The organism is Polaribacter sejongensis (assembly GCF_038024065.1).
GTDB lineage: Bacteria > Bacteroidota > Bacteroidia > Flavobacteriales > Flavobacteriaceae > Polaribacter > Polaribacter sejongensis.
In genome coordinates this window covers 4,268,058-4,325,728 of the sequence record NZ_CP150667.1, presented here as the reverse complement: position 1 = coordinate 4,325,728, position 57,671 = coordinate 4,268,058, and the positions used below count along the sequence as shown (strand labels likewise).

The window sequence follows — 57,671 nt, the reverse complement described above, 5'->3', positions numbered from 1 at the left end:
CTAAAACCGAACATAAAATGCCTTTTGACATTCAAAAAGTAACGCAAAATGAAGCGAATGGATTTCCCGAAAATTTAGACAAAAGCGGATGGTACTTAGGCTATTTGGGTGAAGGAAAATGGCGTTTAGAATGGTTATTAAAAACCAATTTAGCATGGGATGTGAGAGCATCTGTTGTTGGTGTTACAAAAGTAGTACCAGATTGGACTCCTCAAGACTTGGGTGTTCCAGATGTTTTGTTGATTAATGAAGGAACTCATTTTATAGATGGGTCTAAACATTTGCCTAAAGAAAGCTTGGAAAACAATTGGGGAATAACTACAGGAGATTTTGACAACGATGGCTTTAATGATTTCTTCTTATATCGTTTTGGTGGTTTAATCCAAAGAAGTGAAGACGTGATTTTTAAAAATAAAGGAAACTTAGAGTTTGAATCTATTTTAACACATGGAGCAAACAATATTCCATCTAAATCTCATGGAGATATGGGGGCAACTTTCGATTATAATTTAGATGGTAAAATAGATATTTTAAGTGGAGATGATGATAATGGACAATGGCATTTATACGAGAACGAAACAGTTTCTGTAAACAATTATGCCCTATTTAGAGTTGGTAATTCTAAATCTAATGTAGATGCTTATGGCGCTAAAGTTTACATCACAACAAAAATTGGAAAACAATTCAAACTTATTGGTTCTAGTAGTGCTTCTCATGCTCAAAGCTTTTTAAATACTGTTCATTTTGGTCTAGGAAAAGAGAAAGTAATTGAGAAAGTAGAAGTGGTTTGGAGAAGTGGAGAAAAATCAACTCTTACCAATTTAAAAGCAAACAAAATCTATCAATTTTAAATAAGATGAAACAAATTAGACTAGAAATAGAAAACAAAGTTGGCTATATCGTTATTAACAAACCAAAAGCCAACAGTTACGACCTTGATTTTATGACCTCTTTATCAGAAATTATTGATGAAGCAAATCGTAATAACAATGTAAAAATAATAGCCATAAAAAGCGAATTAGAAAAGTTCTTTTGTGCAGGAGCAGATGTAAAGGTTTTTCAACAAAATTCTGTTGCTGAAAACAAAAAGATGGTTATACAAGCCAACTTGGTAGCCTACAAAATTTCTAAAAGCCCTAAAATAGTAGTTGCTTTATTAGATGGTCATACTTTAGGTGGTGGTTTAGAACTGGCATTAGCTTGCGATATTCGTTTGGCAAGTGATGGTCAATATTTAATAGGGTTACCAGAAATCAATTTAGGATTGATGCCAGGAAATGGTGGAACTCAAAGATTAATCAGAATTGTAAACCAAAGTAAAGCTTTAGAAATTTTAATTTCAGGAGAACCAATCATAGCAAAACAAGCTTTTGATATTGGATTGGTAAATCAATTATATGCTAAAGAAAATTTTAAAGAGCAATCTAAATCTTATTTAGAAAAATTAGCAAAAGGACCATTATTGGCAATGATAGCCATTAAAGAATCTGTTCATAAAGGAATAGAGCTCTCTCTTGAAGAAGGATTAAAATTAGAGACACAATTAGCAGATGGATTGTATGATACTCCAGATGCACAAGAAGGATTAAAAGCCTTCGTAGAAAAAAGAAAAGCAATCTTTAACTAAAAATAGTATTTATGGAAACAACAGTATACAGATGTTACATTAACGGAGAGTGGATTGAAAAAAGTTCAGGAGAAAAGATTGATGTAGAAAACCCAGCAAATGGAGAAGTATTTGCTGAAATTTACTCGAGTAGTTTAGACGAAGTACAACAAGCATTAGAAGCTGCTGATAAAGCGCAATTTGCTTGGCAAATGTTACCAGCTCAAGAGCGTGCAACTTATTTGTATAAAATTGCAGAGAAGTTAGAAGAAAGAAAAGAGCATTTTGCCAAGTTACTGGTAATGGAACAAGGAAAAACTCTTGTAGAAGCTCGTTACGAAGTTGATGATACTATAAGATATATGACGTATTCTGCTGAAGCAGGAAGACGTATACAAGGTGCTATTTTTCCTTCAGACCAACCTAACGAACAACTTACTATACACAAAGTTCCTTATGGAGTTACGGTAGGTTTAATGGCTTTTAATTATCCGTTAGCTTTAATTGGTAGGAAAATTGGTCCCGCTTTAATTACAGGAAATACAATGGTTATAAAACCATCTGAATTAACACCAATAACTGCATCTGAATTTTGTAAAATAATTGATGAAGTTGGCTTACCAAAAGGAGTTATTAGTATGGTTGTTGGTTATGGACATACTGTTGGTGCTGCATTAGTAGAAAATCCAATTACGAGGTTAATTTCTATGACTGGAAGTACAAGAGCAGGACAAGCTATTTACAAAGGTGCTTCGCAAAACGTAGCAGGATTAGTATTAGAATTAGGTGGAAAAGCGCCTTTTATAGTTTTAGAAGATGCTGATATTGACAAAGCTGTTGAAGCTGCTGCTATATCTCGTTATGCAAATTGCGGACAAGTATGTATTTGTAATGAAATGGTTTTTGTTGATGAAAAAATTGCAGACGAGTTTACAGAAAAATTAATAAAAAGAGTTCAAAAAATTACAGTAGGTAACCCAATGACAGATGTAAACATGGGACCAAGTTTAAGCGCTGCTGCCTTAAAAAGAATCGATGAAGTTGTTCAAAAAAACATAGCACAAGGAGCAGAATTAGTTTTAGGTGGTAAAAGACCAGAAGGTAAAGAATTTGAAAAAGGAAATTGGTATGAACCAACCATTTTAACAAATGTAAAACCAGGTGATGCAACCGTGCAAGAAGAAATGTTTGGACCGGTTTTACCAATTGTTAAAATTAAAGGTTTTGAACACGCTAAAGAATTATTAAATAAACGAGATGATAGTTTATCTGCTTATTTATATACAGAAAATCATAAATTAATAATGCGATCTATTCAAGAGTTTGAAATAGGAACCATTTTTATTAACAAACAAATTGTAGGCTACATTCAAGGGCATCATTCTGGTCATAAAAAAGCTGGTATTGGTGGTGAAGATGGAGTTTACGGTATCGAACAATATTTACAGAAACGAACAATTTACATGAGTTACGAATAAATTATAAACCTTCCATAACTAACGTCAATCAATAGGAAATGACTCAATGGAAGCCACATGTAACCCATAAAAACAAATAATATTAGTACATGAAACAATTAAAAGGAATAACTTGGAATCACAGTAGAGGATTTACATCAATTGTAGCCGCTGCCCAACGTTTTACAGAATTAAACCCAGATGTTGAAATCGTTTGGGAGAAAAGATCATTGCAAGCATTTGCAGATGAACCAATTAATGAATTAGCAAAACGCTACGATTTTTTAATTATTGACCATCCTTGGACTGGCTTTGCTGCTAGAACAGAAGTAATTTTACCATTAAATAAATTTTTATCAGATGAATACTTAAAAGACCTAGCAGTAAACACTGTTGGTAAATCTCATGAAAGTTATTCTATAAAAGGAAAACAATGGGCTTTAGCTATTGATGCTGCTACACCTGTTGCAGCGAGCAGACCAGATTTGTTCGAGAAATTAAATTTAAAATTTCCAGAAACTTTTGATGATTTAATAGAATTGTCAAAAACAGGAATGGTTGCAATTCCAGGGATTCCACAAGATACTTTAATGAGTTTCTATATGATTTGCTCTACACTTGGTGAAGATGTTTGTACTTCTGATAAAGAAGTTATTTCAGAAAAAACTGGAATAAAAGCACTTCAAATATTAAGAGCTCTTGGTAAAAATATCAAAAAGGAAAATTACGACTGGAATCCTATTAAAGTATATGAAGCAATGACTTTAACAGACGATTATCTTTATAGTCCTTTTGCATATGGTTACACTAATTATTCTCGTGAAGGCTATGCTAGAAAGCATTTAAAGTTTCATGATATGGTTGCAATTGATAATCAAAAATTAATAACAACTTTAGGAGGTACTGGATTAGCTATTTCTGCAAATACTGAGCATCCCGAAATTGCTGGTAAATTTGTAGAATATGTAGGTTCAGAAGCAACTCAAAAAGGTGTGTTTTTTGATAACGGAGGTCAACCAGGACATAGACAAGCTTGGTTAGATAAGCGTGCAAATGATTTAACAGATAATTTCTTTAAAGATACTTTACCAGCGTTAGATAGAGCTTTTTTACGCCCAAGATATCATGGTCATATGTATTTTCAAGATAGAGCTGGTGCGCCAATTAGAGAGTATATGATGAATGGAGGAGATGAACAACAGCTATTAAAAGATTTAAATGAGTTGTATTTAAAATCATTAAAAGAATAACTATGAAATTACCTTTAGAAGGCATTTTGGTATTAGAATTCTCTCAATTTATGGCTGGACCATCTGCAGGATTAAGATTAGCTGATTTAGGTGCAAGAGTTATCAAAATTGAAAGACCTGGTTCTGGTGAAGCAGGAAGAGGTATTGCTTTAAAAAACTTATTTTTAGATGGCAGTAGTTTGGTATTTCATACCGTAAATAGAAATAAAGAATCTTATACTGCCAATTTAAAAGATGCAGATGATTTAGATCGTGTTAAAAAATTAATAGAACAAGCTGATGTTATGACACATAATTTCCGTCCAGGAGTTATGGAGAAAATTGGCTTAGATTATAAAACGGTTCAGAATATAAACTCAAAATTAGTGTATGCATCTGTTACTGGTTATGGTACAGAAGGTGAATGGGTTAAAAAACCAGGTCAAGATTTATTAATTCAGGCGATGTCTGGTTTTGCAAAGTTAACAGGAGATAAAGATGATAATCCAACTCCTGTTGGTGCTGCTGTTTCCGATTTAATTACGGGAACACATTTGGCTCATGGAATTTTATCAAGTCTTTTAAAACGTATCAAAACGAATAAAGGGGCTTTAGTTGAAGTGAGTTTATTAGAATCTACTTTAGACCTTCAGTTTGAAGTTGTTACCGGCTATTTAAGTGATAATAATCAAAAACCAAATAGAGCTAAACAAGGAAATGCACATGCATATTTAGGCGCTCCTTATGGAGTTTATCAAACAAAAGATGGTTATTTATCTTTAGCAATGGGCTCTTTAACAAATTTAGCTAACATTCTTAACATTTCACAATTAGCATCTTATTCTGACCCCAATTCTTGGTATGAAAAACGAGATGAAATAATGGATGTTCTTCGTGCTTTTTTAATCGAAAAAAACACACAAGATTGGTTAGATATTTTAGAACCTAAAGGAATTTGGTGTTCTGATGTTTTCGATTATAAAAAACTCTTAAACCATGAGGCATATAAAGTATTAGAAATGGATCAAAAATTACCATTAATTTCTGGCGAAGAAATACACACAACACGTTGCCCAATAAGATTAAATGATGAAAGGCTTTTTAATAAAAAAGCAGCACCAAGAGTTGGACAAAATACAGAAGCAATTATTAAAGAATTTAATCTATAAATAGGATGAAACCATTAGAAGATATATTAGTTATAGATTTAAGTCAGTTTTTATCTGCACCTTCTGCTACTTTACGTTTAGCAGATTTGGGAGCAAGAGTTATTAAAGTAGAGCGCCCTAAAACTGGAGACATTAGTCGTCAATTACATGTTTCTAATCTAAAGATGAATAATGAATCTCCTTTATTTATAGCTGTTAATAGAAATAAAGAAAGTTTTGAAGCAGATTTAAAAAACGAAGTAGATAAACAACGTGTTTTAAAATTGATTGCAAAAGCAGATGTTTTAGTTCATAATTTTAGACCTGGTGTTGTAGAACGTTTGGGTTTTGATTATGAAACTATTAAAAAAATAAATCCAAAAATTGTTTATGGAAATATTTCAGGTTATGGAGATGAAGGTCCTTGGAAATCTAAACCCGGACAAGATTTACTTGTGCAATCATTATCTGGTTTAACCTGGTTAAATGGGAATGATGGAAGTGGCCCTACACCTGTAGGAATTGCTATTGCAGATATTTTATCTGGCTCTCATTTAGTACAAGGTATTTTGGCTGCTTTAATTAAAAAAGGCAAAACAGGTATCGGTACAAAAATTTCTGTAAGCATGTTAGAATCTATTATAGATTTTCAATTTGAATCTATTACCACGTTTTATCATGATGGAGGAGAACCAACTGTTCGTCCAAAGAGTAATAGTGCACATGCTTATTTAGGCGCTCCTTATGGTGTTTATAAAACACAAAACGGCTATTTCGCTTTAGCAATGGGCTCTATTCCTTTTATTGGAGAATTAATTGGTTGCAATGAATTAGCCGAGTATCCAGAACCAGCAAGTTGGTTTACAAAACGTGATGAAATAAAAACGATTTTAGCCAACAAATTAAACACCAATACTACAGAACATTGGCTTTCAATTTTAGAGCCAGCAGACATTTGGTGTGCTAATGTTATGGATTGGGAAACACTTTTTAATCAAGATGGATTTAAAGCGTTAGATATGATTCAGAATGTAAGAATGGGTGATGGATATGAGTATAAGACAACAAGGTGTCCAATAAAGATTGATGGTGAGTATTTTACATCAACCCTAGGATCTCCAAGTTTAGGTGAACATACAGATAAAATATCTCAAGAATTTTTAGCCTAAAATTACAGACATTATTTTATTTATTCGAAAAAGTAAACCTCTCTATAAATAAGAGAGGTTTACTTTTTTTTTATTACTTAGAAACTATTTCTAAAGGAAGAATTTCATCTTCATACATATCTCCATCGCTAGAAGTAAAAGTGACTCTAAGTTGATAAAAATGATTTTCTTGTAATTGGTTAGACGGAATATAATCTTTCAAAGAGAAAGTCATATTTGCTGTTCCGCTTGTTGTTTTTAATGCGTCTTTATTAACAAGAACCACATCTTTTACAGGTATCCATTTACTTTTAAAATGACGTAACCAAAAACGAATTCCGCCTTCATCTGCCGAAATCACTTTGTTTCCAGATCCTGCATGATATTTAACAGTCACTTTTAAATTATCACTCACTTTTATCTGGTGATTCCCATACTTTTCCTTGTTTAGAATTTTAACATAAGGTGCAGTATAAGGAGCAACCGTAACTTTAATTTCTGATGAAATAGAATTGTCTTTTGAAGATGCTTTTACAATTGCTTTTCCTGGTTTAATTGGGTTTGCATTACCATTTTTATCAACAGTAAGAATATTTGTATTACTAGATGTCCAAATAATTTCAGAATTGGTCTTATTTTTTGGTAAAACGCTTACGTCTAGAGTTTTATTTTTCCCTTTATATAATTCTATTTTTTCTGTTTTAAAAGAGATTGAAGTAACTGGTGAGTTTTTATTAGAATCAATATTTACATAATCAGTATTGTAAATATTGTTCGCTTCTTTGTTTTTAAACGCTACAGTTTCTCCATTTCTCCATCTAACTTTAATACTTTTTATTTCAGATTCATTTCCCAATCCAAAATGTACAATGTTCATTAAACTTTGGGAAAATATTTCTCCTGCAGAACCAACTCTTTTTCTATATTCATTATCAGCTGTTTTTACAATAACTTCTGCAGAAATAGGATCCACATTAGATTTTGGAGAATAACCTACTTTAATAGTTACATGCTTGTTGTCTGACTTTGTTTGATTATTGTACAAATACCATTCTCCGTTTTCACTACCATTTAATAAATCTAATTGCCCATCTAAATCAAAATCAAAAGCTTGCCCCATATCTCCATTCCCTGGTCCACCAACATCATTTGCTCCATGCATTGTTGTTGTTTCAAAAGAATTATTACCTGTATTTAATAACATATAATCAGAAATTCTTGCTCCTACTCTACCCCAACGATACACAAATAAATCTTGATGACTGTCATTATTAAAATCTCCAGTTGTAACACCTAAAGCGTTTCCTCCTTTAGGAATATTCCAAGCTTTAGAAACATCTGTAAATATATCTCCATCGTTTCTTAATAAAACATCGGCATTATTTCTGTTCTGCGGAATAAAATCTGGAGTAACACTTGTTACACCAGAAAGACTAAATCTGTATTGCCAAAAGAAATTACCATCACGAACCAAAGTTGCCTTCCATTCATTGTTTCCTAAATAACCGATATAGAATCCATTTTTAGAAATATCATCTGCCCATCCTTTTGCTTCTTCTGGGCTAATTTCTAACTCATCACCAGAATTTACAATTTTTGAGACCTTATTTTCCCCTAAAAAAATAGGATAATCTTTACCTAAAATAGCTCCTTGCGCCAAGTAATAATATTTATGTAATTTAATTTTGTTTTCAGCTGTAAAACTAAAAACATCAGCACCTTTATAACCTCTAGTTTTTATGGCTAATTCTTTTGTAATAGGATTAAAATCTACGGAAGGAGTTTCTCCTTTTCCATGTTCAAAGATCATTCCTTGAGCCAAATACAAATCTAAATCCCCGTCATTATCAATATCAATGTCCGTAACAGCCATGATTTGTTTTGAAGAACGAACTTCGTCTGGAATTAACGCTGATACATCTGTAAATGTAAAATCTCCATTTCCTTTCCACAACGTTAAAGGGCCGTAAAAAATAATATCGTCAATATTATCGTTATTAAAATCGGTTACCAAAACTCGTGATTCGTCAACATCTTCGAGTCCTTTTACAGATCTATATTTAAAAGTTCTATCTCCGTTATTTTCATAAAAAAAATGTTGTGGTTTATCAAATTTCAAACTCGACTCGTTAATGATTAATAAATCAAGATCCCCATCTAAATCTGCGTCTATCCATCTAGTACTGCGCCCTCTACCTCCTTTTTCTACACCTACATCACCAGTGTACATAATAAATTTATTATTTTCATTAAGGTAGAAATTAAGCCTAGTAGGAATAGCTCCATTACCACCTCCTTCTTCTAAAACAAGATCTAAATCGCCATCATTGTCATAATCCCCAAGAGAAGTACCATGCAAATCATGTTTAAACCATCTTGCAAGGTCTTTGTTATGTTTTGTTACTGTACCATCTCCATTATTCCAATATATCTTACTCGTTTCTGCATTATGGTTGTTTGCAATAAAATCATAATCTCCATCATTATCTATATCTGCTATTGATGGTCCTCCATATTTTAATGAACTCACTTTATCTAATCCTGCTTGTACAGAAATATCTTTAAAAACAGGAATTTCTAATGCTGACACCTCTTCAAAATACAGACTGCTTATCGTTAAATTTTCATCTAAAGCTTGAAAACGAATTTTTACATCACCAATTTTAGGAAAACGAATTACACTCGTTAAATTCTGAATTCCTTTCTTTGGTATATTAAAGTCATCCATTAAAAGCTCATCATTTACAAAAACACTTAAACTTGCATATGCTGATGGATTATTAATAGTAAGAATGATTTTTTTTGTTAAGTTTCCTTCAACTTTATAATTTAGAATTTCTGGATTATCAGTAGAGACTTCTATTGAATTTGAAAGAATGTTATTGTTTTTACAAGAAGTAGTAACACTAAACGTAAATACAAATAAAACTAGTAATATTAAATTTTTCATAATGTTTCTTTTAAGTAATAAATGTATCAATTTATTAAAAAAAATGATTGATTTACAACTTGACAAAAACTTGAACAAAACATAAAACGTTAGTAATTAAAAGATTATTTCATTATTAAAAAACAGGAATTTCATTTAGGTCAATACCTAATAGTTTTTTTGAAATTAAATTTAACTCAACAAAATCTGCTTCTATATGATAAGTAGTTTGTTTATGATATATTTCTTCTTGTGGTTTTAATTCTTTGGATGATGATAAAGATTCAAACTCATAAAATGGCCAATTGTAGCCCAAAGATTTATTTACTTCGCCATTAAAAATATTAATTACATCTCCATCGTAAGGAGCAGTGTTTTTTGGAAAACAATTTAAGTAATCACCATCATTTTTAAAATTGAAAGTAACAATGGTTAGCAAATTGTTTTTACGAGAATAACTTCCCATAATATTCTTAGTATTTTCTGGTGGAATTCCTATTTTCCCTAATAATTGAGCATCACTCTTGTAAAAAAGTGTATTATTTTTTATTTGATATCTAGTTTTTTCTTTGGTACCGAAATATGTTTTTAAACTATCTAAAGGTTTTTCTAAAGGAATAATAACTTTGGTATCTACAGATGTTAATATACTTCCTATTTCCCAAATAGATAAAAGCCCTTTGTCTTTAGTCCATTGAATGGAATCGATATTTTTCAACCAAGTTTCTGCACTAAAACCTACTACAGAAATATCAATATCCGAAGATATTTTTAAATCAGTATTAATTGTTTTTCTATCTAGAATAGAAATTTTTCGTTTTGTATTTATTTTAAATAGATAATTGTTAGCATTTACAATCTGTAAATCAGCTTGATATGTTATCGATTTTTTAGAACTACTTACTTTTTTAAATTGCTTAGAATTTAAATCTTCTTGCACTTTTATATCCTCTCCTTCTTGCCTTTTATTCTGCTCAAAGAAAGTAGCAAATTTACCATATTCAGGGCCAAACCAAACTCTACTTTCACCACCCAATCTTGCCATTGTTATTTGGTCTTTTTTATCAGTAATCAAATCCCAATTAATCCAACCATAACTTTTACCTTCTAAACCATTAGAAGAACTTGTAAATATTCTTCCTTGGTATTTACCAGAAACAGCAATCATAGATTCTCCAGATTGTAAAACTTCCAAACCTTCAATAGTTTGTAATTTTTCTAACGCTTCTCCAAAATTTCTTTCTTTAATATTTTCTTTACAATTCATAACTAATATCATCAATAAAATAAATAATAAAACCCTCACAGTATTTTTACCACTTTGTAAAATATCCATCTTTTTTAATTAGTTGTATTATTTTGCCCTCTCAAAAAAGGTACACATTATTTTTTTATCATCTTGTTTAAATTTAATTAAAAACGATGTATTATCATTATAGGTCATCAGTATTACTTCTTGATAAAAACTTGACAAGTCTAATTTTAAATGATTTTGCATTATTCATCTACTTTATAAAATGCTTAAAGAATTTTCAATTAATCTCAGAATAGGAATCCTAACGAAATAAAAAATATATTAGATGATATATACTAAATAAAAAAAGTGGCTATTTTTAGAACACTATAAAGAATATAATCTTATTATTTGAAGAATGTTGCTCTATACTGAGCAGGCGTTTTATTTGTAAATAGCTTGAATTTTCTATGGAAAAAAGAAAGATTTGGATAACCTGTTTCAAAAGCTATTTGTTCTACCGAGGTTTCAGATTCTTTTAATAATTCACAAGCTTTACTAACTCTATATTCATTTAAATAGGCAGTAAACGTTTTATTAAATGTCTTTTTAAAAAACTTAGAAAAAGAAACTGGAGTCATAAAAACTAAATCACCTAATTGCGCAGCATCAATTTTGTTTTGATAGTTTTTATCCACAAAATCGATAATATTTTTAATTCTATCTGAAACCAAAGAATTCACATTAAAACGTGCTCCTAAACTTAGTACTTCATATTTTTCTAAAGATAATTCATGAAGTAATTTTATAAATTCTATTAGCCTAAGTGTTGGTGACATTTTTTTCATTGAAACCATTTTACCACCTACATCTTTTGCAGTAATATCATTAAACATTAACAATAAACCACTACTAAACAGCGCTTTACTTTGTTTTTTTTTTTGTAGTTATTTATTTTTAATAGGAAAAGTTTAACGTATATAAATTAAAGAACAATCCTGAAAAAACACCCATTAAATTAGAAGAAAAGGTAGCTTATAAAACCATGGGATATTTAGAAAAAGTAACGGATGACTTTTACAAACACGTTCCAAAATCAACAAAAATAGAAATAATTTCTGAAGGTTATATTTGGACAGAAGGACCTGTTTGGGTACCTAAAGAACACTGTTTATTATTTTCTGATGTTACAGAAAATACCAATTATAAATGGACGGAAAAAGAAGGTGCAAAACCTTTTTTAAAACCAAGTGGGTATACTGGTAAAACAAAAAAACTACAAGGTTCTAATGGATTATTTTTAGATAATAATGGTTATTTAATTCTATGTCAAACAGGAGACAGAGTTATTGCTAGATATAAAGGGAGTTTTACAAAACCGATGTCTAACTTCGAAGTAATTGCCAATAATTTTGAAGGAAAAAGGTTTAATGCTCCTAATGATTTGGTAGTTGATAAAAAAGGAAATATTTATTTTACAGATCCTAATTTTGGAATAGAAAAAGGGACAAAAGAAATCGATTATCAAGGTGTTTATAAAATAGACATAAAAGGAAAAGTAACCTTGTTAACTTCTAAGTGGAAAACACCAAACGGAATAGGTTTATCTCCAGATAATTCAAAATTATATATTGCCAATTCTGAGCCTGCATTGTTTATTTCTTATAACCTTTCTCAAGATGGAACACTAAGTAATGAAAACATTGTTTTAGACATGAGAGAAGCTTTAAAGAAAAGTATTGCTAAACAATTGCCCGATGGAATGGCTGTAAAAAAGACGGAACTATATTTCTTACAGGTCCTGATGGTGTTTTTGTAATTGATCAAAATGGTAATCATTTAGGAACTATAAAAACAGATAAATTAACATCTAACTGTGCTTTTAATGATGACGAATCTGAACTATATGTTTCTTGTCATGAATTAATATTAAGAATAAAATTAAAATGAATATGAAACCATTTTTTAGAAAAATTATTTAAGAAAACAACTGTAATTGGAGTTCTAAGAAGATATGATAAGGAAACAACCTTAAATATTGCAAGAACATATCAAAAACAAGGGTTTACTAGCTTAAAGGTTACTAGAAATAACCTAATGTTTTTGATCTTATTGAAGTATTCGTAAAAGAATTTGACGGAAAATTAAATATTGATTGCGGAACAATTTTGTCTATTAAAGATGCAAAAAAAGTTTTAAAATCTGGTGCAAATTTTATTGCAACACCAATAGTAGATAAAAAAGTAATTAAATTCTGTGTAAAAAAAATTCTGTTTTTCCTGGTGCATCTTCACCTACAGAAATGTTTACTGCTCATAAATTAGGTGCTAAAATGGTAAAGGTTTTTCCTTCTGCCAACAAGAGGCATCTTTTAGAAAATATGGAAGCATACAAAAATGCAGGAGCTAAAGCTTTTGGAATGGGAGGTTTCCTTTTTGCCCCAGAAATGATTGCTAATAAAGATTAGGATGCGTTAGGAAAACATTTTAATAAATTTTGAAATAAAAAAATACCTAATCAAAATATAAAATCTATTTAAACTAACATAGATAAATATTAAAACACTTAATTTCAAATAGTTAAAATCAACACTAAACAATAACAAGTTTATGTCAAGTTTATGTCAAGTTCAATTTTACTGTTTTTATTTTAATAAAAAACAACTTTGTATTAACCAAATTTTAAATTCAAATTAATCATATGGCAGAATAAAATAATGAAAAGGTAATGTTACCAATTACTCCGTAATTCTTTAACATTTACTTTTAAACCGATTAAAAGTAAACAATAGCAGAACTTCTTAGATTTTATAAACCTAAAATCAATAGAAACAATTAATTAACAATTAACAATAATTAAATTAGTATATGAAACAGCAAATTACTAAACTAATAAGTAAGAGTTTCTTGTTAGTGTTATTACTAACATTAATGAGTGCACAAAACTCCTATTCACAAAAAACCATCACAGGAACAGTTAGTGATGAAAACAAAATGCCTATTCCTGGTGTAAGTATTCTTAAAAAAGGAACAACAACGGGTACAACAACAGATTTTGATGGTAATTTTACCCTTTCAGCATCTACCGAAGATATTCTTATCTTTTCTTTTTTAGGATATGCAGCACAAAATATTACAGTAAAAGAACAAACAGTAATTAATGTTGTTCTTGCTGAAGATGCAAGCCAGTTAGAAGAAATTGTAGTAATCGGTTATGGTACTGCTAAAAAGAGTGATATTACAGGATCTGTATCACAAGTAACTGCTAAATCCTTTAAAGACGCACCCGTTGTTCGTGTTGAAAATGCATTACAAGGTAGGGCTTCTGGAATAACTGTATCTGGAGGCGGGCAACCTGGGGCAGATATAAAAGTAAGAGTAAGAGGGGTTAACTCTGTTACAGGTAATAATAACCCACTAGTAGTTGTAGATGGTGTTTTTGGAGGAGATTTAAAATCATTGAATCCAGATGACATTTCTTCTATGGAAGTCTTAAAAGATGCATCTGCTTTAGCTGTATATGGCTCTAGAGGTTCCAATGGAGTTATTTTAGTAACTACCAAAAAAGGAAAAAGTGATAAAACTAAATTTACTGTAAGTCAGTTTGCATCCGTGTCTTCTTTTGCAAAGAAAATTGATAAGTTAAATTCTGGTCAATTTGCTAGAGTTTTAAATAATGAAGCATCCGATCAAAACAACCTTCCTTTTACAACTCAACAAATTGCTAATTTAGATGCAAACCCTATTGATTACGAAGATTTAATATCACAAACGGGTATTGGATCCAATACACAAGTATCTATGAGCGGTCGTTCAGACAAAATAAATTATTTTGTTTCTGGTAACTATTTAACACAAGAAGGTACACAAATTAATACCAATTATAAAAGAGGTTCTTTTAGAGCTAATTTAGGTATTGAAGTAAATGACAGGTTAAATATTGGTTTCAATGTTTATGGAAGTAGAGAATATACTTTAAACAACCAAGATGCTTTTGCGCGTTTTAATGGTAGTATTTTACTAAAAGCACTAACCTGGGATCCTACTTCTCCTGTAAGAGATGCAAACGGAAATTATATTTACAGAACTAGTAATGCAAATAATGGATATAACCCAATCTATAATTTAACGGAAAGTAAAGATGAGGTTATAGGAGATCGTTTAAATGCAACTTTAAATCTAAATTATAAAATTAATGATAATTTTACCTACACATTAATAACAAATGCAACAAGATATAATGGAAATACAGAATCTTTTAGATGGGAAAAAGACCCTGCACAGGGTGTTGGATCTAGTTTTAATATTTTATATTATAATAATTATAAACAGACTACGCATCAAATTAGTAACATTCTAAATTGGAAAAAATCTTTTAATAAACACAATTTAGATATAACAGGAGTCTATGAATTTCAGGGTGCTGTTTCTAAAACCAATGCTTATAGTGCATTTGATGTTAATGTTCCTAGTTTTTACCATGGAGACAATAGTAATAACGAATTTTTCACCAATGGAGGTGCTAGAACTTCTATTCAATCTTATTTAGGACGTGTTAATTATAATTTTGATAACACAATATACCTTACAGGTTCTTTAAGAGTAGATGAATCTTCTAAATTTCTAAAAGGAAATAGAACAGGTTATTTCCCTTCTCTTGCTGCTGCTTATAGCTTAAATAAATTAAAATTTATTGAAGATGGAGAATTTTTATCTAATTTAAAATTAAGAGCAGGATGGGGACAAGTTGGTAATGAAAACATTAATGCACTTGCCTCTTCTTCTATTACGAATGATTCTGGTTTGTATTCTTTTGATGGTAATACAGCTCAGACCGGGCAAACGTTAATTCAAATAGGAAACCCAGATTTAACTTGGGAAACCACAACTCAAATTAATGCAGGTGTAGATTTTGGTATTCTTCAAGGACGTTTTACGGGGTCTTTAGATTATTATAAAAAAACAACTAAAGATCTTTTATTACAAACAACTGTTACAGGTACTTTATATCGAAAATATGAAAATGTTGGTGAGGTAGAAAATAAAGGTTTAGACATTTCTCTTTCTGGTGATATTATTAGAAATGATAACTTTAATTGGAATACCTCACTTAATGTTTCTCTCTTAAAAAATAAAGTTATAGCACTAAATGGAGATTTAAATCAAATCCCTGGTAATAACTTAGTAATTGGAGGTTCACAAGCTAGAGTAGATGTTATAAAGGTGGGAGAACCAATAGGTACATTTAACGGATATACTTTTTTAGGAACTTGGAAAACAAATGAAACAGCATTAGCCGCTACTTTTGATCGTGTTCCTGGTGATCCAAAATATTTAAGAGATGAAAACGGAGAATTCGTTTTAGGTCCTATTGGTAATGGTTTACCAACAACTTCTTGGGGCTTTAATAATAGTTTTACGTATAAAGATTGGAATTTTAATATCTTTATTACTGGTGCTACCGGATTTGATGTTTATAATTTTGTTTCTGCAGCATTAAACGGAGGAGCTGCTGCTTTTAGAGATAATCTATCCCCTTCTAGATACAATACTTGGACAGCTGCTAACGAAACGGAAATTCCTAGAAATGGTGCTAGCAACCTTTTAAATTCATCTAGGTGGATTGAAGATGGTAGTTTCATTAGATTAAGTAATGTTAAGTTAGGTTACAATCTAAAAAACTTAATAAAAGGTGTTAGTAAACTAGAAGTTTATGCAAGTGGGCAAAACGTATTCCTTATAACTAATTATTCTGGATATGATCCAGAAGTATCTTCTACCCCAATAACATCTGACCCTGGAATTTCTGCGCCTGTAGATGGTGGTGCCGGATTAGATCAAGGTGCATATCCAAACCCAAGAACATTTACGTTAGGGCTAAAATTAGAGTTTTAATCTAAAAAAAAAAAAAATGAACAAAATAAAAATAAGTACAAAATATAATAAAACCGCTAAGTTATTAGTAATTTTTATAGTTGTTTTTACTACCTTAAATTTTCAAAGCTGTGCAGAATTAGATCCAGATCCTTTAGAATTTAATTTACCTCCAGAAGTATTTTCTAATTTAGATGAAATGGACAAAGGAATATCTGGTATTTACAGTAAAATAGTAAATGCATCTAGATGGACTACTTTTTATGCTCCTGCTTGGGCGGGTGATGATATGACAACCTGGGCTTCTGGTAATAAAGCCGATTTTAGAGAGTTTGACCAAAGAAATGTACAAGCATCAAATAGTAGACTATTATCTAACTGGAATGCAATTTTAGATGTAATTAACACTACAAATTCAGTTTTAGACAGGTCTAAAGGTTTAGAAAATTTAGCAGTAGATCAAGATTTATTAAATAGATATATTGGCGAAACTCACTTTATAAGAGGTATTATGTTCTACCAGTTAGCTAGAGTTCATGGTAGAATTCCTCTACCACTAACTACAATTCCTGATCCAAATATTTCTAGAGCAACACAATTAGAAGTATTTCAACAAATAGAAGCAGATTTATTAGAAGCAGAAAAAAGATTACCTAATGTTTATCCAAGTTTAAAAGAAGGTGCTTCTAGACCTAATAAGGGTTCTGCTAAAAGTATTTTAGCTCGTTTATATATGGATTGGGCTGGTTTCCCTTTAAAAGACAACAGTAAATATACAGATGCAGCTAATATTGCTAAAACAGTTATAGATAATGCTAGTACATATAAATTTGGATTGGTAGATGACCTAGAAAACTTATGGACAGTTGCAGGCAGATTTAATAATGAATCTGTTTTTACACTTACTTATTGTAACTCTTGCGGTGATGATAGAATTGCAAATTGGAAATATGGAATTGTAGGTTTAAATGATAGTGCAGGTGGATGGAGTGAAACATTTGGTGAAATTAAATTTTATGAAGATTTCCCTACAGGACCTAGAAAAGAAGCTACATATAGAATGGATTTAGATTGGAGAAACTTTAGTTCTGCTAAAGATCAAAAAAGTCCTATTTTTAAAAAAATAGCAGGTCCAAAAGGAGATTTACCAAACTCATTTATTACCAATAGAAACGACTTCTTTATGCGTTATGCAGAAGTTTTATTAATCTATGCAGAAGCTTCTGCTAGATCAGGTGCTGTAACTGCAGATTCTTGGGAAGCATTAAATAAAATACGTCGTAGAGCATCTGGTTTACCATTTGCTACACCAGATGCTACCGTAGATCTATCTAGTGGCGATTTAGCTGAATTAGCGTTTACAGAACGTAAATGGGAGTTTGCAGGAGAATATTTAAGATGGTATGATTTAATGCGATTAGAACGTGTTCAAGAAGTACTAGGTAATAGAACTCCTTCAGGCACAATTGCAGAACATAATCAAATCGCTGGTAGTTTAAGTACTGATAATTATTTTTCTCCTATTCCTGCAGAAGCATTAAATAACAACCCTAATTTGGGTAATTAATTTTTAAATATTTAATTTTAAGTAAAACGGTAGGATATTTTATATGTCTTACCGTTTTTTACTTATAATTCTTATAAAAAAACATGTCAAACTTAACTATAATAAATACAGCATTTTTTGTTAAATCAATCTTTTTTTTAATATTGATTTCTCTTTTTTCTTGTGATAAAAAAATAAAAAAGACCATTATAAAAGTAGACGTAAAAAAACTCTTCATTACCGTTTTACCTAAAGATTCTGGAGTCGATTTTCAAAATTCATTAATAGAAAGTCCAGATGCTAATTATTTTCAATACAATTACATGTATATAGGTGCTGGTGTTGCTACAGCAGATTTTAATAACGACGGATTGGTCGATATTTTCTTTTCTTCAAATACGTCAGACAATAAATTATATATAAATAAAGGCAATTTTAAATTTGAAGATATTTCTAAAAAAGCCGGAATTATTAAAAGACCAGGCTTTGATACTGGTGTAACTATAGCAGATGTTAATAATGACGGCTATCTAGACATCTATCTATCTAGAGGTGGTTGGATTGATGAAAATCATCAATTTGCAAACATGTTATATATTAATAATGGCGATTTAACATTTACAGAAAAAAGCAAAAGAATTGGGTTTAGACGATGAAAACAGAACCATAAATGCCATCTTTTTTGATTATGATAATGACAACGATTTAGATGTTTTTGTTTCTAATGCAGGAGATATTATTAATAGAAGTCAAACAGATATTATAGATCTTTTAGCTTTACAAAAAGATCCAAAAACCATCACCCTAAAAGGTAGCGATCGTTTATATAATAATGATGGTACTGGTCATTTTACTGATGTTTCTATAAAATCTGGAATCTTACCAGAAACCGGGTTTGGTTTAAATCCGCAAGTTGCCGATTTAAATAATGATGGTTTTTTAGATATTTATGTTAATAACGATTTTAACATACCAGATTACGTATATCTAAACAATGGAAACAGTACTTTTTCTGAAGGCAGAGACAAAGTAATGAAGCACATGGCTTTTAATACCATGGGCGGAGATGTAGCGGATATTAATAATGATGGTCTTTTAGATTTAATGACATTAGACATGAATCCGGAAGATTATATTCGTTCTAAAACCACAATGGGTATGACCTCTATTGAAAATTTTGAATCTATGACAAAGTCAGGATATCATTACCAATACATGCACAATATGTTACAAGTTAATAATGGCAATGGAACGTTTAGTGAAATCAGCAAAATGGCAGGAATTGGAGATACCGATTGGAGTTGGTCTTTATTATCCGCAGATTTCGATTTAGACGGGCACAATGATATTTTTGTAACAAATGGCGTTTTTAGAGATGTAATTGATAGAGATTCTAACAATAAAATTTTAGCTACTTTACGGGCAAAAGGACGAAAACCAACCAAAGAAGATTTCTTTGAATATGCTAAAATGCTACCTCAACAAAAACTAACTAACTATTTCTTCAAGAATAACAGCGACCTAACCTTTAAAAATACTTCGGATGAATGGAATAGTGGAAAACCAACATTTTCTAATGGAGCTGCATATGCAGATTTAGATAATGATGGTGATTTAGATTTAATTGTAAATAATATTAATGAGCCTGCAACTATCTTAAAAAATAACGCTCGTGAAATAGAAAACGGTAACTTTTTACAATTTTCTCTAAATGGTCCAAGTAATAATAAATTTGGAGTGGGTACAATTGTTAATTTATATATGAATGATGGGGCTATACAAACTAGACAACTAATTAATACACGTGGCTTTTTATCTGCCGTTTCCAATAAATTACATTTTGGAATACATAAAGATGCTAAAGTTTTAAAAGCAGAAGTAGTTTGGCAAGATGGTAAACGTCAAAAAATACAGACCCCTGCTATAAACACAGCTATTGTTTTAGAATATTCTAACGCTACAGACATTCCTAAATCAAAAAAAACAAGGCTTTCTACACTATTTTCCGAGGAACAATTTAAGTATACACATAACGATCCTTATTTTAATGATTACCACAAGCAAGTATTATTACCGCATAAATTATCTCAAACAGGTCCTGCGGTAGCTAAAGCTGATATTAATAATGATGGTTTTGATGATGTCTATATTGGAGGAGGAAGAAAACAAGCTGGTAAATTATTATTAAGTACCCCAAACGGGAGCTTTAAAACTACTAATATTCCAGATTTTATTAGAGATCGAAACCAAGAAGATGTTGGTGCTACATTTTTTGATGCAGACGGGGATGGAGACCAAGATTTATATGTGGTAAGTGGTAGCTATGAATTTGGTCGTTTACCAAAAATGTTATTAGATAGATTGTACATCAACAACGGAAAAGGGAAATTTAGTAAATCTACTACCGCCCTACCAGAAATGGTTTCCGCAGGTTCTATTGTTGTCGCTAATGATTATGACAATGATGGAGACCAAGATCTTTTTGTTGGCGGAAGAGTAATCCCTGAAAAATATCCGTTTGCTCCAAAAAGTTTTCTTTTGGTAAATAATGGTGGTAAATTTACTATTGCAACACCTAGTCTTGCTCCAGATTTAGAATTTATAGGCATGGTTACAGATGCCGTTTGGACAGATATAAATAATGATAATCAAGTGGACTTAATTGTTACTGGAGAATGGATGGGTATTGAAGTTTTCATCAACAAAAATGGTAAACTTATAAAAAGCAACGAGTATCTAGCATTAAAAGATGCCAAAGGTTGGTGGAATAAGATTTTAGTTTCTGATGTTGATAATGATGGAGATAAAGACATTATTGCAGGAAATTTAGGTACAAACTATAAGTTTCATGCATCCAAAGAAAAACCATTTCATATTTATACAAACGATTTTGATTTTAACGGTGTTCAAGATATTTTTTTAGCAAAATACTATAATAACAAACAAGTTCCCGTTAGAGGAAAAGGTTGTACTGCACAACAATTACCACATTTAAAAAATAAAATAAAATCTTACAATGAATTTGCCAATAGTGATTTAGAAGGTATTTTAGGCTCGCGAATTAAAAGCGCTTTGCACTACGAGGTAAATCAGTTTAAATCAGGTATTTTTAAAAATGATGGAAAAGGTACATTTAAATTTGAACCATTTTCTAATCATGTTCAAAAATCACTTATAAATAGTATTATTTCTGAAGATATAAATGATGATAATATTAATGACTTAATTCTAGCAGGAAATAATTACATGTCTGAAGTAGAAACTACCAGAGCAGATGCAGGAACAGGTGTTCTATTACTAGGTGATAAAAAAGGGTTTTATAAATACGTGTCTAATGTTACCACTGGTTTATTTGCTGATAAAGATGTAAGAAATATGTTAATTCTTAATTCTAAGAAAGGTAAACTACTGCTTGTTATCAACAATAATGATACACATAAGTTATATGCGGTTCTAAATATATCTAAAAAAAATTAGTGAAATAAAATACAATATTTATACAAGCATATTAATTATATTTAAGGTGTTTATAATTACACAGCATTAGCATGATTTTACTTAACTCTTTGTTATACTCTTTTAATGTTTATTATAAACAAATTATTCCTTTAAACGGAATAGAAACTAAATAAAAAAAGGAGGTTAACAATTGTTAACCTCCTTTTTTTATTATATTATAATTAAATTTTAAGTCTTAATAAACTTTATCAAAAAAAATAAATTTTATACTGAGTTATTCATTTATCCAAATAAAAATAAATTTAGTTTTTTAGAATTTTTTGTCTACTAGTAGATCCATCTTGAGCAGAAATTTCTAAGAAATAAATTCCTTTCGTTAACTTTTGTAAATCAAAATTAACAGCGGCATCATTAAAATTCTTTGAACAGATTAGCTTACCTCTTACATCAAAACAATCTATCTTATTAATTAATTGACTAGCATTAATTTGTATTAATTTAGAGGTAGGATTTGGGTAAATATTTACTTTAAAATTATTTTTTACATCCTTTACAGATAAACTACTAGTTGGTTTATAGGCTCTAATCCAATCAATCTTAAATGTATTATTTTCTATGTTTGATAGCTCCGAATTTGTAGGAACAACAGACTTTTCGTTTGCTTTTCTCCATCCTTGTTCTTCAACAGTTATCATAATATCCATTGCTTTAGATAGCCCTGTTCTAGTATCATTGCTTGAGTCCCCTTGATTTACTGAATTAGTAAAAAACAAAGGATCTATTTGATCTTTTCCTTCCCTTTTAGATACTTGAACACCATCTATAAAATGGTAAATATGCCAAGGGTCTTTCCAATAAACTCCATAGGTGTGATATGAATCTTTCCACTTAATATTTCCATTTCCGTCGTTTCTTCTTATCCAAGTTGGGTTTGGAGCTGGATTTCCATTTCCAGATGCTAGTTCACTTGGTTGCCAATCTTTAAAAGGTGATCTTATAAAGACGTGATGACTTACATGCATTCTTTCTCCCCACCAAGAAAGATCTTCTTGTGCACTATCTGAATATGTAGCGCCATAGCCTTCCATAAAATCTATTTCTTGTGTATCGTCTGGGCTTAATAACCAAGCTCCATTTGCTAAAACAGAGTTCATTATTTTAATTTTTGCTTCAATATAAACAGGATATTGAATTGTATTATTAGAATGGATCGCACCTGCATTAACACTGCTACTTAAATATCTAGTAGCTGTTAATTTTAGTTCACCTCCATCAACTGATGAATGTTGTCTAGTCCATACTGTAGAACCTGGACCAGTCCATGCATTATGATAGAAATCATCCCATTTACTTGTAAAGGTTGTTCCTTTATTCGCAGCTGGTGCACTGTAATTAAAATCATCAGAAACATTAGATTGTAACACCCATGTATCTCCACCATCTAAAGTTACAGGAATCGTAACCCCATTCCAATCTTGACTAGTTAAATTTGAAATACTAAACAAACTTATTAGTATTATTAATGCATTTTTCATCATACTTATTATATTTTCTACTAAACTAATTAATATTGTAATTAAAAGTTACTTTTTTAACTGAACTAAAACTTGACAAGCTAAATACTTCAACAAAAACTGCATAAAACTCACTAAAAATCAATACCTAAAACCTTTACAACTATTTTTAAATTTAGGGAAATTAGAGAAAAAAAAAAGAGATAACTCAATATAAAATTGAATTATCCCTTTTAAAATTATAAAATAAGCTTTACTTTTTACTCAAAACCTCTTGCAATTGGCATTTTTTGATCCGCTTCTGGAACTCCATCTTCACCACCTAAACTAGGGTAATATCTAAAGTAACTAGCCCAACCAAATTTTTCCTTCGTTTCAAAAGCTTCTAAACCAATAGCTCTTAATTCTTTTCTATCTTTTTCTTTATCTGCTACTAATAACATATAGTCATTTTCAGAAATAGAATTTCCATCTGCATCAACAAGAGAAATTTCTGTATAGAATTTATCTCCTATTACTCCTGGAACTTTACAGGAAACATCAACAAATTTCCCTGAACTATCTCCTCCAATTTCAGAAATATCAAACGTTTCTACTTTGAATACAGATTTATTATTATCCAAGTATTTGATAGTAACTTTACAGTCTTTAAATGATTTATAATAATCATTTACAACCCATAATTCTCCTTTAAATTCTTCTCCTGGTAACCAACGTCTATTATTGTGTTTCATCGTAACTAAAACAGGTTGATATGCTTTTCTCACATAGTCAAAAGATAATTTTTTCTCTTGATAATAATCTACAATTCCCCATTTCATATCTGGAGCAAAAGTGATATAGTGACAAATACAAACAGCACTTGTTTTAGGTTTTCTCGTTCTAAAATGCTCTAATGCATATTGAAAAATAACCCCTTGTGAAATTTGAGTAGCTTCAACAAATTTTTCTAAACCATCTCTACTTTGATCTCCTAAAACTTCAAAATTTAAAGTTCTTAGTGCATCAAAATCTGTCCAATGGTGTCCCCAACTTGGTCCTGGAGGCCATACTTCATCCGCAGGAATAAACTTCTTAATACTTTCTACATTCGGACAAGAAGAAATTGCTAATTCAGGAATTACTGCAAAATCTAAACTAGGGAAATATTCTTCCATTACAAACTCTCCTTCACCATAGAATAAATCATTCGCATGGAAACTTTCGTTTGGTTTAAAACCTAAATTTAAACCAACCTCATCACTTAAAGGTGAAGAAGGTATAAAATGTAAAGGTGTATAAGGTTTAATAGCCTCACCAAGTGCATTTACAAATTCTAAATTGTGTTCTGGGTCTGAAGCTGTCATAAACAATTCTTCTGAACCTTCTAATAACACTAAACAAGGATGATTACGTTGCGCTTTTACAGATGAAATAGCTTCTGCAAAAACAGCTTGTTTAAATTCTTCATCTTTTGGTAAAGACAAACTTGCTAATGGTAAAACATCTTGCCAAACTGTAATACCTGCTTCGTTACATAATTTGTAGAATAAAGGAATTTCTTCTGGATGCCAACCAAATATTCTTAAGTTATTAAAGTTACATTCTTTTGCTAAACGAATTAACTCTACATATTTACTTGGATGTGCACGACCCATAAAAATATCTGGTGGTCCTCCCCAAGTTCCTGAACGCATAAAATGACGTCTGTCATTAATCATAACTGTCCAAGGATTTTCTACCTGTTCTAAAGTAAACCCAGGATTGTGTACCATTTTTACTTCACGAATTCCAAAAGAAGTATCTGTTGTGTCTAATAAAGTATCTTCACCTTCAATAACAGTAACTTTAGCATTATATAAGTTTTGATCTCCTAAATCCCAAGGCCACCAAAGTTTTGCACCATCAATATCTAAACTGATTTCATAGTTATTAGTTCCTTTAGAAACTTTAACTTTTTGCTGAACTTGATACGTTTTAGATTCAAAATTTTCACCTTCAACTTCAATGTTAATAGCTACTTCTCTTTCAGCATCTTCATGATTTTTTAACTCAATTTCTACATCTAAACGAGCAGAATCTTCAGTTAATATAACCGGTTTTACATACGTATCTTCAATAGTAACCTTACCTGTTGCTTCTAAATAAACTGGTTTCCAAATTCCTGTTGGAGGTAAACTTACCCAATAATCTCCATGCCACGCAGGTTTACGTCCTGCAACTTGACTATATCTTCTTGGTGCTGGATGTAAACGAACCATTAAAACATTGGTTCCGAAACGCAAGTTTTCGAAACGGATATCTTCTGATACATCAAACTTAAATTTAGAAAACATTCCTTCATGAGAACCTAAAAATTTTCCATTCAACCAAACATCACATCCAAAATCTACACCATCAAAAACCAATTGAATGTGTTTCTCAAACATGTTTTTAGGTACATCGAACTGACGTTTATACCACCATTCATTTTCTGGAACCCATTTTGCTTTTACACTATTTCTTCCAAAATGCGGATCCTCTATTCTACCTGCTCTCCATAAATCTGTATACACATCTCCAGGAACTTTCGCAAAAGACCAATTAAATGAATCTCCTGTAATATCAAAGTTTAACTCATGAAAACCAACTTTAACACCTTCGTCTGGCCTTATACCTTCAAATTGCCATTTGTTTCCACTTAAATCAAAAACAACTTTTTCGTTAGACTCTTTGCCTTGTTCAGCTAAGTAGTCTCTTTCTTCTTGACTAATATTCTTCATTTATCTCTATTTTTATATTCTTATTTATCTTCTAATTTCCATGTTCTTACCCAATCAATTCTCATGGTATTAATTGTATCATCACCTAAATCTGATTTAGGAGGAAGACCACCTAGATAGTTTCCTTCATTCGTCCATAAATCAAATATTATTTCTAAATCACGCGTAAATTCACGACCTACATATGTTTGTCCCCCTCTATCTTCACCTACTACAACACTTCCAGCAGGTTCTCCATTTAAGTAAAATTGAATGTGTTTAGCATCTTTCCACCAAACTCCGAAAGTTTGATATGCTTCATTCCATTTTACTCCTTTTAAAGGATTATTATTTGATAAATTGGTGTTTATAAAATTGTCTTCATCTCTAATTTCCACTGGAGATTTACTTGCATCAGCATGAAAATATTGCGAATTCATTCTTGTTGGAAATTCAGGTTGACAACCATTGCAAGAAGGTTTTGAGTTGTTCTCGATAATATCAATTTCATCTCTGTTATTAATATCACCATTATTTAACCAATATGTATTGTAGGCAGAAATGTGAGAAGATTTTATTCTAGCTTCTGTGTACATAGGATATTGTGTTTCAGCTATAGAATGAATTCTTGCTGTTTGAAACCATCTCCCATCAGGGTTACTTTCATTTAAAGTTGCTTTTAACCACAATTTACCGTCTGTAACTCCTGAGTTTTGTATAGACTGAGACATGTAAACGGGAGCAGGATAATTCCAAGTAGATTTAAACCATTTACTGCTATCCCAAGAATCAAATTCATCAGACATCGATTCAAACTTTACCCATTTTTTATCTGTTGGAGTTGTATCTTCAATAGAAACAAATGAAGGAAGACTTGGATCAATATTACTAAAAGCACTAGCACTTGGTGCAAATTTTGTTACAGTTATTGCAACCGATGCAGAATCTACATCACCATCAACATCTGTTATATTATATGCAAAACTGTCATCTCCAAAATAATCAGCATTAGGGATATATTCAAAAACACCATCACTTACTTCAGTTATAGTACCATTAGTTGGATCAGTTTTTATACTATAATTATCAGTACCTCCACCATCATTTCCTAAATGATCATTTGAAGCTACATTTAATTGATTTGAAGTCCCAGAGCTACTATTTTCATCAACACTTAAAGTGTCATCAACTGCTGATGGTGTATCGTTTATTTCTTGTGGTTCTTCGGGCTCTGTTGAGCTACTTCCGCAAGCAACTATAACTATCGTAGTTATCAATAAAATAATTAAATTTGTTTTTATATATCGTTTTTTTAATCTCATGGTTTTTATTTTTTTGATAATGATTGATTAGAATTCTTGTTTTCTAAATTGTTATTCTTTCTATATTCATACATAGAATAGGTAGTTTCTTTTACTTTTTCTATAAAATCTTCATGAGGATTGTCTGTAATATCAACAAAACCTACATTATAGTTTTCTCCATCAAAACGTCCAGTATTTGGTTCATCTATATATTGAAACCAATGAGCACCAACGATATTTGGGTTTCTTAATGCTCCTTGTATATAACTTTTAAACATTTCTCCTCTTTCTGTTTGGTCTTTTGCAGCTTTAATTCCTACATGTAGACTTCCTCTATCTAAAGCACCAAACTGAAACTCACCAATCATAACTGGTTTATCAACTCCTTTTGGTAACGAAAAATCTGCAATGCTATATTCGTATTTATTAAAGCTCATAATATCTAAATAATGACTCGCAGCTGTTAAAACAACATCATTATTTGCCCAAGCAAATCGGCAACCTAAATAGTTTTGATTTGGAGCAACCGATTTTAACTCTTCATTAATAGTTCTAAAATATGTTTCTGCAATTCTCTTATAAAAATTAACTAAATCTGATTTTGCAAATTTCTCATTTGGAGTCTCTGTTGATGATAACATTTGGTCCCATGATTTATAAGAAGATTTCCATACAGTATTTAAAGCAGAAACGCTTTTGTATTTATTTTTTAAATCGTTGATAAATTCAATTTTTGCTGGTTGAATTGCTGGACTTTTTAAAGTTCCTACCGCTAATGAACCTAACTGTCCCCAAGATAATTCGTTATCAACAAAATACCCTAAACACCAAGGATCGTTAGCACCTTCTTTTTGAGATTCTACAGAATTTCTAACAGCTATTCTAAAATTAGGATCAAAAACATCATGAAACTTACCCCAGAAACCTTCTGAACCTTCAATTTTTGGTGTATTTTTTATCCAAATAGAACCAACATATGCTGTTCTTTTTTGTTTTGTTACTCCTATATCAGACATAAAACCAACGGTATTCATCCCCCAATCTTTTATTCTTTTATGAGCAACATCTTGAAATGTTTTTAACCAATCATCACCATATTTTTTATATAAATTATTCTGATAAAAGTTAAACGTTTTATATGGTCTCTTATCTTTATAAAAACCATGGGTTGCATAATCTACTTCTTGATAAAACTGAGCAGAAGAATCGTCTTTTTTTGGTAAATATTCAAAATAATTTTCTCGTTGAGAAACACCTGTAAAAACCGAGTTTGAAGCGACACAGTTTAAACCTGCTGTCCAAAATAAATATCCTTCTGGGTCCACCATCCACCATTTATCTGCTACTTTTTCTGTTCTAAAAAAACCTGTTGCTTTTAATTTTGGTCCTTTTAACCAACCTCCAAAAGTGGCTCTATCTTTTGGCCCTTTACCGTTTTCTAAATAAGCTAATTCTGCCTTAGCAAATTCTTTAATTTCTTTATCAGAATGAATTTTATTTTTCCAATCTTGATGTTTATATTGTCCATATTTATCTATGAAAGGTAAAAATCCATCAGGGCTTTTTTCTTCATATTTACCAACAGCTCTAACATTATCAATTGTAAAATTATTAGGTTCTGTATTGTATCTAGAACAGAAAGTTAGCTCAGTAACTTTCGTTAAATCTGCTTTAATCTGTCCAGGAACTCCACGTAAACCATTAATCTTTATTTGTGGTTTAAAAATCCAAGGAGTCCAAGCTAAATTAACAGTGATTGTTTTACTTTCTCCTGGTTTTAAATCGATATAATCTGAACAATACCATCTTAACAACCCATCAGGATCATTACCAACAAAAAGTTCTACTTGCATTTTTTCATCACCCACATTAGAAACATCCGCTTTTACTTGATAGTAACTTGATAAATCCCAAGGTTTGCCTTCAGGACTCATTAACTTCACACCTGTTTCTCTTATGGTGTTTCCGTTGTTAACCTGTAAATGATTGCTTTTCCCTGATGAAATAATTTCGAAAGTTGCATCTTGAGGTTTTACTAATTGAGTTTGAGTTTCATTCTCAAAGTCAAATAAAACCATACCATCTTCATTTGTAGAATCATTTTGTGAAATATTACTTTTAGAAGAATTACAACTCATGAAGTTAAAGTTTATAATCAACCCAATTACTATAATCAGTTGCCATTTATTCTTTTGAAGAATATCCATTGAAGTTTTTATTTTAGTTAATTTCTTCATTTTTTATCGTTTTTATTAGAGCAGTTCTTTTATTTTTTAAAATACAGAAATATTTTTAATTTCCCATGTGCCACTATCTGCATTACAAGCAGGTTGCACTGCCATTTGCATTAACCTAGCATTAACTTCTTTAAAATCTAAAAGGTTAATAATGTATGTTACATATTCTGTACTATTTGACTTTATTGGGATTGTAATCCATTCTTGTTTTTCCCAATCAATTGATTTTGTACCTGAAGTCCAAAAACTGGCATCTTCATTTCTAGAATAGATAGCTACTTTCATTTCGGTTGCAGCACTATTATTTTTGATTGTATAAGAAATTTTATTACAAACTCTCGTATCTGTATATAACCAAGGCGCACTTTCTATAATTGCTTTTTTGCCTGATAAATTACCAGTAAGTATTCCTTTTTCTTTTAAATTTACTGTTGTACCTTGTAATGATTTCCAACCCATTGTACTGTTTTCAAACTTCCAGTTTCTTCCAGGACCGGGATACATTCTATCATCCTTAGGGATAATTACAGTTCCATCTTCATTAAAGAACACAGGTTTTAGACTTGCTCCGCGATAAAAAGCACTGATGTCATGATTTTCTTGTAACACATACCATTGCTGGCCTTTCCATTGAAAAAAACTTGTATGACCCCCTGCTAAGAAAGCTCCTTTAAAATTGTATGGACCATATAATTTTTTAGACATTGCATATTTGTTCCCATAAACTAAATAATACCAATCTCCTCTTTTAAATAACGTTGGTTTATCATCTGTAGAAATTTCTTTTCCTGTTGCATCAATAACAGAAATAGAAGTTGGTTTACTTTCTAAAGACTTCATATTTTTAGATAATGTGGCCATGTAATAGGTGTTCACTCCAAAACAAATAGTGTAGACATCGTTTTCTATATATATTTCTGGGTCATATGGATTGACTGGTACAATTCCTTTTGGTAATAAAGGTTTTCCTAATAAATCTTTGTATTCTCCATCTATTTTATCTGATACCATAACACCAGTGTCTATATTTCGATTTGAAAAAAACCAATAATATTTTCCATCTCGTTCACAAATATCACCTGCCCAACAATTTGGTTGATCGCCAATATATGTTTGTGTTGGAAGGATATTTCTATGAAAATTCCAGTTTACTAAATCTGCGGATGACCAAATTTCCCATCTATCCATTGGAAAAGCACTTTTTGCATCCCAGGATTTATCATGACCAGCAATTATAAAAACGGTATCATTTTTAACCCAAGCATGAGGATCTGCCATACCATGTTCTGGTACAATTATATCTACTTTTAAAGCATTTGGATTAACGCCTACAAATAGTTGCTTTTCTTGTTTACAAGAAAGCAATATTATAACACAAATAAGTAAAGTTGATATATTTTTCATTTTATTAATCTTTAGCTAAATACATAATTATTTAACTAACATTTCTTCTAATTCTTCCAAAGATTTTCCTTTAGTTTCAGGTACTTTTAACCAAATAAAGACGAAACCTATCACTGCAAATATTCCGAAAAGTAAAAATGTACCTGCATTACCCAGCGACGCTAATTCCCAAGGAAATAACAATTGAACTAAAAAGCCAACACCAAGATTTATAAACCCAACAAATGCAATAGCAATACCTCTAATCTTAGTTGGAAATAACTCTGAAAATAGCACCCACATTACTGGACCTATAGACATTGCAAATGCCCCAACGAATCCTATAATTCCGATAAGAATTAAAAGCGTATTCATTTTGGCAGAAGCTGTAACAAGGGTAGACTCATGTATTCTTGCACTTTCTTCACCTAAAGTTGAAACTATTGCAGCTTTAAAGTCAAGATCGTTTTCAAATACTTTATCTTGAAGTTGCACAATTTGGTCATGATTAATTTCTTTTGGAAGATTTGCTATTGCTTCTTGTGAAAGCGTATAAGTAGCATCATTAAATCCATAACTTAATAAAAATAAACAAATAGAGATCCCTGCCATTCCAATAATTAACAAAGGTTTTCTTCCAAATTTATCAATAACTAGCATCGCTACTATTGTAAAACCTAGGTTGGTTACACCTACCAAAGCAGCCTGAATAAATGAAGCGTTTGTTCCAATACCCGTTTGTTCAAAAATCATTGGGGCATAAAACAAAACAGCATTAATACCAACTATTTGTTGAAAAACACCAACAATTATTCCTATGATAATTACTTTACGCATTGATTTTTTAAACAAATCACTAACCTTAGATTTTACTTTATTCTTATCTTCATGAATATTTTGTTCCACTGCATTCATTTGTAAAACTGCTTCTTCTTCAGAAACCACCTTTTTCATGATTGTTAAAGCCTCTTCTTTCTCATTTTGAGTCATTAACCACCTTGGACTTTTGGGTACCAAATTTAACCCTAAGTAATAAAAAATTGCAGGAACAGCTTCTAAACCTAACATCCATCTCCAATTCCATTTATCAAAACCTAACGTTTTAGTCCATTCTGCATCAGAGTTTCCCCATTTAAGAATTAAATAGTTTGTAAAAAATGCTATAGAAATACCCAATACAATGTTTAGTTGATTGAAAGAAACTAATTGACCTCTTTTTTCTGGAGGCGCAACTTCAGCAATATACATTGGTGCTATAATTAATGCTGCACCAACAGCAAAACCACCAATCATTCTAAAAATAATTAACCAAAAGAAATTCCCTGCTAAGGCAGAACCCACAGCAGAAATTGTAAATAATATGGCTGCAAATTTTAAAATTCTTCTTCGTCCATGTTTATCACTCATTGGGCCAGCAATTAGCATTCCAACTGCTGCTGTTAAAGTAATTGAACTTACTGCCCAACCTAATTGAAGTTTTGTTAAATTGAATTCTGGTTCAATAAATTTTACGACTCCAGAAATTACTGAAGCATCAAAACCTAATAAAAACCCACCCAAAGCAACAATTGCTGCAATTTTTATTACAAAGAATTTTTTAGTTGACATATTTTTAGTTTTAGTTAATTCGTTTTTTACTATGTTATTTTTTCTCCTTTTGCAGTATGATGTGTCATTTCCCAAGTTGTAAACCTTTGGATATATTGATAATCATCATTCATATATTTATGTGTTAAACCCCAACGTAAAATATGAGTAGGATGAACTTCTTGATTTACAGATCTGTTTAAACCTATTGCATGAGGAGCTCCTTTTATAACACTTTTAATTTCAAAATTAATGCCATCTGGAGACCATTGAACTGTGTTTTTTTCTGGTCCATCTGTAGTAATTAAAGATGCAATTCCGTCATTATATTTCCAAACACAAATTTCATGTCCGCTATTTGAAATAGGATTGTATTCCGATTTCACATAAGGTCCTTTTGGGTTATCAGCAATAGCAACTCCATGTCTTATTTGTCTTCCTCCAAATGTGATAGCTTCACCCATTTGTTCTCCTTTGTAATACAAATAGAATTTACCTTTAAAAGGTATAATACAAGGGTCATGTACTTTATGACTATCAAAATCTCCTTTTTTCTCTACTGCAAATCTATTTTGAGTTTCACCTTTCCAAACACCATTATCAGCAGGTTTTAAGATTGGTTCCTCACTTTTTTGCCAAGGACCATAAGGTTTATTTGACCAAGCCAAACCAACTTCATTTTTTATACGAACTGTATAATCTCCTGTTATAGTTTGATATGATAAATAAAACATACCTTCATGCTCCATAACTTCTGGTGTAAAAACAGAACGATTATCATAAGTTCCAGATTCACCTCTTTCTACAGCTAAACCTTCTTCTTTCCAGGTAATACCATCATAAGAAGTTGCGTACCAAATATCACATCTATCCCAAGGAAAAACTTTGTCTTCAGCAATGTTTCCTCCAAATCCTTGAGTTGGCCCAATACTTCTGCTGTACCAAACAAAATATTTTCCTTCAAACTTTATAATAGCACTAGGATCTCTTCTTACCACTCCTTCTTCATAAGCTAAATCACCTTTCAAATCTTCAATCTGATAATCAAAAAACCAATCTTTACCCAAATCTGTTGGCCATTTTAAAGCTCTTTTACTTGCTGCGCTTAACTTACCTTTATTAGTAATTCCTAAGAAATCTTGCTGCTCGTCTGTTATTTCGATACTCATATTTAAATTTTATTCTTAATATTTAAACTTATAAACAGTTGCACTTTTATATTCTTCTCCTTTTTTTGTTATCGATTTTGGTGAATTTTTAATATTTGGACCATTTGGATATCTCTGTGTTTCAAAACAAAAACCGCTATATTTTCCAAATTTCTGACCATTTTCTCTTTCTAATTTGCCTGAAGTATACGTTCCTGTATAAAATAGTACACCAGGTTCTGTTGTTGATATTTCTAACGATCTACCACTTTCTTCACATAAAAATTTAGCTACTTTTTTTAATTGAAAATCACTCTTATTAAAAATGTAATAATGAGCAAACCCATCATTCATTTTTTTATGTATTTCCTTAATTTTTTTAGGGCTTCTTAAATCATCAACTTCATTATCTAGATGTACAATTTTATCTAGAGCTGAACCTGTTTCATCCATTGCTAACTTTTTGTTTGCCAAAATTGTAGCCTCATGATTTTCTATTGATTTATTAAAACCTGATAAATTAAAATATGTATGATTCGTTATTGCTAAAGGAGTATCTTCATCAGGAACTGCATTATATTCTATACAAAGTTCATTTGCATTTGTTAAAGTAAAAACCACTTTAATAATTACATTACCTGGAAATCCTTCTTCAAGATTTGCACTAACTAAAAACATCTCAACACTTGCTTCATTATTATTGTCTACAATTTTAGCATCCCATATTTTTTTATCAAAACCTTCAACACCTCCATGTAAATTATTGTTACCACAATTAGTCGCCAATTGATAAGTTAATCCGTTTAGATTAAATTTAGAATCTTTAATTTGTGCACAATATCTTCCAACAGTACTTCCAAAATATGGAGCGTTTGTTTTATATTCCTCTAAAAAATAACTCTCAAAGTTGTTAAAACCACAAACAATATCTTCTAGCTTACCAGACTTATCTGGTGTAATTATAGAAGTAATTGTAGCTCCGTAATTGGTTATTTTAACTTCAACCCCATTAGCGTTTTTTAAACAAAATAGATTTACCTCTTGCTCTTTAAAAGTTCCAAATATTGATACTGCAGTACTCATTAATATATTTTATTTAATGCTATTAATTTTGCTTATAAGGAGCTAGTTTGTCCCAATTAAATTCTACTCCAACCCCTGGTGTATTAGGTGCTACAGCTCTATAATTTTCTACCACTAAAGGTATCATTGTATATTCATCAATAGGAAAACTATGTACTTCTAACCAACCTGCATTGGACTGAGAAGAAACTAAACTTACGTGCAATTCTTGCATTCCATGAGAACAAGCAGGTATGTTATTTTTGTCTGCTAATTTTGCTGCAGCTAACCAACCTGTAACACCTCCACAATTGGATGCGTCTGGTTGTACAAATGCTAGTTTAGATTGCTCTATAGCATATTCAAATTCATGAATAGTATGTAAGTTTTCTCCCATTGCTAAAGGAAAACCTGTTGCATTAACGATCTCTGCATATCCTTTGTAGTTATCAGGAATTGTAGGCTCCTCAAACCAAGTAATATTATATTTTTTAAAACCTTCAATTGCTTTAATTGCTTTTTCTACACTCATAGAATAATTAGCATCTACCATAAAAGTAACATCTGGACCAATAAATTCTCTTACTGCTTTTATACGATCTAAATCTTCTTGTAAATTTTCTCTACCAATTTTAATTTTTACTGCATTAAAACCATTTGCTAAATAAGTTTTCATGTTTCCTAGTAATTTCTCTAATGGAAACATTAAATCAATTCCACCACAATATGCTTTACAAGTATTATTTGTTCCACCTGCAACTTTCCATAAAGGTTGATTAAGTTTTTTACAACGGATATCCCACAAAGCAATATCTATTGCAGAAATTGCGAAAGAAGCAATTCCGCCACGACCTACATAATGAATGTGCCATTCTAAAAAATCGTAAATACTTTCAATATCATCACCATCTTTACCAATTAGCGCTTCTGTAAAATCGTATTCTACCATTGCTTTTATAGCACGACCACCTTTACCTCCAGTATATGTATAACCAGTTCCTTCACTACCATCTTCTAAAGTAACTGTAACGGTTACTAATTCAAAATGAAAATGGTCTCCATGTTTAGCATCAGAAAGTACTTCTGCTAAAGGAACTTTAAATAATTTGGTTTCTATCTTTGCTATTTTTGTACTCATTACATTGTTTTATGGAATAAAAAATAAACGGGTTTTTACAGCATTTATAAAAACCCGTTTTATTAAATATTAAATTTCATTCTCTCCTTTTACATAACCAAAGTTTGCAAGGATTCCTCCATCAACATATAAAACTTGTCCATTAACAAAATCTGCTGCTTTAGAAGCTAAGAATAATGAAGCATTACCTACATCTTCTGGTTCTCCCCATCTGTTTGCAGGTGTACGTGTCATTACCAAATCGTTAAATGGGTGACCGTCAATACGAATCGGTTCAGTTTGAGCAGTTGCTATATAACCAGGCCCAATTCCGTTTATTTGAACGCCATATTTTGCCCATTCACAACACATATTAGCAGTCAATAATTTTAAACCACCTTTTGCTGCTGCATATGCTGATACATTTTGACGACCATAAACGCTCATCATAGAACACATGTTTATAATTTTACCTTCTCTACGCTCAATCATTCCTGGAGCAACACGCTTCGCCATAATTAAAGGCGCAACTAAATCTACATTAAGTACTTGCTCAAAATCAGAAATTGGCATATCTAAAATTGGAATACGCTTGATAATCCCTGCATTATTAACAAGAATATCTATAGGACCTACTTCTGCTTCAATTTGACTAATTCCTTTATCTACACCTTCTTCACTACAAACATTGAAGTTAATTGTAAAAACATCAATACCTTCTTTAGCGTATTCTGCTTTACAAGATTCTAGTTTTTCATCATCAATATCGTTAACACACAGTTTAGCACCTGCTTTAGCCAAAGCTTTCCCACAAGCCATTCCAATTCCGTGAGTTCCTCCCGTTACAAGAGCGACTTTACCTGATAAATTAAATAATTCTTTCATTATATGTTTTCTTTTGTTTTTATTATTTCTTAAGGTTATAAACTACAATCCATTAGTACTTTCATTCCGTCAGGATTATTGTCTATGTTTTCAAAAACTTGTTGAATGTTACTTAAAGGCTGCACATCAGTAATCATATCGATGAAAGGCAACTCATTTGCAGTGATTAATTGGATCGATTTTTCATAATCTTCTTTTTCATAAACTCTTGCTCCAATTAATTTTAATTCTTTCCAGAAAAATTTAAATAAATCAATCGGTTTTTTCTCACCATGAATTGCAACCATCAAAATTCTACCTCTAATACCTGCAACTTCAGTCATTACATCTAATGCGGGTTGAACTCCTGCAACTTCAAAAACAACATCTGCTAAACGTCCGTCAGTTTTTTCTCTTACATATTCCACTAAATCAATATCTATTGGACTTACAGCATCAAAACCTAATTCTTTTGCTTTGGCAATACGTTTTGGGTTTACTTCAGAAATAATTACGTTTGCTCCAACTTCTTTGGCAACCATAGCTACTAATAATCCTATTGGACCACCACCTAAAACAACTGCAGTTTCTCCTTTTACTAATCCGCTTAAGCGAACATCATGAGTAGCTACCGATAAAGGTTCTATTAATGCTGCTAATTTTAAATCGGTAGTATCTTTTAACTTGTGAAGTGTAAATGCAGGAACATTCCAATATTGTTGCATTGCTCCTGGGCTATCAATTCCAATAAATTTTAATTCCTCACAGATGTGATTAAAACCTTTGTCTGATGCTTTTACTTTTCTGTCATCTAACGGACGAACAACTACTTTTTCTCCAACTGAAAAACCACTTACACCTTCTCCCACTGCATCTATAACTCCAGACATTTCATGTCCAATAGTTTCTGGTGTATTTACACGTTTATCCATCATTCCATGATAGATATGTACATCTGTACCACAAACACCAACATAAGCTACTTTAATTCTTACTTCACCTTGTTCTGGAGCTGCGATTTCCTTGTCTATAACACTAAAGGTTTTATTACCTTCATATTGTGTTGCTTTCATCTTATTGAATTTTAAATTATTATCTTTTGTTAAGAGAATAATCTTCTTTAAAATGAATTTGATTTTTACAAATACGAATTCAACCCAAGAAAATTATTCTTAGGTTAAAAGTATATGAAACAGTTTGGAAATAAATGAAAAGAGACTTGACAAAAACTTTACTAAATGTAATTGTCAAGTTGTTCAGTTTGGTAAAAGCCTATATTCTATAGAGAATTAATGTATTCTTCTAAATTAACATTTCTTTCTAAGTTCATTTTTTTACGTATTCTATGTCTTACTGTATGCACTGATTCTACAGAAATACCTAGTAATCTTGCCATATCTTTACTAGAGAAGTTTAATTTAATTAAAGCGCAAATTTTTTGATCTCCTTGACTTAATTTAGGGAATTTAGCAAAAATAATATCATAGAATTCTTTATTTACATCTATAAAACGCATCTTAAAATCATCCCAATTTTTATTATTATTGACAGAGACAGACCTTAAAACTTTATTTATTTCATGAATCTTTACTTTATCTCCACCTTCCCTTACTCTAGTTTTCAATTCTTTTAAGAACTCATCTTTCTCTATCAATTGTAATGCAGAAGTAGCTAGTTCTTTATTTTTTAAGGCGAGAAGTTCTTTTGTTTTTTCTATTTCTAATTCTTTTGTTTTTCTTATTAATTCTTTTTCTGCATGATGTTTTGCTCTTAAATGTTTAAAAAAGAAGAAACCTAATACAAGTAAGAATATTAAAGAACCGATAAGAATAATTCTTTGCAGCTTAATGATTTGATCCTCTTGCTCTAACTGCTTAAGATACTGTTCTTTAATTATTTTTTCTTGTCTTTCTTTCTCTAACCTGTAATCATCTTTTATTTCTAATAAAGACTGATTTTCCTTACTTCTACTATCAAAAAAAATACGATCTAGCTCTTTAGCTTTTTTTAAGTTTTTAAAAGCTTTTTGATAATTATTTTTTAATAAATATACGTCGGATAATTTCTCATATACTAAAGGTGTAAAATCTATATGACTTTTATATTCTTCTGAAACCTTTAATGCTTTTAAATAGTATTTTTCGCTTTTATCAACGTCACCTAAACCCTTATAAGCATCTCCCCAATACTTATAAACAAGCACCATATAAGATGGTGTATTCGTATTAAACCAAGGGTAGATGTCTTCCATTATCTTAAGAGCTTCTTTTTCTTTGTGCTCTTTAGTAAGCAGAATTGCTTTTTCAAAATCTAAATAAGATTTTGGTGTCAAAGATTCTTTTGCTCTATAATAGAGATAACTTGAGTCTAAATATTTTTTTGCTAAATCTGGCTTATTCAACTCTCTGTAGGTAGCTGCAATAGAATAATAATATGAAACTAACCTTGCTTTGTTTTTAAGACCACGAGAATCTAACATTTTTTTCTGTAACCCTAATGCCTTTGTTAAAAACTCAATTGCTTTATCTTCTCTTTTATAATAACTATAAACCCTTCCTAACCGATGATAAATAACAGATTTTACTCCATTATTTTCAATATTATCCATTAACAATAATGCTTTCCAAAGTACATCATATGACTTGGCATATTTAGCACTCGTTTCAAAAACAAAACCTTCTTGAAATAATGCTTGTATAGCATTTAAGGTATCTTTAGATTGTAAATAAAGCGAGTAACTTTTCTCGAACAAAACAACAGAACTATCTGGATTAGAATTCTTTAAACTAAATGCTTTATTATATATTTCTTCAGCTTTATTTGATTTTTCTTGCGCATAAAAATCAATAGATTGAATTAGAAAAACAATACTTATTAAAAGAAAAAAAAGTGGCTTAAAATTCATAAAATCAATATAAAATGTAAAAAAGGTTTAGTCAAAAATTACTTTTATCAAGCTAAAGGTAACTTATTGTTTTAAAAAAACAATAAGTTATTACTGACTTTTTAATTTTTGTTGAAAAATGAAATAAAACTAAGTACAACACATAATGTTCAGTATGCTTGTCAAGTTTTTGTCAAGTTTATTATTAATCTGATTTAAAGTACACTAAGTTATTGTCAAGTTCACAACCGTAAAGATATTTCAATAAAAAAGTATTTTACCGCATCAAAATACTTTTTATGAAAAAATTACTACTTATAATTATTGTTGCATTTACATCAAGTCTAATCGCACAAACATCAATTTCAGATTTTGAAACTGATGATATTAATAATCCTAAACCAGATTGTGACGCTACAGCAGAATGGCTTACAGACCCAAACGTACCTTTAATTTCTTTAGTCGTTAATCCTAAAAACACTGGCATTAATACAACAATGAACTCTGTTAAGTATACAGAAACTGCTAGTTCAAATAAAAACAACTCATTACAGCTTGCTTTTAATGGAAATACCACAAAAACAGGGTTTGCTTTATCTGCAAATAAGTTTTTTAAATTCATGGTATATTCTCAAAATCAAACAGATTTTGATATCACTTTACATTTAGGAAATGGAAATGTAAATCATTTTGAAATTACTAAAAGTTTTTCAACAACATTAAATACTTGGACAGAAGTAGAGTTTGATTTCTCTGGTAATGATACAGACGCAGTAATAAATAATGCTGGAGGATGGATATCTAATATAAGAATTCATTTTAACGAAGGTACAGTTGGTGCTGACGATGTTTATTTTGTAGATGAAATAGCAATGACTCCAACATCAACAGTAACTCCTGTTGTTGCAGATATTTTAACAGTTCCTGCAACTTTGCAAACATTAACTCCTATCACAACAAATTATATAGTTTCTGGTAGCTTATATAAAAGATTAGACGTTCAATTAACCTCAGCTACTAGTTATGCAAATTTCTCTTTATATGCAGATGGTAAAATTATTGCTGATAATATAGATGTTTCAGGATCTGGCACTTTTTCTTTAAATAGTATTGTAAAATTTTCTGTAACAGGTGCAACAGAATTAAAGTTAGCAGCTACAGGAAGTGATTTAATAATAGATAGTTTTAGTTTAACAGATGTTTCTAATGTAGTAATTCCTGAATATTCAGATGAAACTGCTGCTGCAGGAATTATAGATGAACCAAGTTTAAAATACGCAGGTCCAACAATTGCAGATATGGATAATGATGGTGATTATGATTTAATCTTAAATAACCATAATGATTCACCAAGTAAATTGTATTGGAATGATGGTGACGGAACATTTACAAAAAACGCTACAGATTTATCTCTTTGGACATTAATGGATTTACATGGTTCTGCAGCTGCAGACTACGATAATGATGGAGACTTAGATTTACTGATCACCTTAGGTGGTGGAAATGGATCCGCTCCTACCCCTCCTGTGTTCTACAAAAACAATAATGGTACTTTAGAAAGAAGTGATGCAGCTGTAGGAATTACAAAAGGAGCAAGAGGTCGTTCTCCTAGATGGGCAGATTTAGATTCTGATGGAGACTTAGATTTAGTACTTATAAATGCTGAAGGAATAAATGGGGATAATGGGGAACAACACATTTTCTATAGAAACAAAGGCGATGGAACTTTTGAAACTATAAATGTTGCAGGTGTTGAAGATGCAAATGGAGAAAGAATTTTATTGACAGATTTAGATAATGATCATATAGATGATATTGTAATTTTCTCTCCACTATCAATTTGGAAAGGAAATGGAGATTTCACATTTACGGATGTTTCTACAGCATGGTTCCCAGCCGATTTAGTTGGTAGTTATTCTATTACATCTATGACAGATATTGACATAGATAATGATGGAGATTTAGATTTATATTTAGCGAAAGGGCAAGGCTATTTTGGAATTGCAGATAATAATGCTACCGACTTTTTACCACAAATAAAAAGGTTAGATATGAGAGTATCTGGTAGCCAAGGAACTTTACCTTTTGAATTGAAAGCAGACAACTCAATTACACTTTCTGGTTTCGAATTTGTAACGAGAAATGCTTATGCGGACGGTTATCCTGTGTTTCTAGGAAGCGCAAAGCAAGAAAACACCATAGCGGATAAAACAACTACTTTAGAAATAACACAAGCTGCTGCAGATGGTTGGCCAACTGCAAGAACGGAAAACGGTTTCTACATTGGTCATACAGGAAATGGTGTTTGGAAAATGGAATTTGTTCGTAATGCAGATATATTTTGGTCTATTCATGCTAGAATTGATGATGTAACAGAATTTACACCAACTGGTTGGATACCAAACAACAGAAACTACCAAGATGTACTATTAATGAATAACAATCAGACTTATACCAATGTTTCTGATGCTTGGAATATCCCTAAGGGAGGAAATCATTGGGGTGTAACTAAAGGAGATTTTAATAATGATAGTTTTGAAGACTTATATGTGTATCGGTTTGGGTATTTAACAAATAGAGTTTCAGATTACATGTTACTAAATACAGGACAAGGTAAATTTGAAATTACAACTTCTCATACTGCAAATAACAGAGGTGCTTCTAGTCATGGAGATATGGGGCAAGCTTTTGATTATAATCAAGATGGAAAGTTAGACATTCTAAATGGTGATGATGAATATGGTCTTTGGCATATGTATAAAAATAATATGTCTAATAGCAACAATTATGTAACTGTAAATGTTGGTTATGCTCCAAATTCTAATGTAGATCCATTAGGTGCAGAAATTACGGTAACTACAGATAATAAAACATTTAAAAGAAGAGTTGGTTCTGCTGGTGAAGCACATTCGCAAAGTTTATTAAACATTGCGCATTTTGGCTTAGGACAAGAAAATCATATTGTTAAAGTAGAAGTAAGATGGAGAGATGGTGAAATGTTAACCATTCTTGATGAAGGCGTTAATAAAATAATAGATACTAATACTGTAGATCCAACAGATATTACAATAACACCTAACCCATTAGAAGTAAGAGTTGGTGAAGATGAAGGTTTATCATTAGCTTTCTTACCAGTAAATGCAAGTCAAGATGTTACTTGGTCTTCTAGTGATGAAACAATTGCAACTGTAGATAATGAAGGTAATGTAACAGGAGTACTGGAAGGTACAGTTACAATTACGGCAACTTCTATTCCTGCAAATACCATTTCTGGTTCTGCTACTATAAATGTAGTTGCTTGGTATGGAATTAATATTGCATCTATAACAATAACTCCAGAAACTGCGGATATAGTTGGTGGACAAAAAATAACACTTACATCAGAAATTACTCCAGCAAATGCAGACGATTTAACAATAACTTGGTCTAGTTCTAACGATGTTATTGCAACTGTTAATTCAAACGGACAGGTTACCGGTGTTGCAAGTGGTACTGTTACAATAACAGCAACTACAACAGATGGAGCCAAAACCGATACATCAATAATTACAGTTACAGAAAGCGTAACTGCTTCTTTAACTTTTGATGATGCATCCAAATACACAACAACTGCATTTAGTACTGGAGGTGATTTAGTGATAACCACAAATTACCATGCAGGCTCTGGCCATAAAGTTATTGCTAAAGAATATGGTGGAATTAAATATTGGTTAAGACACCTAAATGCTGGTTGGGTTCCTCAAAATGATTATTTAGTAGTAGATGCTTCTGCATTAGATACTGAATCAGGAACCTCTACAGCAACTATTTCTTTAGAAAACGCAATACCAACTGCAGATTTACCAAGTGGAGATTTCTATTGGTTATGGATAACTTTTTACTCAAGTGATGGAGACAAACATATAACCCTGCAAGCACTTAATATAAATATTGTAGAAGGCTCTTTAAATGTTATTGATATTAACAAAAATGGCTTCCTTTTATATCCAAACCCTGCAAACACCCATTTATTTGTGAATCCTGATTTAAGTAATACTTTTTTTAAAATAATTGATATTCAAGGAAGAGAAGTTTTAAAATTAAAATCAGACAATTCTGGTAGAATTGATATTAATAATCTTGCTCCTGGAATCTACTACTTAAAAAACAATAACAAAACAGGAAAATTTATAAAAAAATAAATAGATACAATTCTGTTTAATAATTGCTATGAAAAAAAATAACTCAATTATTAACTAAAACAACAAAATTAAAAACAAATTACTTTTTCGGGGATTATTCTTCTTAATAGGAATGTCTCTATAATTACAAACTAGTATTGCTGACATGGAAGATAATGGTGGTGATAAAGAAGATGTTCTTATACAAGCAAGCTGCAAGTATGGAAGCGCTAGGAACTGGGTTTTAATGTATTAAGGATGCTAAATTTAAAAGTCTCAACTTATTCTATAAGTTGAGACTTTTTACCTTTACATAATTTAAACCTTTATTCTAACCAAAAGTCTAGTTTAGAAGTATCAGAAGAATTCTTACCAACAAAAACTTCAAACGCTCCTTCTTCAATTGTTGTTTTATAATCAAGACCTATAAACCTTAATTTATCTGAGGTAATATAAAAAGTAGCCGTTTTCGTTTCATTTGGTTTAAGTTCTAAACTTAAGAAGTCTTTTAATTCTTTTACTGGTCTTGTTACCGAACAAACTTTATCATGAATATATAATTGTACAATTTCTCTTCCGTTGTATTTTCCTTTATTAGTAACATCAACAGAAACTTTTATACTATCATTTTTATTCATTGTAGTTTTATCAAGCTTTAAATTTTTGTAAGAATAACTATTGTAACTTAATCCAAAACCAAAAGGGAATAATGGATCAGAAGTAATATCTCTATGAGTTGTTGTATATCTATTATTCTTAGGTCCTGCATTAAAAGAATGACTGGTTTTCTTATAATTATAATAAATAGGAACTTGCCCCTGATGAAAAGGAAAAGTAACCGTTAATTTCCCTGAAGGATTATAATCTCCAAACAAAATTTCAGCAACTGCTGTACCACCTGTAGTTCCTGGCATCCAAACTTGTAAAACAGCGGTAGATTTTTTTACAACATCTGTTAAAACATAAGGTCTTCCAGAAACAATTAAGGTAATAATTGGTTTTCCTGTTTTTGCAACTGCATCTAATAATTGTTGTTGCGCTCCTGGTAAAAGCAAAGATGCTGTACCTCCTCCTTCTCCACTCATCCATTCTTTTTCTCCTAAGGCTAATACTATAACATCCGCATTATTAGCAGCTCTTACAGCGTCAGCAATCATTTCTACTCCTTTTATTTCAAAATCTTCTACAATACAACCTTGAGCATAAGAAATAGTTGAGGTTTGTGGAACTCTCTTTTTAATTCCAGCAAAAATAGAAACAACATCATTTGGGTTACCTTGACTAGACCACCAACCTAATAAATCTTTTTGTGCTTTTGCAAAAGGACCAATAATTGCAATTCTTTGTTTCTTCTTTAAAAGTGGTAAAACGTTATTCTTATTTTTTAAAAGCACCATACTTTTTACAGCCATCTCTTTTGTTGCTTGTATGTTTTCTTCGGATAAAAGCTCTTTAGCTTCTCGTTCTTCATTAAAATACGCATAAGGATCTTTAAAAAGACCCGCTTTTTGTTTTAACAACAATACGTTTCTTACCGAATTATCTAAAACAGCTTCAGAAATAATTCCTTTTCTCACCATTTCTGGAAGTAAATTCACATATTTTTTAGTAGACATATCGATATCATTCCCTGCTAATAAAGACATTTTTGTAGCAATGGTATCATTTTTCGCAATTCCTGTTTTCACTAAATTACCAACCGTTTCCCAATCTGTCATTACTAAACCTTTAAATTTTAGTTCATCTCTTAAAACATCTTTCAATAAAAAATTATTTGCTACTAAAGGCACTCCATCATAAGCAGAATATGCGGTCATTACACTAGATACACCAGCATCAATTGCTGCTTTAAAAGGAGGTAAATGGGTCTCTCTTAACTCTCTTTCTGAAAAATCTAAAATATTATAATCTCTACCAGCTAAAGAAGCTCCATAACCAACAAAATGTTTTACGGTTGCTAGAATATTGCTATTTTCTTTATTAGATTCTTGAAATCCTTTTACTCTAGCTGCAGCAATTAAACTTCCTAAATAAACATCTTCTCCTGCTCCTTCTAAAATTCTTCCCCATCTAGGATCTCTTGCAATATCTACCATTGGCGCAAATGTTAAATGGATTCCTGCGGATGATGCTTCTCTTGCTGCAATCGCTGCCGATTTTCTAATTGCTGCCAAATCCCAACTAGATGCTTCTGCTAAAGGAACTGGTGCTATGGTTTTATAACCATGAATTATATCTTCTTGAAACAGCAACGGAATACCCAATCTTGAGTTTTCTACTGCAATTTTTTGCAGTTCATAATTATTTTTAACTCCTATCGATTTTTGTACATGACCAACCAATCCTTTTTTAATCCAAAGGTGAACTGAATCAGTTTTATTAAAACCTGTTGTTGGAATTAAATTTAATTGACCTGCTTTTTCTTGAAGTGTCATTTTTGAAATTAAATCTTCTATAAAATCTTTCTTTACTTCTTTTTTAGAACAAGAAAAAAGGAAGAAAAAAGAAATTAAAGTAAGTAGTGTTCTATTTTTCATAAATTTATTGTAAATAAAAATCAATTGAATTTAATCTTAAATCCAATTGATTAAAAAGATTAATTTTAAGAGCTCTTATTTTTCAAGAACTTTGTGTAAGTTTTATTATCATAAACTAAAAAGTACATTCCTGTACTTAAAGCTGAAGCATCAATACTTCCTTCAAAATTTCCTTGTTTAACAATTTTTCCAAGAGTATTTGTAATTTTATATGTTTCAGGCAAATTTTGTCCTTTTAAAAATATTGTGTTTTTTACAGGATTAGGATACATTATTAAAGCTGTTTCTTTTGTAAAATCTGTTGTAGACAAAGCTGTTATTTCTGCGGCACTCCTTATATAAACTAATGGAGTGTCACTTGCGCCATCACCTCCATAAATAACAGTACCTCCATCTGGTGTATATGCTAAATAAGACAATACTCTGTAAGTTAAATCTGCATTAGCAGAACTTAACGTTGCATCTGCAGGAATTGTATAAGTACCTGTCATAGCGTATACAAAATAAGAAGGATCTGAATCACCTATACTTTTATTAGCCCATACACCATCTATATGATCTAAATTAGCTACAGCTTCATCTTGAACTCCAAAAAGGACAAAACTTTGTGTATCATCAACGCCATTTGTGGCCCCAAGCGTATGCGTTATAGAAAAATTAATTTCTTGTCCAGGCGAAAACGTTACTGCTTCTTCTCCGTTAACTTGATAATCTGCTTTGTTTGCCCAACTAAAGGTAGGTTCTACTCTTTGAGAAAATGCTAGCGAACTCATAAAAAGTAATAATAAAGTAATTTTTTTCATGTTAAATGTATTTTAGTTAATAAGCTCTAAAATTACAGTATTACTCTTTTTATTGGTAACTTATCGTCTTGACATAAACTAAACAATTCTAAAAAAAAAGTTTCTTTTACTCAAAAAAAAAACTCTTTATAGATTTTTTTATCCTTTTTAAAGTAAAACGTATTTAGAGACACACTTTTAACAATTATTATAACCTGATCTTTTTAATATAAAAAATGATAAAATTTTATAACATAAAAGATTCTCTATGCTTTACACCTTTTTTATTTTAATAAAAGAGAACGTTATACTATAAAAAATTAAATAACGTAGTTTTTAAATTGCCATTAAACTTAAAAATAAATTGAAACTTTATCTATTATAAATAAAATTATATTTAGACCTATTTTAAATTAAAATAAGAACAGAATTTTATCTTACTATAACTTAAAATCATAAAAAAATGATATTTATAATTCAACTTTTAAATTTGTTTTTAAGGTAAAAAGATAAAAAAGTACCCAAATCAAACAACTAAATTACCTTTATTCTATTCTTATTTAACTTTTTTAAGTATCGTTTCTGACAAAACAGTGACTAAAAATAAATCTCCTTTTAATAGCTGTTCCATTAGAAAATTACAACTTGACATGTCAAGTTCATAATTGAACACACTTATTTTATCAAAAAAAACATCTTTATAAAAAAGGATTAAAAAAAACATAAATCACTACAAAACAGACAAATAACAACACAAAGACCTGTTTTTAAAAATATAATTATTACTTAATCTAAACAAAAAATAAGAAAAACAAGTCCTTAAAATAATTTTAACAAAAAATAAAAAAAAGACTCTTAAGGAACTGTTAATTTTAACAAAAAATTAAAAATTTAACCTGTTCAGTTTTTGTCAAGTACCTTAAATTGGTGTTTTGTAAGAAAAACACAATATTTGGGTATGATAATTCAAAAATCGATAAAAAAATGAAATTAAATTTGCAAAAATGCAATTACAGAAAAATGCTATTAACAGCATTACTTCTGCTTAGTTTTGGTTTTATCCAAGCACAAAATGTTACTATAAAAGGAACAGTAAGTGCAGATGGAGATTCTTTACCTGGAGCTAGTGTAATTGTAAAAGGGTCTAGCAATGGACAAAGTACTGAAATGGATGGAACTTATGAATTAAAAGCTAAGTTGGGAGACATTTTAGTTTTTAGTTATTTAGGGTACAAAACAAAAGAAGTAATAATTAAAACTGGTAAAACCACTATTAATGTAACATTACTTTCTGACGCTTCTTTGTTAGATGAAATTGTTGTTGTTGGTTACGGTACACAAAAGAAGAAAGAAGTTACAGGAGCTGTTGTTAACGTTGGGGCTGAAGAAATTAGTAGATCTCCAGTAGCCGATTTAGGTGCAGCAATACAAGGTAAGGTAGCAGGTGTAAACATACAAGCATCAAGTGGTAGACCAGGAGAAGCTGCAAACGTACAAATTAGAGGTTTAGGATCTGTTTCCTCTGGTGCAGCTGGACCATTATATGTTGTAGATGGTATTCCTTATGAAGGGAACCCAAACATTTCTCCAGATCAAATTGAATCTTTAGATATTTTAAAAGATGGAGCTGCTGCTTCAATTTATGGTACAAGAGCTTCTAACGGAGTTATTTTAATTACTACAAAAAAAGGAAAAGCAGGTAAAATGAAAATTGACCTCTCAACCTATACAGGTATCCAAAGCATTACTTCTGGAACCCCTTTAATGAATACAGCTCAACAACTGTATAGTTTAGAGATAGCTACAGAACAGTTAGGATCTCAACCACAAACTTTTTTTATTAACGCAAATGCTTTAGATTTTGATACGAATTTTGTAGAAGACGTTCAAAATGATAATGCTGTTATTCAAAATGTTAGTTTAAATATTTCTGGTGGTGTAGAGAACTTAACCTTAAACTTTAATACCAATTACTTTAAACAAGATGGTGTTCTAATTAATTCTGGTTTTAATAGGTTAGCTAATAGATTAACTGGGCAATTTACCAAGGGTAAATTTAAAGCCTTTGCAACTCTTGGTTATACTATTGAAAATAGAACACAAGAACCTTATGCTCTTTACGAATATAGTATTGGTCAATCTCCTTGGAGCAGACCTTTAAGTGATATTCCATCCATTGGCGAAAATAGTGTTACACTAGATGTGGAGAATGAAATATTTTACGGTTACCTATCTCGTCAATTAGAAAATATAGACGAAAGAGAAACAAAGTCTAGCAATATTGCACTTAATTTAGAGTATGAAATTGCAAAAGGTTTAAAGTACAAACTAAATTTAGGTTCAAATGAATATAACTATTATAGAAAATTCTTCCGTCCTCAATATTTAGCATACGCTAGAGATGGAACACTTAATGCAACTGCTTCAACTGAACAAGCCTTGCTAAATGAGGATTATATATTTTCTAAAAGAGAATCTATTGAAAACATTCTTAATTATTCTACAAACTTCGGAAAACACAATCTTAATTTATTAGGTGTAATTTCTTACGAAAGATTTAAACAGAGAAATTTGGGAGTTGGTGTCATATATAGTAAAGATGCTAGTAACAGCCTTCAAACTTTAGGTTCTGGTGCAGAAGGAATAAAGCCTACTAGTAACAACCAAACAAGTACTTTGGCTGGAAAATTAGTAAGAGCTCAATACAATTATGATGAAAAATATTTATTATCTGCTAGTTATAGACGAGATGCGTCTTCAAAATTTTCGGAAAATAATAGATATGGTAATTTCTTCGGATTTTCTGCTGGTTGGAATGTTAGTGAAGAAAATTGGTTTAACGTAGATGCAATTAGCAATCTTAAATTAAGAGGAAGTTGGGCAGAAGTTGGTAACCAAGGTATTGCACCTTATCAGTTTACAGCAATTATTGAATCTGGTATAAATTATCCGTTTGGTCCTAATGAAGAATTAAATTTTGGTTCTATTCAGCGTCGTTATGTAGATCCTAATATTAAATGGGAAACTACTATTTCTAAAAATATTGGTGTAGATTTATCTATGTTTAGGAATAAACTAAACATTACTGCAGATGTATATCAAAATGACAAAAAAGATATGCTTTTACAAGAGCGCCTTCCTGCATCTTCTGGTACTTACCATACACGAGCTTCAGGAGTTTATGATGTTAAGCAAATTAACGCTGGTGACATGGTTAATAAAGGACTAGAACTTTCTTTAAGTTACAAAGATCGAATTGGAGATGACTTAAAATATAGTATTTCAGGTACTTTTACTAAAAATATAAATGAAGTAACGGATTTAAACGGTATAGATAGAGGTTATGCCAATGGTAGACCTACAGCCTCTTTAGGCGAAAATATAGATTACACTACTTTTTTAGCGAAAGGCTATGAAGCAGGATCATTCTTTTTATTGCAAAACGATGGTGTTATAAAAACACAAGAACAATTAGATGCCTATAATTTGCTTGACGTATCAGCTACAGGTACGCCTCAATTAGGAGATATGATGTATAAAGATACTAATAACGATGGTGCTGTTAACGATAATGACCGTGTTTACTCTGGTTCTGGACAAGCTGAGTTTGAAGCCGGTTTAGGGTTAAACTTAGATTATAAAGGTTTCGATTTCTTTGTACAAGCTTTTTATTCTCATGGCGCAGAAGTATATAATGGGTCTAAATTGTACGCCTATACTCAAGGAAGACATACAGATTTATATAACATGTGGTCTCCACAAAATCCAACATCAGATGTTCCAACTTTTAGACGAAGTGCATTTCATAATAATGTAAGAGCTGCTTCTAATTATTTCTTAGAAGACGGAACGTATTTAAGAATTAGAACTTTAACACTTGGATACACTATTCCTGGTATAGAAGATATTGGTATTGATAAAGCTAGAGTGTATTTAACTTCAACGAATCCATTTACGTTTACAAATTACTCAGGGTATGACCCAGAAGTTGGTGGAGATGGAATCTTTACAAGAGGTGTAGATAGAGGGAACTACCCAGTTACTCGTCAATTCATGTTAGGTCTTCAATTAAGCTTTTAAAAAATAAAAATCATGAAATTAATAAAAAATAATACATTACTATTTGCTCTTGTATGCTCGTTATTCTTCGTAGCATGTGATGAAGATAGTTTTTTAACAGAAGTTAATCCAAATGCAATTACTACAGATACTTTCTGGAAATCTGAAAGACAATACAACAGTGCATTAACCACTGTTTATGGTGCATTACAGTTTCAAAGCATTAGTGGAGGAGAACTAATATACGAAATGGTTATGGGAGATATTGGTGGTACAGAATCTTGGTACAGACCAAATCTTTTTAGAAACTTAACCTATAACGATGGTATTTATCATGTAACGGATAAATGGAACGAACTTTATGTAGGTATCTTTAGAGCAAATCAAGTTATTCAAAATATACAAGATGCAGATGCTAGTCTTTTTACAGGTAACTCAAAAGCAGAAATTGAAGCGCAAGCAAAATTTTTAAGAGCCTTCTTTTACTTTCAATTAGCACATACTTATGGTGGAGGTGTAATTCACGATAAAGTAGCAGAAACTAAAGAAGAACTTTCTAAACCTTTTTCTACTATTGCAGAAATTAATGCCGCAATAATACTTCCAGATTTAGAATTTGCAATGAATAATTTACCACAATCATGGGAAAGTAACGATATGGGAAGAGCAACTTGGGGTGCTGCAACATCACTGTTAGGAAAGGTACATTTATACAATAAAGAGTGGCCAACAGCTGCTGGTTTATTTAAACAAGTTATAGATTCTAAAGTATATAGTTTAACCAAAGATATTTCAGACAACTTTCAGCATGAAAATGAATTTAATTCAGAATCTATTTTTGAAGTAAATTATTCTTTCGACTTAGCTCCTGGTGTAAATGGAGGTGCTGTTGATGATACTCCTTGGCAAACTAGTGCTGAATCTTCTTCAATTGCATCAGAAGTTGGATCAATACAATATGGAGGTTTTAATACTTTATTAGCTTCTTATAACTTACAAGAAATGTTGGTTTATGATGAAGTGGACCCAAATAATTCTATCAATAATGGGAACATAGAATCTACAAGAATGAATGCTACGATTGCAGTTAGATTTATGGAAGGAAAATATTATGGTTTGGATTTTGCTGATGTAAAAGGTTTTGGATTTGGACAAAGTGCTTATGTAAAAAAACACTCTAATTGGTATCATTTACCATCAGAACCTGCTAACCGCAGATCTGGTATTAATTTTAGACATATTAGATATGCAGACGTTTTATTAATGTATGCAGAAGCTGTACTTGGAGCAAGTGATGATTATGCAACAGCCATAGAGTATATAGATATGGTTAGAGCTAGAGCTGGAGTAATAACACTTCAAAAATACATGGACGATAATGGCGGTAAATTCCCACAATTACATGTTAGTAAGCAAGTACATGGAGCACACCCAATGGTACAAGCCAATGCACAAACAGTATTAACTCACCTACAACGCGTAGAACGCGCAGTAGAATTGTGTTTTGAAGGTCATAGATGGAAAGATTTAGTAAGATGGGGTATTGTAAAAGAAGTATTTACAGAGTTAAGAGCAGACGAAGTTTGGAGACTGGAAAACACTGACCTTTCATTTGATACTGCTCCATTATACATACCTGGTAGAATTAGACCCGATTTTGCGTTAAGTGCTACTAACTACAATGCGGAAAATCATAACTATTTCCCTATTCCTATACAAGAATTACAGACTAATCCGAATATAAATAACTAATTATGAGAAATTTAAATATATATAAGATATTATGCATTTCGCTTCTTGCCTTTTATGCATGCGATGATGAACAAATGTTAAATTTACCAGAAGCAAATCATAGGGTTATTGTTACTTCAGAAGCAAATGTTGAAAACAACATAAATATTGGTGGTCATATAGATTTTGGTGATATTTCTAGTGGAGTTGCTTCACGTACCTGGACCTTTCCAGAAAACGTATCAAGCATCTTTGGTTCAGACAAAAATACTTCTGGAGAAAATACTGTAAAAGGTTTCTTTAATGAAGTTGGAGTGCATAATGTAACTTTACACCAAGTTTTTAAAGGAGATGTTTATCGTAACGAAGACAGCTCAATGCCTAGTGGTTTAAAAGAATTAGACACTACAATTGTAGTAACTGTTTTAGCAGCTGTTAAAGCACAAATTACTGGTAATTACTTAAATGATGATGGATCTTTAGGTGCGCCAATTTCAATATCTGATGCTGCATTAAATGAAGTTACTGCAAGTAAAAAAGTAAGATTTTCTTATACTACAATTGGTGCTCCAGAAGTTTTTAATTGGACTTTTGGTACTAGTGGAGTTGATCCAACAACATTTGGTGGTACAAATACTGAAGTAGATATACAATATAAATCTTTAGGGAACTATGATTTAAAATTTATTGCCTCTAGATTAAGACCTTTTGGTGGTGATACTATATTTCTAAAAGATTTAATTAAAGTAATACCTTCTACAGAACCGGTATCGTTAGATGCTGTTAAAGCAAATGAAGGAAAAATTGACTTAGAATTTAGTAGAGATATGGATCCAGATTCTTTTGATGTTTCTACATTTGTAATTTCTTTAGAAAATGGAGGTACTACAATACCTACTTCTATAGTATCAACAGAAATTAAAGCAGGAGAAAACAATATTATTACTATTACTTTAAATGAAGTTATCTATAATAATGATACTGTAAAGGTTTCTTATACACCAGGAACTTTAAGAACCACAGATCAAGTAAATGCAACTGTTTTTAAAGATAAACCTCTTGAATTTAATTTAACTAATATTTTAAAAGGTTCTAATTTTGATTATAGTTTTGAAAACTCTACAGATGTAAATTGGCCATTAGCATGGGGCTCTGCTGGTATTTGGAATATTAATACAACACAAGCACAAGACGGTAACTCTAGTGCTTATGTAGAACTACCTGCAAGTGCAGATGGCTTTACTTGGGTACAACATGTAAGCAATGGAGCACAAAAAAAAGTTAGTTTTAAAGCTGGTAAAACTTACGAAATTGGGGCTTGGGTTTATTTATTAGACAATGGTAATTCTACTGGTTTTGCTCCAGATGTTAGAATCTATTGGAAAAGTACTGGAGATTACGATTGGAATGCTCCTGCCGTAGCTATTTTATCTGATGATATGCCTACTGGTACATGGGTGTATCAAAAAGCATTTATTAATTTCGGTGCAGATGGTGATTATGAAACAATAATTAGAGGGTGGAATAATAAAAACCCAAATAACGTTAAGTTTTACATCGATAATTTAACGATTGCAGAGGTTACCATAAGACCTTAATTTTATAATTAAGTATAGTTATTTAACTACAAATAAAGCCTTTAAGATTATTCTTAGAGGCTTTATCATTTACTCTGTTTTCTTTTATAAAAAGAAGGTGTATTATTTGTAAACTTCTTAAATTGTCTATGAAAAAAAGGAACAGACTCATAGCCACAAGCAAAACAAATTTCTCTTACAGACCAATCGGTGTCCATTAACATTCTTTTTGCCATATTTATCTTATATTGATTTAAAAAAGTAAAAAAAGGCCTTCCCATTATTTTATTAAAAAAACGAGAAAAAGACTGTTCAGACATATTTACTAAATCTGCTAATTCTTTTAATTGTATTTTTTTATGATAATGGCTTTCTACATAATCGTGTACTTTTCGAATGCGAGAACTATATTCTGAAGGCAAATCATCTATAAAACTTTTTTCTGAGAGTTCTCTATATTCAAACCTAGATAGTAATACCAATATATTTTGAAATTTTAAATACAATTCCGTTCCTTCTAAAGTCAATAATTCTTTTAGTAAAGTAAACACTTCAGAAGCATTTTCTTTTGTAAACAAAATACCTTTCGATGCCGCTTTTAGCATTTTAAAAACACTTTCCATTTCCGGTACTTTAGCATAAATACCCGTATTCCATTGAATAACAATTGAAGAGCAACCAGTATTGATTATCGAATTATTTTTCCAACAATGCGGCACATTTGTTCTTACTAAAACCAACTCACCTTCCTCAAACGGACCAACATAATCGCCAATAAATTTGGTTCCACTACTCTTTTCTATAAACGTAAGCTCATGCTGAGGATGAAAATGCCAAGGTGCATAAAACCGATCTCCAGAATACCTAAACGCAATAATAGATTTCTGATTATTTAAAGCTACTTTTTCAAATTTCGGCTGCATAAGTCTCTATTACATCTCAAATATATGCAATAAACAAAAACACACAACATAATAAGGTACTTTATTGCATAAATAAGGGAATCTTTCATTTCATAAATAGATAATCTTTGACAACTCTAAAATGTCAATTTAAATAATATGAAAGCAAGCGAATTTCCAGATGCGTTTAAAGATGCAAGACAAAAAGAAGGTGTTGGTAAAATGAATGACCAAGATGATCCTGTAACGATGGTTTTGCGTCATAAAGAAGTACGTAAATGTGCGCATCAATGGCAAGCTTTTCAATCTGGTGGAGATGAAGTTGGACGAATTGTAATTCCGTCTGAAGTAAAAATTAGAGACACTAGGCAAATTCCTTTTGAAGTAGATCCACCGCAACATAAATCGTTTAGAGACATTTTAGATCCTTGGTTTAAAAGACCTTTAAACGAAGAATATTCATCAAAAATAACAACCATTATTGAAGAGATTATTGATGAATCTTTAAAAAGTAATGAAGTTGAAGTTGTTGCCGATTTTGCTTTAAAACTACAATCTAGAGCTTTAACATTACTATTAAACATACCGTATTCTGAAGCCAATTTATGGATTTCATGGGGAACACACGTATTTAGAAGTGATGATTCTGATTTAGATGCAGACAAAGCAAATATTTTATATGATTATATTGATAAACAAATAGATTTGGCTATAGAAACACCAAGTGAGAGTTTGTATTCTGTGCTTTTAAATTCTGAAGTTGATGGTGAAAAAATGACAAAAGAAGAAGTAAAAGGCGTATTGATTTTAACTTTTGCAGGTGGTAGAGATACTGTGATTAATGCAGTTACAAACTCTATAGCTTACTTTGCAGGGAATCCAAAAGCTTTGGCGGTTTTAAAAGAAAAACCAGAAATGATTAACAATGCCGTTGAAGAATTGGTTCGTTATTTCTCTCCATTAACTCAAATGGGAAGAGTAGCAACTAAAGATACTCACGTCTGTGAACATGCTATTAAGGCAGATACAAGAATTTCTTTAAATTGGGCATCTGCCAACAGAGATGAAAACGTTTTTGAAACCCCAAATGAAGTCGTTTTAGACCGAAAAGTAAACCCACATGTTAGTTTTGGTTTTGGAACTCATAACTGTTTAGGAGCAACGCATGCTCGTCAAATTTTAAGAATACTATTGGCGAAATTATCACAAAAAGTAACTTCAATAGCAACTCTAGATTCAAAAGAAAATATAGAAAATTTAGGAGAATTTAATAGAAAAGTAGGTTTCGATTCATTGAACGTACAATTTAAAAAATAGTATAAAATGGCAAAAATAACATTTATAACAGCAGACAACGAATCAATAACTGTTGAAGGTACTTCTGGTTCAGTAATGGAATTAGCAGTAAATAATAACATAAAAGGAATAGATGGAGATTGTGGTGGTGTTTGCTCCTGCGCTACATGTCATGTACATGTTGAACCAGAATTTGTAGCAAAAACAGGGCAAGCAGAAGAACTAGAAAATGATATGTTAGAATTTGATGATTTAACAAACGAATACAGTCGTCTTTCTTGTCAGCTTCAAGTAAGTGAAGATTTAGATGGAGTTGTTTTTAAAGTTGCAAAATAAATTTTGATGTTAGATACAGCGAATCAAGTTTGTGTAGTTATTGGAGCAAGTCATGCAGGTGTTAATTTTGCTTTCAATTTAAGAAAAGAAGGTTGGCAAGGAGAAGTTATATTATTTGATTCAGATCCAAATATTCCATATCACAGACCTCCATTATCAAAATCTTACATCATCGATGGAGATTTAAATAGCAACCTTTTAAAACCGCTTGAAAGCTATAAAAAAGACAACATCACTTTAAAATTAGGGGTAAAAGTTTCTTCAATTAATAGAAATAACAGAACAATTTCTATTGAAAATAAAGGAACTCAAAAATATGATAAATTAGTAATAGCAACAGGTGCAAGACCATTTATTCCACCAATTTCTGGAATAGATTCTGCCGCCAATTTATTTCCTATGAGAACAGCTAATGATGCAATAGAAATAAAAAAAGCTATTGATTCATCAGAAAAAAAGCGAGTAATCATTATTGGTGGAGGTTATATTGGTCTTGAAACTGCAGCGTCATTAAAAAAGACAGGTGCATCAGTAACAGTTTTAGAGAGAGAAGAACGTATTTTAGCTAGAGTTACCGCTCCAGTTATGTCAGATTATTTTATGGAATTACATCAACAAAATGATGTTCAAATTCTTACAAATAACAATGTCTCTTTTATAAAAACTGAGAACGGTCTGAATACTATTTTTTGTGATAATGAAACTTCTTTTGAAGCAGACATTGTCATTGTCGGTGTTGGTATTAGAGTAAATACTGAACTTGCTGATACTGCTGGTTTAGAAATTGAACAAGGAATTAAAGTCAATGAATTCTCACAAACAAATGACGAGAATATTTATGC

At 31.0% G+C, this 57,671-nt stretch carries 37 protein-coding genes (2 of these 37 cut by a window edge); 19 read left to right on the top strand and 18 right to left on the bottom strand.

The window, feature by feature from the left end:
- The 6 genes from WHD08_RS17720 to WHD08_RS17695 form a co-directional block, all read left to right on the top strand.
- Positions 1 to 851: the end of a CRTAC1 family protein gene (locus tag WHD08_RS17720; RefSeq protein ID WP_208889858.1), read on the top strand. It extends 1,066 nt beyond the left edge of the window; the window shows 851 of its 1,917 coding nt (coding positions 1,067-1,917); the start codon falls outside the window, past its left edge; it ends in the stop codon at positions 849 to 851.
- A gap of 5 nt (positions 852 to 856) precedes the next feature.
- Positions 857 to 1,627: an enoyl-CoA hydratase/isomerase family protein gene (locus tag WHD08_RS17715; protein WP_166382920.1), complete on the top strand. Its 771-nt coding sequence runs from the start codon at positions 857 to 859 to the stop codon at positions 1,625 to 1,627.
- Positions 1,628 to 1,638: 11 nt separating this feature from the next.
- On the top strand, positions 1,639 to 3,084 hold the full coding sequence (gene aldA, locus WHD08_RS17710; RefSeq protein WP_208889859.1) for an aldehyde dehydrogenase: 1,446 nt from the start codon (positions 1,639 to 1,641) through the stop codon (positions 3,082 to 3,084).
- An 89-nt stretch (positions 3,085 to 3,173) separates the two neighbouring features.
- Positions 3,174 to 4,313 carry an ABC transporter substrate-binding protein gene (locus tag WHD08_RS17705; protein ID WP_208889860.1) on the top strand — a complete coding sequence of 380 codons (1,140 nt, stop codon included), beginning with the start codon at positions 3,174 to 3,176 and terminating at the stop codon, positions 4,311 to 4,313.
- 2 nt (positions 4,314 to 4,315) lie between these two features.
- Positions 4,316 to 5,461, top strand: a complete 1,146-nt coding sequence (locus WHD08_RS17700; RefSeq protein ID WP_208889861.1) for a CaiB/BaiF CoA transferase family protein — start codon at positions 4,316 to 4,318, stop codon at positions 5,459 to 5,461.
- 5 nt (positions 5,462 to 5,466) lie between these two features.
- Positions 5,467 to 6,609, top strand: coding sequence for a CaiB/BaiF CoA transferase family protein (locus tag WHD08_RS17695; RefSeq protein ID WP_208889862.1), 1,143 nt, complete (start codon positions 5,467 to 5,469; stop codon positions 6,607 to 6,609).
- 73 nt (positions 6,610 to 6,682) lie between these two features.
- Here WHD08_RS17695 and WHD08_RS17690 read toward each other — a convergent pair whose 3' ends face one another.
- The 3 genes from WHD08_RS17690 to WHD08_RS17680 all read right to left on the bottom strand — a co-directional run bounded on the left by WHD08_RS17690 (position 6,683) and on the right by WHD08_RS17680 (position 11,647).
- Positions 6,683 to 9,538, bottom strand: coding sequence for an FG-GAP-like repeat-containing protein (locus WHD08_RS17690; protein ID WP_208889863.1), 2,856 nt, complete (start codon positions 9,536 to 9,538; stop codon positions 6,683 to 6,685).
- A gap of 115 nt (positions 9,539 to 9,653) precedes the next feature.
- On the bottom strand, positions 9,654 to 10,853 hold the full coding sequence (locus WHD08_RS17685; protein ID WP_208889864.1) for a DUF6786 family protein: 1,200 nt from the start codon (positions 10,851 to 10,853) through the stop codon (positions 9,654 to 9,656).
- A gap of 305 nt (positions 10,854 to 11,158) precedes the next feature.
- Positions 11,159 to 11,647 carry a helix-turn-helix domain-containing protein gene (locus tag WHD08_RS17680; protein WP_340833068.1) on the bottom strand — a complete coding sequence of 163 codons (489 nt, stop codon included), beginning with the start codon at positions 11,645 to 11,647 and terminating at the stop codon, positions 11,159 to 11,161.
- A 149-nt stretch (positions 11,648 to 11,796) separates the two neighbouring features.
- On the opposite strand from WHD08_RS17680, the gene WHD08_RS17675 reads away from it, so the two are divergent.
- From WHD08_RS17675 to WHD08_RS17650, 6 genes are all read left to right on the top strand, one after another.
- Complete coding sequence (locus tag WHD08_RS17675) at positions 11,797 to 12,570, top strand: SMP-30/gluconolactonase/LRE family protein (protein WP_166382904.1); 774 nt, start codon at positions 11,797 to 11,799, stop codon at positions 12,568 to 12,570.
- A gap of 483 nt (positions 12,571 to 13,053) precedes the next feature.
- Positions 13,054 to 13,218, top strand: coding sequence for a hypothetical protein (locus WHD08_RS17670; RefSeq protein ID WP_208889866.1), 165 nt, complete (start codon positions 13,054 to 13,056; stop codon positions 13,216 to 13,218).
- Positions 13,219 to 13,618: 400 nt separating this feature from the next.
- A complete protein-coding gene (locus WHD08_RS17665) occupies positions 13,619 to 16,645 on the top strand; it encodes a SusC/RagA family TonB-linked outer membrane protein (protein WP_166382900.1) in 3,027 nt (1,008 codons plus the stop codon).
- Positions 16,646 to 16,661: 16 nt separating this feature from the next.
- Positions 16,662 to 18,191 carry a RagB/SusD family nutrient uptake outer membrane protein gene (locus WHD08_RS17660; RefSeq protein ID WP_166382898.1) on the top strand — a complete coding sequence of 510 codons (1,530 nt, stop codon included), beginning with the start codon at positions 16,662 to 16,664 and terminating at the stop codon, positions 18,189 to 18,191.
- Positions 18,192 to 18,274: 83 nt separating this feature from the next.
- Complete coding sequence (locus tag WHD08_RS17655; protein ID WP_208889867.1) at positions 18,275 to 18,826, top strand: FG-GAP repeat domain-containing protein; 552 nt, start codon at positions 18,275 to 18,277, stop codon at positions 18,824 to 18,826.
- On the top strand, positions 18,810 to 21,647 hold the full coding sequence (locus WHD08_RS17650; protein ID WP_208889868.1) for a VCBS repeat-containing protein: 2,838 nt from the start codon (positions 18,810 to 18,812) through the stop codon (positions 21,645 to 21,647). The genes WHD08_RS17655 and WHD08_RS17650 overlap by 17 nt, the downstream gene beginning before the upstream one ends.
- 284 nt (positions 21,648 to 21,931) lie before the next feature.
- Here WHD08_RS17650 and WHD08_RS17645 read toward each other — a convergent pair whose 3' ends face one another.
- The 12 genes from WHD08_RS17645 to WHD08_RS17590 all read right to left on the bottom strand — a co-directional run bounded on the left by WHD08_RS17645 (position 21,932) and on the right by WHD08_RS17590 (position 39,470).
- Positions 21,932 to 23,167 carry a T9SS type A sorting domain-containing protein gene (locus tag WHD08_RS17645; RefSeq protein WP_340833065.1) on the bottom strand — a complete coding sequence of 412 codons (1,236 nt, stop codon included), beginning with the start codon at positions 23,165 to 23,167 and terminating at the stop codon, positions 21,932 to 21,934.
- A gap of 236 nt (positions 23,168 to 23,403) precedes the next feature.
- On the bottom strand, positions 23,404 to 25,884 hold the full coding sequence (locus tag WHD08_RS17640; RefSeq protein WP_208889870.1) for a glycoside hydrolase family 2 protein: 2,481 nt from the start codon (positions 25,882 to 25,884) through the stop codon (positions 23,404 to 23,406).
- Positions 25,885 to 25,904: 20 nt separating this feature from the next.
- Positions 25,905 to 27,185 carry an Ig-like domain-containing protein gene (locus WHD08_RS17635; protein ID WP_208889871.1) on the bottom strand — a complete coding sequence of 427 codons (1,281 nt, stop codon included), beginning with the start codon at positions 27,183 to 27,185 and terminating at the stop codon, positions 25,905 to 25,907.
- A gap of 5 nt (positions 27,186 to 27,190) precedes the next feature.
- Positions 27,191 to 29,404 carry a beta-agarase gene (locus WHD08_RS17630; protein ID WP_244183286.1) on the bottom strand — a complete coding sequence of 738 codons (2,214 nt, stop codon included), beginning with the start codon at positions 29,402 to 29,404 and terminating at the stop codon, positions 27,191 to 27,193.
- A 36-nt stretch (positions 29,405 to 29,440) separates the two neighbouring features.
- Positions 29,441 to 30,808, bottom strand: a complete 1,368-nt coding sequence (locus tag WHD08_RS17625) for a family 43 glycosylhydrolase (protein WP_208889872.1) — start codon at positions 30,806 to 30,808, stop codon at positions 29,441 to 29,443.
- 27 nt (positions 30,809 to 30,835) lie between these two features.
- The gene (locus WHD08_RS17620; protein WP_302849287.1) at positions 30,836 to 32,470 is read right to left on the bottom strand and encodes a sugar porter family MFS transporter; all 1,635 of its coding nucleotides are present in this window, start codon (positions 32,468 to 32,470) and stop codon (positions 30,836 to 30,838) included.
- Positions 32,425 to 33,543 carry a glycoside hydrolase family 117 protein gene (locus tag WHD08_RS17615; RefSeq protein ID WP_208889874.1) on the bottom strand — a complete coding sequence of 373 codons (1,119 nt, stop codon included), beginning with the start codon at positions 33,541 to 33,543 and terminating at the stop codon, positions 32,425 to 32,427. The genes WHD08_RS17620 and WHD08_RS17615 overlap by 46 nt, the downstream gene beginning before the upstream one ends.
- Positions 33,544 to 33,558: 15 nt before the next feature.
- On the bottom strand, positions 33,559 to 34,605 hold the full coding sequence (locus tag WHD08_RS17610; protein WP_208889875.1) for an aldose epimerase family protein: 1,047 nt from the start codon (positions 34,603 to 34,605) through the stop codon (positions 33,559 to 33,561).
- A gap of 22 nt (positions 34,606 to 34,627) precedes the next feature.
- Positions 34,628 to 35,722 carry a mandelate racemase/muconate lactonizing enzyme family protein gene (locus WHD08_RS17605; RefSeq protein ID WP_208889876.1) on the bottom strand — a complete coding sequence of 365 codons (1,095 nt, stop codon included), beginning with the start codon at positions 35,720 to 35,722 and terminating at the stop codon, positions 34,628 to 34,630.
- 69 nt (positions 35,723 to 35,791) lie between these two features.
- Positions 35,792 to 36,586: a gluconate 5-dehydrogenase gene (locus tag WHD08_RS17600; protein WP_166382878.1), complete on the bottom strand. Its 795-nt coding sequence runs from the start codon at positions 36,584 to 36,586 to the stop codon at positions 35,792 to 35,794.
- Between the two features lie 35 nt (positions 36,587 to 36,621).
- Complete coding sequence (locus WHD08_RS17595; protein ID WP_208889877.1) at positions 36,622 to 37,638, bottom strand: zinc-dependent alcohol dehydrogenase; 1,017 nt, start codon at positions 37,636 to 37,638, stop codon at positions 36,622 to 36,624.
- Between the two features lie 206 nt (positions 37,639 to 37,844).
- Positions 37,845 to 39,470 carry a tetratricopeptide repeat protein gene (locus tag WHD08_RS17590; RefSeq protein ID WP_208889878.1) on the bottom strand — a complete coding sequence of 542 codons (1,626 nt, stop codon included), beginning with the start codon at positions 39,468 to 39,470 and terminating at the stop codon, positions 37,845 to 37,847.
- 278 nt (positions 39,471 to 39,748) lie between these two features.
- Between WHD08_RS17590 and WHD08_RS17585 the strand changes: the two genes are divergently transcribed.
- Positions 39,749 to 43,630 carry an Ig-like domain-containing protein gene (locus tag WHD08_RS17585; RefSeq protein ID WP_208889879.1) on the top strand — a complete coding sequence of 1,294 codons (3,882 nt, stop codon included), beginning with the start codon at positions 39,749 to 39,751 and terminating at the stop codon, positions 43,628 to 43,630.
- A gap of 305 nt (positions 43,631 to 43,935) precedes the next feature.
- Here the strand turns inward: WHD08_RS17585 and bglX are convergent, their stop codons facing one another.
- Together bglX and WHD08_RS17575 are read right to left on the bottom strand one after the other, a co-directional pair.
- Positions 43,936 to 46,146 carry a beta-glucosidase BglX gene (bglX, locus tag WHD08_RS17580; protein ID WP_208889880.1) on the bottom strand — a complete coding sequence of 737 codons (2,211 nt, stop codon included), beginning with the start codon at positions 46,144 to 46,146 and terminating at the stop codon, positions 43,936 to 43,938.
- A 65-nt stretch (positions 46,147 to 46,211) separates the two neighbouring features.
- A complete protein-coding gene (locus WHD08_RS17575; protein WP_208889881.1) occupies positions 46,212 to 46,949 on the bottom strand; it encodes a T9SS type A sorting domain-containing protein in 738 nt (245 codons plus the stop codon).
- Positions 46,950 to 47,912: 963 nt separating this feature from the next.
- Here WHD08_RS17575 and WHD08_RS17570 point away from each other — a divergent pair.
- Genes WHD08_RS17570 through WHD08_RS17560 form a run of 3 tightly spaced genes read left to right on the top strand, consistent with a single transcriptional unit; the run spans position 47,913 to position 54,316 of the window.
- Positions 47,913 to 51,008: a SusC/RagA family TonB-linked outer membrane protein gene (locus WHD08_RS17570; RefSeq protein WP_208889882.1), complete on the top strand. Its 3,096-nt coding sequence runs from the start codon at positions 47,913 to 47,915 to the stop codon at positions 51,006 to 51,008.
- A gap of 12 nt (positions 51,009 to 51,020) precedes the next feature.
- The gene (locus WHD08_RS17565; protein ID WP_166382842.1) at positions 51,021 to 52,739 is read left to right on the top strand and encodes a RagB/SusD family nutrient uptake outer membrane protein; all 1,719 of its coding nucleotides are present in this window, start codon (positions 51,021 to 51,023) and stop codon (positions 52,737 to 52,739) included.
- Between the two features lie 2 nt (positions 52,740 to 52,741).
- On the top strand, positions 52,742 to 54,316 hold the full coding sequence (locus tag WHD08_RS17560; protein WP_166382840.1) for a hypothetical protein: 1,575 nt from the start codon (positions 52,742 to 52,744) through the stop codon (positions 54,314 to 54,316).
- Between the two features lie 65 nt (positions 54,317 to 54,381).
- Here WHD08_RS17560 and WHD08_RS17555 read toward each other — a convergent pair whose 3' ends face one another.
- Entirely contained in the window at positions 54,382 to 55,218 is an 837-nt protein-coding gene (locus WHD08_RS17555) for an AraC family transcriptional regulator (protein ID WP_166382838.1), read from the bottom strand.
- 138 nt (positions 55,219 to 55,356) lie between these two features.
- On the opposite strand from WHD08_RS17555, the gene WHD08_RS17550 reads away from it, so the two are divergent.
- The 3 genes in view from WHD08_RS17550 to WHD08_RS17540 are tightly spaced (at most 6 nt apart) and all read left to right on the top strand, a layout consistent with a single transcriptional unit that may run on beyond the window.
- Complete coding sequence (locus WHD08_RS17550; RefSeq protein WP_208889883.1) at positions 55,357 to 56,514, top strand: cytochrome P450; 1,158 nt, start codon at positions 55,357 to 55,359, stop codon at positions 56,512 to 56,514.
- A gap of 6 nt (positions 56,515 to 56,520) precedes the next feature.
- Entirely contained in the window at positions 56,521 to 56,829 is a 309-nt protein-coding gene (locus WHD08_RS17545; RefSeq protein ID WP_166382834.1) for a 2Fe-2S iron-sulfur cluster-binding protein, read from the top strand.
- Positions 56,830 to 56,835: 6 nt separating this feature from the next.
- Positions 56,836 to 57,671: the 5' portion of an NAD(P)/FAD-dependent oxidoreductase gene (locus WHD08_RS17540; protein WP_166382832.1), read on the top strand. Its footprint extends 406 nt past the window's final position; 836 of the gene's 1,242 nt are visible here — the first part of the coding sequence; it begins with the start codon at positions 56,836 to 56,838; its stop codon lies beyond the right edge, outside the window.

Bases quoted from the DNA above. Each gene is read 5' to 3' on its own strand.
- WHD08_RS17625 (WP_208889872.1), bottom strand. From the start codon at position 30,808: ATGAAAAATATATCAACTTTACTTATTTGTGTTATAATATTGCTTTCT.
- WHD08_RS17615 (WP_208889874.1), bottom strand. From the start codon at position 33,543: ATGAGTATCGAAATAACAGACGAGCAGCAAGATTTCTTAGGAATTACT.
- WHD08_RS17575 (WP_208889881.1), bottom strand. From the start codon at position 46,949: ATGAAAAAAATTACTTTATTATTACTTTTTATGAGTTCGCTAGCATTT.
- WHD08_RS17715 (WP_166382920.1), top strand. From the start codon at position 857: ATGAAACAAATTAGACTAGAAATAGAAAACAAAGTTGGCTATATCGTT.
- WHD08_RS17610 (WP_208889875.1), bottom strand. From the start codon at position 34,605: ATGAGTACTGCAGTATCAATATTTGGAACTTTTAAAGAGCAAGAGGTA.
- WHD08_RS17705 (WP_208889860.1), top strand. From the start codon at position 3,174: ATGAAACAATTAAAAGGAATAACTTGGAATCACAGTAGAGGATTTACA.
- WHD08_RS17680 (WP_340833068.1), bottom strand. From the start codon at position 11,647: ATGTTTAATGATATTACTGCAAAAGATGTAGGTGGTAAAATGGTTTCA.
- WHD08_RS17600 (WP_166382878.1), bottom strand. From the start codon at position 36,586: ATGAAAGAATTATTTAATTTATCAGGTAAAGTCGCTCTTGTAACGGGA.
- WHD08_RS17545 (WP_166382834.1), top strand. From the start codon at position 56,521: ATGGCAAAAATAACATTTATAACAGCAGACAACGAATCAATAACTGTT.
- WHD08_RS17560 (WP_166382840.1), top strand. From the start codon at position 52,742: ATGAGAAATTTAAATATATATAAGATATTATGCATTTCGCTTCTTGCC.
- WHD08_RS17640 (WP_208889870.1), bottom strand. From the start codon at position 25,884: ATGAAGAATATTAGTCAAGAAGAAAGAGACTACTTAGCTGAACAAGGC.
- WHD08_RS17670 (WP_208889866.1), top strand. From the start codon at position 13,054: ATGTTTACTGCTCATAAATTAGGTGCTAAAATGGTAAAGGTTTTTCCT.
- WHD08_RS17585 (WP_208889879.1), top strand. From the start codon at position 39,749: ATGAAAAAATTACTACTTATAATTATTGTTGCATTTACATCAAGTCTA.
- WHD08_RS17695 (WP_208889862.1), top strand. From the start codon at position 5,467: ATGAAACCATTAGAAGATATATTAGTTATAGATTTAAGTCAGTTTTTA.
- WHD08_RS17660 (WP_166382898.1), top strand. From the start codon at position 16,662: ATGAACAAAATAAAAATAAGTACAAAATATAATAAAACCGCTAAGTTA.
- WHD08_RS17555 (WP_166382838.1), bottom strand. From the start codon at position 55,218: ATGCAGCCGAAATTTGAAAAAGTAGCTTTAAATAATCAGAAATCTATT.
- WHD08_RS17570 (WP_208889882.1), top strand. From the start codon at position 47,913: ATGAAATTAAATTTGCAAAAATGCAATTACAGAAAAATGCTATTAACA.
- bglX (WP_208889880.1), bottom strand. From the start codon at position 46,146: ATGAAAAATAGAACACTACTTACTTTAATTTCTTTTTTCTTCCTTTTT.
- WHD08_RS17655 (WP_208889867.1), top strand. From the start codon at position 18,275: ATGTCAAACTTAACTATAATAAATACAGCATTTTTTGTTAAATCAATC.
- WHD08_RS17645 (WP_340833065.1), bottom strand. From the start codon at position 23,167: ATGATGAAAAATGCATTAATAATACTAATAAGTTTGTTTAGTATTTCA.
- WHD08_RS17635 (WP_208889871.1), bottom strand. From the start codon at position 27,185: ATGAGATTAAAAAAACGATATATAAAAACAAATTTAATTATTTTATTG.
- WHD08_RS17700 (WP_208889861.1), top strand. From the start codon at position 4,316: ATGAAATTACCTTTAGAAGGCATTTTGGTATTAGAATTCTCTCAATTT.
- WHD08_RS17675 (WP_166382904.1), top strand. From the start codon at position 11,797: ATGGGATATTTAGAAAAAGTAACGGATGACTTTTACAAACACGTTCCA.
- WHD08_RS17595 (WP_208889877.1), bottom strand. From the start codon at position 37,638: ATGAAAGCAACACAATATGAAGGTAATAAAACCTTTAGTGTTATAGAC.
- WHD08_RS17665 (WP_166382900.1), top strand. From the start codon at position 13,619: ATGAAACAGCAAATTACTAAACTAATAAGTAAGAGTTTCTTGTTAGTG.
- WHD08_RS17590 (WP_208889878.1), bottom strand. From the start codon at position 39,470: ATGAATTTTAAGCCACTTTTTTTTCTTTTAATAAGTATTGTTTTTCTA.
- WHD08_RS17630 (WP_244183286.1), bottom strand. From the start codon at position 29,404: ATGAAGAAATTAACTAAAATAAAAACTTCAATGGATATTCTTCAAAAG.
- WHD08_RS17690 (WP_208889863.1), bottom strand. From the start codon at position 9,538: ATGAAAAATTTAATATTACTAGTTTTATTTGTATTTACGTTTAGTGTT.
- WHD08_RS17565 (WP_166382842.1), top strand. From the start codon at position 51,021: ATGAAATTAATAAAAAATAATACATTACTATTTGCTCTTGTATGCTCG.
- WHD08_RS17605 (WP_208889876.1), bottom strand. From the start codon at position 35,722: ATGAGTACAAAAATAGCAAAGATAGAAACCAAATTATTTAAAGTTCCT.
- WHD08_RS17550 (WP_208889883.1), top strand. From the start codon at position 55,357: ATGAAAGCAAGCGAATTTCCAGATGCGTTTAAAGATGCAAGACAAAAA.
- aldA (WP_208889859.1), top strand. From the start codon at position 1,639: ATGGAAACAACAGTATACAGATGTTACATTAACGGAGAGTGGATTGAA.
- WHD08_RS17685 (WP_208889864.1), bottom strand. From the start codon at position 10,853: ATGGATATTTTACAAAGTGGTAAAAATACTGTGAGGGTTTTATTATTT.